Origin of the sequence: Duganella hordei (genome assembly GCF_040369125.1) — a bacterium.
Taxonomy (GTDB): domain Bacteria; phylum Pseudomonadota; class Gammaproteobacteria; order Burkholderiales; family Burkholderiaceae_D; genus Rugamonas; species Rugamonas hordei.
Genome location: NZ_BPWI01000003.1, coordinates 282,551 through 338,733 on the forward strand (window position 1 = coordinate 282,551; position 56,183 = coordinate 338,733).

A 56,183-nucleotide genomic window follows, 5' to 3' on the forward strand; every position below is an offset into this window, starting at 1 on the left:
GGGCCAGCGCCACCGCGTCGGCGGTCGAGATGTCCCACGGATAAAACAGCTTCAGGTCGCGCGGCGCCAGCTCCAGCTGGTCGGCGTCGGCCAGGCCGGCGCAGTCGTCGTCGGCGGTGAAGCGGGCGATGTTGTAGGCCGCCTCCACGGTCGCCTTCAGCGCCGCCTGTGAAAAGTCCGAGGTGCTGGCGTTGCCGCGGCGCTGGCCGATGAACACCGTCACCCCCATGCCCTTGTCCTTGTTCTGCTCGATGGTCTCGATCTTGCTCTTGCGCACAGACACCGACAGCCCGCTGCCCTCGCTGATTTCGACGGCGCAATCGGTGCCGCCTTGCTCCTTGGCAAACGCCAGCACATCGCGTGCGAGCTGCTTCAACTGGTCCTGAGTATGGGTAAAATGGGTATCGCTCATGGGCTGTAATCTTCGGGTGGCCGCTAAAACAGGTATCATAGCAGTCGTTTACAGTTTACAGGGGCGGCCACGCTCCTGACAGAGAGTTAATATTATGGTAAATCCCAATCGCGGCAGCGGCGGCGTGGGCTTCAGCTCCACCGAATTCGAGCAAGAGTACGAACGTCCTTCCAAATCCGAGCTCAAGCGCCAGTCCGACGCCCTGCAAAAAATGGGCGAAACGCTGGTCGAAGCGCCGCGCGACCGCGTCAAGCGCGTGCCGATGCCGGAGGATGTGCTCGAAGCCATCCTCGCCTGCCAGGTGATCACCAACCACGAGGGTCGGCGCCGCGCGCTGCAATTCGTCGGCAAGAAGATGCGTACCCTGGACGAAACCGAAGTGGCCGTGATCCAGCAAGCCATCGACAGCTGGAAGGGCGCGTCCAAGTCGGAGACGGCCGCGATGCACGCGCTGGAACGCCGCCGCGACAAGCTGCTGACCGACGACAAGGCGCTGACCACCTTGCTGGCCGAAAATCCGGAACTGGACGTGCAGCACCTGCGCACCCTGATCCGCAATGCCCGCAAGGAGCAGGCCGAGAACAAGCCGCCGAAGGCTTATCGCGAAATCTTCCAGCTGCTCAAGCAGATCGAGTCCAAGAAGGGCAAGCCGGCCGCCGACGAAGGCGACGACGACGCCGACAGCGAGTCCGATGACGACTAACTTGACCAGTAACGCCGCCGACACCCTGGTCATCGGCCTGGTGTCGATCTCCGACCGCGCCAGCGGCGGCGTCTACCAGGACCAGGGCATTCCCGCGCTGGAAGACTGGCTGGCGCGCGCGCTGACCACGCCCTACCGCCTGGAAACCCGGCTGATCGCCGACGAACGCCCGCAAATCGAAGCCACGCTGACCGAGCTGGTCGACGTCACCCGCTGCCACCTGGTGCTGACCACCGGCGGCACCGGCCCGTCGCGCCGCGACGTCACGCCGGAAGCCACGCGCGCCGTCGGCACCAAGGAGATGCCCGGCTTCGGCGAGCAGATGCGCCAGATCAGCCTGCATTTCGTGCCGACCGCCATCCTGTCGCGCCAGACCGCCGTGATCCGCGAAACGCCCGACCACGCCGCGCTGATCCTGAACCTGCCGGGCCAGCCGAAGGCCATCGCCGAGACGCTGGGCGGCCTGAAGGACGCCGCCGGCGCCACCTTGGGGGGCGGCATCTTCGCCGCCGTGCCTTATTGCGTCGACCTGATCGGCGGTCCGTACATGGAAACCGACGCCGCCGTGTGCAAGGCCTTCCGCCCCAAATCCGCGCTACGCCCCCAACCCTGAGGACGCCCATGAGCACCCTGCTGCAAACCATCGAAAAAGAAACCGGCGCCAACCCGACCGTGGCCATCATCTGGATGCACGGCCTGGGCGCCGACGCCAACGACTTCGTGCCCATGCTGCACGAGCTGGACCTGGCCGGCCTGCCGGCTATCCGCTTCATCTTCCCCAACGCCGACACGATGCCGGTGACGATCAACGGCGGCTACGTGATGCGCGCCTGGTACGACATCGTCGCCACCGACCTGGGCCGCCAGGAAGACGAAGCCGGCCTGCGCGCCTCGCAGGCCAAGGTTGAAGCCCTGATCGAACGCGAAAAAGCGCGCGGCATCCCGGCCGAACGCATCATCCTGGCCGGCTTCTCGCAAGGCTGCGCGATGACCCTGCAGACGGGCCTGCGCCAGAAGGAAAAGCTGGCCGGCCTGATGTGCTTGTCGGGCTACGTGCCGATCGCCGCCAAGGCCGCCGCCGAGCACACGCCGGAAAGCCTGGCCACGCCGGTCTTCATGGTGCACGGCCGCATGGACCCGGTGATCCCGGTGGCCCGCGCCGAACAGTCGCGCGACCTGCTGCAGCAATGGGGCTACCAAGTCGAATGGCACGACTACCCGATGCAGCACTCGCTGTGCCAGGAAGAAGTCGACCACATCAGCGCCTGGCTGAAAAAAGTGCTGGCCTAACCCCCGGTTGTTTTTACGGCAGCGGCGCGGCCGGGGAGGATGGTACTTCCGTCTGCGCCGCGTTCATCACCATCGCCAGGAAGGTGTAGTAGCCGTTGATGCCCATCAGGTCCACCACGCCATGCTCGCCGAAGGCGGCCAGCGCCGCCGCGTAGGTCGCGTCGTCCACCCGCTGCTTCTCGTGCAGCTGGATGCAGAACTCGTACACTAGCGCCTCGTCGTCCAGCATGCCCTGCGGCGGCCGCCGCGCCGCGATCGCCGCGATCACCCCGTCGGCGATACCGTGGTCGCGCGCGATCGGTTCGTGGATCGCCCATTCCACCTGCTGGCTCCACTGTCGCGCCGTCACTAAAATAGCCAGCTCCGTCAGCCGCGTGCCGATCGCGCTGCGGTAGCGCAGGTACTCGCCCATGCGTTGGGCCGCCGCCATCAGCTCCGGACTGCGGATCAACGGCACGAACGGCCCGTACAGCGCGCCGCGCGGCCCGTCGATGACGGCTTGCGCCGCCACCTGCTGGCTGGCGCTCATTTCTGCAAAGGGAATAGGCCCCAAACGATCGGTCATGGCAAGCATCCTCGAGATTATTCGCTCATGTTGCGGCATAGATCAATGGAACACAAGACGATCGCGGCTATTGTCTGCTCTTGGTCACCTCCAACCTTCGACAGAAAGGACGCCATGAGTCATCTCATCCATCGCAACCTGCGCCGCCCGCCGCCGGTCGCCGTCAGCGCCTCCGGCCTGACCGTGCGCGACAGCCGCGGCAACAGCTACCTCGACGCCAGCGGCGGGGCCGCCGTCTCCTCGCTTGGCCACGGCCACCCGGACGTGCTGGCGGCGATGCACGCGCAGATCGACCGCAATGCCTACGCCCACACCGCCTTCTTCAGCTCCGAGGCGGCCGAGGAACTGGCGGCGCGCCTGGCCAACGACGCTCCCGGCGACCTCGATCACGTCTACCTGGTATCCGGCGGCTCGGAAGCGATGGAGACCGCCCTCAAGCTGGCGCGCCAGTACCACGTCGAAGCCGGCCAGATGGAACGCAGCGTGTTCATCGCCCGCCGCCAGAGCTACCACGGCAACACGCTGGGCGCGCTGGCCATCGGCGGCAACGAGTGGCGCCGCCGCCCGTTCGAGCCGCTGCTGATCGACGTGCCGCACGTGTCGCCCTGCTACGAATACCGCGACCGCGCCGAAGGCCAGACCGTGGGTGACTACACCGCCGCCCTGCTGGCCGAACTGGAGGCGGCCATTCTCGACGCCGGGCCGGAACGGGTGATCGGCTTTGTCGCCGAGACGGTGGTCGGCGCCACCGCCGGCGCCGTGCCGCCGACGCCCGACTACTTCAAGGGCGTGCGCGCGCTGTGCGACCGGTACGGCATCCTGCTGATCGCCGATGAAGTCATGTGCGGCATGGGCCGCACCGGCACGCTGTACGCGTTCGAACAGGAGAACGTGGTGCCGGACCTGGCGGTGCTGGGCAAGGGACTGGGCGCCGGCTACCAGCCGATCGGCGCGGTGCTGGCGCGCGAGCACGTGGTGCGGCGGCTGCGCGACGGCAGCGGCGCCTTCCAGCACGGCCATACCTACATGGGCCACCCGGTGGCCGCCGCCGCCGCGCTGGCGGTGCAGAAGGTGATACAACGGGATTGCCTGCTGGGCGCCGTCACGGTGCGCGGCGCGTCGTTCAAGCGCATGCTGAAGGAAGCCTTCGGCGCCCATCCGCACGTCGGCGACATCCGCGGGCGCGGCATGCTGCTGGCGCTGGAGCTGGTGCGGGACCGCGCCAGCAAGGCACCGTTCGATCCGGCGCTGAAGCTGCACGCGGCGGTCAAGGACCAGGCCATTGCGCGCGGCTTGATGGTGTATCCGATGGGCGGCACCATCGACGGCCACCGGGGCGACCATATTTTGCTGGCGCCGCCGTTCATCGCCACCGAGGCCGAGCTGGCCGAAATCACCAGCCGGCTGGCCGACTCGCTGACCCGCGCGCTGGCCGCGGTGACGTGATTATTTCTTCGCCGTCCAGGCCACGACTTCCTGCTGCTGCTCGCCCAGGCCGGCGATGCCCAGCCGCAGGACGTCGCCTTTCTTGAGGAAGCGCTGCGGCTTGCGGCCCTGGCCCACGCCCGGCGGCGTGCCGGTGGCGATGACGTCGCCCGGCTCCAGCGTCATGAACTTCGACAGGTAGCTGACGATCTGCGCCACCGAAAAAATCATCGTGTCGGTGCAGCCGGTCTGCATGCGCTTGCCGTTCAGCTCCAGGTACAGGTCCAGCTTCTGCACGTCGTAGATGTCTTCCTGCGTCACCAGCCACGGGCCGACCGGGCCGAAGGTGTCGCAGCCCTTGCCCTTGTCCCACTGCGGGCCGCGCTCCAGCTGGAACGAGCGCTCCGACAGGTCGTTGACCACGCAATAGCCGGCCACGTGCTTCAGCGCGTCCGCCTCGCTGACGTACTGCGCGCGCGTGCCGATCACCACGCCCAGCTCCACTTCCCAGTCGGTCTTCTTCGAGCCTTGCGGCAGCATGACCGGGTCGTCCGGGCCGGACAGGCAGGAAATCGCCTTCATGAAGACGATCGGCTCCTTCGGTATCGGCATGCCCGTTTCGGCCGCGTGGTCCGAATAATTGAGGCCGATGCCGATGAATTTGCCGACCTTCGCCAGCGGCACGCCGTAGCGCGGATTGCCGCGCACCAGCGGCAGCGACGCATGGGCGATCTTCTCCAGCTTGCGCAGCGCCTTGGGCGCCAGCTGTTCGGCCTCGATGTCGGCGATCACGCCGGACAGGTCGCGCAGCTTGCCTTCATCGTCGATCAAGCCTGGTTTTTCTTTGCCGGGACGGCCGTAGCGCACGAGTCTCATGGGATTCCTAGGTTAAAAAGTCGTTGCTATTTTAACCGTAGCGTCCCTGCCTCAGCCATTTGTTGGCGATGATCTTGGTGCCGCTGACCACCGGCGCCCCGCCGTGCAGGGTTTGCTTGTCCGGCTGGTGGTTGGCGTCGGTGTTCAGGAACCACAGCGCGTTGCCCTTTTTCGGGAACACTTCGAGCCCGATGCCGGGGAACACCGTGCCGCCGCCCTGGTCCACGTCGCACAGGTACAGGATGAAGGTGGCCAGCCGCTGGCCGCCGCGCGCCAGGTGGCTGCGATGGCCGGCGCTGTCCGGATCGAGCCAGTCGTAGTGCGGCCGGTACTCCTGCGTCTTGCCGTATTTCTGCAGCTGGAACGGCTCGCTGCACTCGGGCGACCAGTGCGCCAGCGCCGCCAGCCGGCGGTCGATGCGCTCGGCCACCTCGGCCTCGCCGCGCTGGATGAAGGCCATCTCGCTGGTGCGGCCCTCGTGCACCACGCTGGCGCCATCCGCTTCGGCGGTCACCGTCGAGCGCGTGTAGCGCCCGCCGCAATGGGAGACGATGGCATCGCACTCCTCGTCGCTGAGCACATTCCCCAGCAGGATGACCTGCGGCTGCTTGAGCACGAACAGCACCTCGACCTCGCGGTCCGGCGCCGCCACCAGGTTGCGGCTGACGTCGATGTAGGGCATCTCCTGCGGCGCCTCGAAGGCGCTGGCCGGCGCCGGCGCTGGCGCATGGGCCGAACCTGCGCCGGCGCTGTCGATGCCGCGCGCCCGCAGCGCCAGCGCCTCGTCGATGGCCGCGCGGGCCACCGCCATGCTGTGCTGCCCCGAGCGCGCCATGCTGTTGGCCATATCGAGCGGGCTGCAGGCGCGCGCCAGGTTTTCCATGATCCAGTCCTGCCAGGTCTGCGGCAGGGTGCTAAAAACGTTTTGATAAGTAGTCATCGCGCATTCGAGGGCTGGTCGCCGGGCTGCCGGATTGGAGTTCCATTTTACCGGAATGTGCCGCCCGTCCCCAGCGCCGGAACAGGAAAAACAGCAGTCCCGGCATTTGCAACAACACCAGCACCGCGAACGCGACCCGGTAGGCCTGCGCCGGATACTGCTGCATGATGTTCGGCCGCCAGCAGCCGACCAGCGCGCCGAAGCCCGCCTGCACCGCGAACGCGCCGAGGAAGATCATCAGGTTCAGGCAGGTGGCGCCGCGTCCCGTCAGCGCGCCGGGCAGGCTTTGCGCGACGATCGCATATTCGATGCCGGTCACCGTGCCGACCAGCGTAAACAACACCGACAACAGCTGGTAGCTGGGCGCCCAGTTGCAGACGAAACCCAGCTGCACCACGATGAACAGCGCCACGCCGGCCGCCGCCACGCTGAGCGGCCGCACGCCGCGCCGGCCGGCCCACTCGGTGATCATGCCGACCGCGATGGCACCGAAAATGATCGCCGCCATGCTCAGGTACAGCAGGTAGGCCACCGCCTCCTCGGAAAAATGCGCGACGTCGACCAGCCAGCGGCTGATCCACAAGCCCTGCATGCCGAAGAACACCGTGTGCGGCACCAGCACCAGCTGCGCAGCCTCGCGAAAGGCCGGATGGCGGACCACCTCGCGCATCGCCGCCAGCGTTGCCGGCCGCAGCGTTCCGGTTTGGGGATGGGCCGGCGCCAGCAGCCGGATCAGCAGCCCGGTGCCTGCCGCCGCCGCGGCCAGCCAGACGAACAGCCCGCGCCAGTCGGTGTAGTGCAGCGCCAGCCGCACCGGCAGGGTGGCCGAGGCCGCGCCCAGGCCGCCCACCGCGATCAGGTAGCCCTGCACCGACGGCAGCCGCGCCGGCGCGATCCAGGTCGAGATCGCCTTCACCGCCGACATGAAGCAGCCGCCCAGTCCCAGCCCGATCAGCGCGCGCGCCAGCAGCAGCTGGGTGAAATCGTGGCCGCCCGAGAAGGCCAGCGCGCCGGCGGCGGCCAGCATCAGCATCGGCAGCTGCACCCTGGCCGGCCCCCAGCGGTCCAGCGCCATGCCCACCGGCAGCTGCACCAGCGCGAACGAAAAGAAGTAGGCGCTGGTCAGCAGGCCAAGCTGGCCGGGCGTCAGCGACAACGCCGCCACCAGTTGCGGCGCCAGCGTCGCGTTCACGGTGCGCATCAGGCTCGACAGATAGTGGCCCAGCGCGAACGGCAGAAACACCAGCACGAACACGGCGCGGCCGGACAGCCTGGGGAGCGGCGCCGTCATCGCGTTCCCCTAGGCGGCCGTGTGCGAACCGCATTCGGCGGCAGCGCGCATGGCCTCTTCCTGGCGCGCCGAGATCAGCGGGATCACCTTGCGCCGGCCCGGCGGCTCGGCGCCGAACTCGCTGCGGCTGCCGCCCTCCTCCTCGAAGAAGAACTTGTCCTTGCCGAAGGCCGGCTTCAGCTCGTCCATCCAGGTCGCCTGCGGATCGAATTTCGCGTAGAACGGCTTGCGCACCCAGTCCGGATTGCGCGCCTGCAGGAACTGCAGCGCGAACAGCTTCTCGCCGGCGATGGTGACGATGCCGTCGATCACCACCTTGCCGGGGAAGGCGCTCATCGACGGCCCGCGCACGGTGCGCGACAGGCCCGACACCATCTGGTACGCCTGCTGGAAGATCTCGTGCGCGCGCGCCAGCGGCAGTTGGAAATACTCGCGCGGCCCGGTGTCGCGCTCGACGAACATATAGTAGGGAATGGCGCCCAGCCGCACGCCGGTCTGCCACAATTCCGCCCAACTTTTCGGATCCTCGTTGATATGCCGTATCAGCGGCCCCTGCATGCGCAGGGTGGCGCCGGTGCCGACGATGCGCTTGACCGCCTGCTGCGCGATCTCCGGCCGCAGTTCGATCGCGTGGTTGTAATGGCCCATGATCGCCATGTTCTTGCCGCTGGCGACCACGCGCTCGAACAGCCGCAGCAAGTCGTCGGCGTCGCGGTCCGAGACGAAGCGCTGCGGCCAGTACGCCACCGACTTGGTGCCGATGCGGATGTTCTGGATATGCGCCAGCTCCGGGACCAGCAGCGGTTCGATGTAGGCCTCCAGCGAGCGCGTGTTCATGATCAGCGGATCGCCGCCGGTGATCAGCACGTCGGTCACCTCCGGGTGCGTCTTCAGGTAGGACGCCAGCTCGTGCGACTCCTTGGCGTCGAACTTCATGTCGTCCATGCCGACGAACTGCGGCCAGCGGAAGCAGAAGGTGCAGTAGGCGTGGCAGGTCTGCCCCGCGCTGGGGAAGAACAACACCGTCTCCTTGTACTTGTGCTGCAGGCCCTTGAGCGGCGCGTCGTTCACGCGCGGCACGTTGTGCGTCATCTGCCCGGCCGGATGGGGGTTCATGCGCATGCGGATCTTGCGCACCAGCTCCACCAGCGCGGCCTGGTTGGCGCGGCCCAGCACCAGCTCGCGCAGCTGCGCGTAGTCGTCCGGCGCCAGCATGTCGCGGTGGGGGAAGGTCAGGCGGTAGATCGGATCGTCGGGGATGTTGTTCCAGTCGATCAGGTGGTCGAGCACATATTCATTGGTGCGGAACGGCAGCACGTGCGACACCACCTGCACCGCCTCCTGCAGGTCGCGCGGGATCCACTCCCATTGGCGCGAGTTGGGGATGGTCTGGCGGATGAACGGCTTGAACTTGGGCGCCTGTGCGCCGGCGGCATTCCAGGACGAAATCGGAGTAGTGGTCATCGCGGGTTCCTATCGCAGTGAGGTGGCGGAAACTGCATGCTAGGCCCCGCGCCCCACCGTGCGATTGCCGCAAATCAACTGACGCATGGAAAGATATTTTGCATTGATGCAGACCGCATCCGACGTTGCCACACGGCCAGAACTTGCGACACCGCAATTCGCCGCGCCCCCGCCGGCGTACAGTTCATCGAAGCAATCCCGCCCGCCACCATCGAGGAAACGTCATGAGACTGACCGCCGCCACCCTGGCCGCCGCCGTGCTGTGCCTGCCCGCCCGCGCCGCCGAGCCGACCGAAAAAGACGCCATCGCCATGGCCGAGAAAGGCGCCGCCTTCATCAAGGCGCACGGCAAGGAAGAGATGATGAAGAAGATCAGCGCCAAGGACCCCGACTATGTCCAGGGCTCGCTGTATGTCGACCTGCGCGACATCAACACCGGCATCGTGCTGGCGCACCCGATCAATCCGTCCATCGTCGGCAAGGACCTGACCGACGTGCCCGACGCCAACGGCAAGAAATACCGCCGCGAGATCATCGAGCTGGCCGCCAGGAGGGGCCACGGCTGGGTCGACTACATGTACAAGAACCCCACCAGCGGCAAGCTCGAAGCCAAGACCACCTACATCCTGCGCGTCGGCGATGCGGTGCTGGAAGCGGGCATCTACAAAAAATAGCGGGAGCGCATCATGCTGAAGAAACTGCGTATCGGTCCCAAACTGCTGCTGGCGCCGTGCCTGGTGCTGCTGCTGCTGATCGTGACGGCCGCCGCCTCTTACTACGGCATGGTGCGACAAAACGCCTCGCTGGAAAACCTGGTGCAGGTGCGCGCCGCGCGCCTGAAGATCGCGGCCGACGTCTCCGGCGACGCCCGCTACGCCCACGCCCACATCTACCAGCTGCTGGCCTGGGTCAACGGCAGCTTCGCGCAGGCGCGGCTCGACGCGCTGAGCCGGCAGATCAAGACCGCCCACGCCGATATCGAGACCCAGCTGTGCCAGCTGGCCGATGCCGCGGCAGATCCTGCCGCCGATACCGACGACGAACGCAAGATCGTCGGGCAGTCGCTGCTGTCGCTGAACGCCTATCGCAAAGCCGTGCTGGAAACCATGGACATGGCGCAGATGGACCAGAGCATCGCCACCAACTCGATGGCGCGCGCGGAAAAACAATTCCTGCTGCTGAACGAACAGCTGGCGCAGTTGTCGGCGCTGGAAAAGCGCTACAGCGAACAGGCGCACGCGCGCGCCAAGGCCGAGTTCCACGCGCTGAGCACGACCATGGCGGTCATGGTGCTGCTGTCGATCGCGCTGTCGATCGGCGTGACGATGGCGGTGCGCGGCGCCATGCTGCGCGACATCCGCGCCATCGCCGACGTGGTGGTGGCGCTGGCCGCCGGCCGCCTCGGCACCGGCCGGCGCAACGACGGCCGCGACGAGATCGCCGACACCGCCCGCATGCTGGACCAGACCATGCACAACCTGACGCAGACGCTGACCGCCATCATGACTTCGGTGCGCTCGATCGACACCGCCGCCCACGAAATCGCCAGCGGCAACCTCGACCTGTCGACCCGCACCGAGATGCAGGCCAGCTCGCTGGAGCAGACCGCCAGCGCGATGGACAGCCTGACGCAGGCGGTGCAGCAGAACGCCGCCAACGCGCGCCAGGCCTGCACCCTGGCGGCCGGCGCCTCCGAGCTGGCGCAGCACGGCGGCACGGCGGTGCAGCAGGCGGTGCGGACGATGGCCTCGATCCGCGCCAGCTCGCGCCAGATCGTCGACATCATCGGCGTCATCGACGGCATCTCGTTCCAGACCAATATCCTGGCGCTGAACGCGGCGGTGGAGGCGGCGCGCGCCGGCGAGCAGGGACGCGGCTTCGCCGTGGTGGCCTCGGAAGTACGCACGCTGGCGCAACGCTCGGCCGCCGCGGCCAGGGAAATCAAGGCGCTGATCGCGGCCTCGGTCTCCACCATCGACAGCGGCAGCGCCTCGGTGCAGCAGGCCGGCGAACGCATGGACGACATCGTCGCCTCGGTGCGCCAGGTGAACGACATCATCGCCCGCATCAGCGAGGCCAGCGCCGAGCAGGCGCAGGGCATCGCCGAGGTCAACCAGGCGGTCGGGCAGATGGACGACATGACGCAGCAGAACGCCGCGCTGGTCGAGCAGGCCGCGGCGGCGGCGGCCAGCCTGCAGGATCAGGCCAGCCACCTGTCCGAGGCGGTGTCGGTGTTCAAGCTGGCGCCGGCCCCGACTTCAACGCATGGGCTTGCTCAAAAAGCGCGAGCCGGCCTGCACGAAGCGCCACGGCAGCTCCACGGCTTTGGAAATGCCGATGCGCGGGCCGGCTAGCACTTCCAACGCAATCTTCGGCGCATGGTCGCGCGGCAGCAGCTCGAACGGCGGCGCGTCCAGCGGCCAGTTGTTCAGGGCCCGCGTCACGCCCAGCGCCTGGCACAGCCGCCCCGGTCCCGAGCACAGCAGCCGCTCGTCTTCCAGGCCGCGCCGCTCGCGCATCAATTCCAGCCCCGCCACCGGCTCCAGCGCGCGGATCAGCACCCCGGCGCCGTGGCCCTCCTCGCGGCAGACAAAATTCAAACACCAGTGCAGGCCGTGCGAGCGGTACACATAGCTGCGCCCGGGCGGCCCGAACATCGAGAAATTGCGCGGGGTCGGCCCGTTGAAGGTGTGGGCGGCCGGCTCGGTGCCGTCGTAGGCCTCGGTCTCGACGATGCGCCCGCCGACGCCGTCGACCAGCAAGGTCACGCCGATCAGCCGGCGCGCCACCTCGTGCGAGGGCGCGCTGAAATCTATGCCTGCAAGTAGCGTATTCATCCATGTATTGTAAACGTCAACATGGCCTGGAGGCTCATGAAACACGTGACAAATGATTATCGAATCGCCGCGACCCGCGGTACAAAGCGACAAAATACGGCGGCGCGGCCAGAAAATCGGGAGAAATTCATGCCGCCGGCGCGCGCTTGCGGCGATAATCGGAGTAAGCATGCCCAGCATGAGTTGGCGCCCTGGTTTATAGTGATGAAATAACATCATGATGAAATAGCGTCGCGCGCCGCCCTTACCCCAAGATGAACACGATGACGACAGTTGCAGCCAAAGCCATGCCAGCAGAAAACGCGGTAGAAGACGCGCTGATGCGCTCGATCCGCATTCCGCCCCGGCCCAGCCTGCTTGTCGACCTGCAGCGCGAGCTGGCGCTGCCCGATCCGTCGCCGCGCAAGATCGCCCGCATCATCGGCAACGACGTCGGCATGTCCGGCGCGCTGCTCAAGCTGGCCAACTCGCCGTTCTTCGGCGCCGCGCGCAAGGCCAAGTCGGTCGAGCAGGGCATCAACTTCCTCGGCATCAACCAGTGCGCCGCGCTGCTGACCGGGCTGCTGGCGCGCCAGGCCATCGAAGGCAAGGAGGCCGACCTCAACGCGTTCTGGGAAATCTCCGCCCGGCGCGCCCAGGCCGTGGTGTTCTTCTCGCAAAAGCTGCGCATCGCGCCGCCCGACATCGCCCACACCTTCGGCCTGTTCTGCGACATCGGCGTGCCGCTGCTGATGAACCGCTTCACCGACTACGCCGGCACCTACGCCGACGCCTGCGAGGACGCCGAGACCCCGTTCACCGCCATCGAGGACAGCCGCTACAGCACCAACCACGCCGCCATCGGCTGCCTGCTGGCGCGCAACTGGGGGCTGTCGCCGGACGTCTCCTGGGCCATCCTGCTGCACCATGATTACCGCGTGCTGGACGACCCGGCCACCGACGACGCCGTGCGCTCGCTGGTGGCGCTGGCGCTGCTGGCGGAAAAAGGCATCGCGCGCTTCCATGGCCGCAGCCTGTCCTATGAATGGGAAAAAGGCGGCGATGGCGCCTGCCGCCACCTCGGCCTGTCCGAAGATGAAACCGCCGACCTGCTCGACGAACTGCACGAAGCCTTCCACACCGACCGATAAGAAAAAATGCCTAAAAATAAGCGCCCCGTACCGCGCAAATCCGCCAACTCCCCGGAACTGAAAGACGAGCAGCAAACCACCGAATTGTGCGCCCTGGCGCTGGACCTGGCGGACGGCGAATTCAACAACGACATCGTGGCCGACAGCACCCGCGCCGAACTGGCGCAAAAGGCGCTCGACTTCCAGCGCCTGCTGCGCAAGCTGCTCAACCAGGGCAAGGACGAAGTGCTGTACGGCGCCATCGAGCTGGCGCGCGACGAGGCCATCGACGGCTACCGCTACCTGCGCAACGCGGTCGAGGAAGGCGCCGCCAGCCTGCTGCTGCGCCGCGAGGGCGCGCCCGAGCTGGAGATCGACGCCTTCGCCATCCCGGTGTTCGTGCACAGCCAGGGCGGGCTCGACCCCGCCGCCGACTTCCAGGACAGCGATGCCTACGAGGCGCTGCTGGCCAGCTTCACCGACGCCGGCCTGGAAAGCCCGCAGGCCAAGGTGGTGCTGGTCAGCCACGCCTACGACCTCGACGAAATTGAACGCATCACCTACGGCCAGCTGCACGCCATGCTGCGCGAGGCGGCGCACTCGCTGACCGAGAAAAAAATCGCCGCCGCGCCGGCGCTGGAACGCAGCATGGCGACCGGCTGGTCGGCCACCAGCTTCGGCGCCGCCGACAGCGCCGTCGAGCTGCGCTTCCTGCTGGGCTTTGCGCTCAAGCGCGCCGACGACGCCTTCTACCAGGTGCCGAAAGCCGAAAAAGCCGCCGACGCCTACTTCGCCAGGCGCGCCGAACGCTATCAGCAGTGGACCGCGCAGCACGCGCCGCTGGTGGCGCGCTGCCTGGGCCGCGGCCGTGGCGCGACGCCGGAACTGACCCTGAACTTCCTGTACCAGGACCTGTTCTTCGGCGCCAGGGAACAGGCCCAGGCCGAATACGCGACGCTGCGCATGCTGTCCGAACTGAACCAGGCGCTGGACGGCCGCGCGCCGGAGCAGGCCAGCGCCATCATCGCCCCGGCCGACGTCGACGACGACATGGTACTGCGCGTGCAACTGTTCGACGGCGAGGTGGAGCTGGCGCTGTGCGAGCGCCCGCTGGACCTGGCCGCCGACCTCGAACTGGAGCTCGACGACCTGCGCGACGCGCTGGCCAGCATCGGCATCGTCAACGTCTCGGCGGCGCTCCGATTCGACGCCCAGGGACAGGCCGTGGACGTGCGGCCGCTGGCATAAATTCCTGTTTGACATAGTCCCGGGAGCCGAGGATACTTTCTTCAAGCGGAACACAGAATCCGCTGGGAGATCGTCATGAAAACCTGGGCCCTGACCTTATGCGCCGTGCTGTCGACCGCCCTGCTGGGCGGTTGCGCCGGTCCCGCGACCGTGGCGCGCGACGCCGCCCCGCCGGTATTCCACGACCAACTGTTCCAGCCGCCCGCCACCCCGGTCGACACCGACCATGTATTCGCCCTTAATGACGACATGCGGCTCTACCTGCAGCGCGAGATCGGCGGCAACGGCGGCAGCGGTCGCCTGCTCGGCGGCAAGGACGTGCGCCGCGTGCTGTTCGACGCGCTCTACCGCAAGGACAAGCTCAAGCTCGAATACGATTCGGCGATGACGCGCAACGCCGCCCAGACCTTCGCGGCGCGCGCCGGCAACTGCCTGTCGCTGGCCATCATGACAGCCGCGCTGGCACGCGAGCTCAACCTGCCCGTGCAGTTTCAGCAGGTCGAGGTCGACGAGAGCTGGAGCCGCTCCGGCGACCTGTACTTCGCCAGCAACCACGTCAACCTGGCGATAGGCAAGCAGCGCACCCGCTACGCCGACGGCATCAGCGTCGACATGTCGAACTCGCTGGTGGTGGACTTCATCCCCATCCCGCCCAAGGCGCGCGAAAACGCCAAGCCGCTGGAGGAGCAGACCATCATCGCCATGTACCTGAACAACCGCGCCGCCGAGCTGATGGCGCAAGGCAAGCTGGACGACGCCTATTGGTCGGTGCGCAAGGCGATCGAGCAGGATCCGCACTACCTCAACGTCTACAACACGCTGGGCGTGATCTACCAGCACCACGGCGACCGGCTCGACGCCGAGCAGACGCTGCGCTATGCGCTGTCGCAGGCGCCGGACAACACCATCTTCCTGGCCAACCTGGCGCAAACGCTGGAAAGCGAAGGCAAGATGGATGAAGCGGCGGTGCTGCGCGTGCGGCTGGCGCAGCTGGAGCCGTATCCGCCCTTCCATTTCTTCAACCTGGGCCAGGAAGCGATGGCGCGGGGCGACTACAAGCGCGCCCGCGACATGTTCGAACGCGAGCTGGAGCGGGTGCCGGACTACCACGAATTCCACTTCTGGCTGGCCATGGCCAATTACCAGCTGGGCAACCTGAAGGCGGCCGAGTCGCAATTGGCGCACGCGCTGGAAAACAGCACCACGCGCGGCGACCACGACCTGTATTCGGCCAAGCTGGACCGGCTGCGCGCGTATGAGGCGCGCCACTAGCAAACATCATGGCAGACTGGTGGGACAGGCTTGACTTCTAGTTGCAATTGCGCAACAATTGCAATAATTGTAAATCAAGCAGCGTTTACCACAAGGATTCCGCCATGCTCAGACCCAAGTCCGCCACAGTCATCGCCTCCCTGACGCTGGCCGCGCTGCTGGGCGCCGGCCTGACGGCCTGCGGTGGCGGCGGTGGTGGCGGCGGCGGAGGCGGCAACAACGGCGGCGGCACCGATACCCCGGCCGCCTCGCCCGCGCTGACCTTCAATCCCGCCACGGTACGCGCCACCATCAACGCCGGCACCTCGCTGACCTTGAACGTGCTCGCCACCGTCAACCGTCCGGCCGATTTCGCCAACGCCACCACGGTGGTTGCCAGCGTCACCGACAGCGCCGGCGTGATCCAGCCAAGCGCCCAGTTGATCCGCGACAGCGACACCCAATACCACGCCATCCTGCAATCGGCGCCGAGCCTGGCGGCCGGCACCTACACCGGCAACTTCAACGTGCGCCTGTGCCGTGACAGCGGCTGCGCCAGCCAGTTCCCCGGTTCGCCGATGCTGCTGCCCTACAGCTTCCAGGTGGTGCCGGCCGGCCAGGCCACCTTCACCGCCACGCCCACCGTGGCGCTGGCGGGCACCGCCCACCTCGGCGGCGCCGCGCCGGCGGCGATCGACGTCGCCATCGCCGGCGAAGGCCGCAGCTGGACCGTCGCCAGCGGCGCCGGCTGGCTCAAGCCGGCCCGCGCCAGCGGCACCGGCAGCGGCACGCTGAACGTAGTCTTCGACACCACCGGCCTGGCGCTGGGCAGCTACAACACCACGCTGACCATCACCGCCAGCGACGGCCAGGTCGCCAGCCTGCCGGCCTCGCTGACGGTGCTGCCGAGCGGCCTGACCACCGGCGCCAACGGCGTCACCTTCACCGCCGTCAACGGCGCGCCCATCCCGACCCAGGTGGTCAGCATCGGCACCGACGACAACAGCGCCGCCAGCTGGAGCGCCGTCAGCAATGCGCCGTGGCTGCGGCTGTCGCCGACCAGTGGCGGCACGCCCTCCACCACCGTGCTGACGGTCGATCCCACCGTCGGATCGCTGGCCAGCGCCAGCTACAACAGCAGCATCACGCTGAGCGCGCCGGGACTGTCGACGCGCGCGCTGCCGGTCGCGCTGAACCTGGTGCCGGCGACGCTGACCACATCGGCCAACAGCCTGACCCTGGGCGGCACCTACGGCCGCGATTTCAGCACCAGCCAGACGCTGACGCTGAGCCTGAACACGTCGACCAACTCCTGGCCGTGGAGCCTGGACGGCATGCCGTCCTGGGCCAGCGCCACCGTCGCCAGCGGCAGCATCAACCAGGGCGGCACCAGCACCGTCATCACCGCACGGCCGGCCAACGCCGCCGTCGGCACCACGTCGGTGCTGGTCAAGGCCGCGTCCCGCGTCAACGGCGACCTGGCGATCGCGCCGACGCTGCTGACCATCAACAAGGACCAGCACAAGCTGATCCCGTCGGAAACCGCCGTGGCCTTCAGCGCCTCGCCCAGCTGGACCCGGCTGACCCGCACACTGACCGTCACCGACAACTTCAACAACTTCACCGGCATGAGCGCCAGTTCCAGCGCGACCTGGCTGGTGGCCGGCGTCAACGGCAACAAGCTGGTGCTGACGGCCGACCCGACTCCGTTCGGTCCCGACACACTCAACATCGCGACCGTCACGCTGACGCCGAACGACGCGGACGCCAAGGCCCCGGAACCGATCCGCGTGGCGTTGTGGAAAGGCACGCTGACGCCGACCGCCAACGTCACCCTGCCGCTGCCCTACGCCACCGTGATTGCCGATCCGATCCGGCCGTATGCCTATGCCCACAACGGCGGCGCCTACATCGACGTCTACAACCTGTACAGCGGCCAGAAGGTCATCACCATCACCGGCCTGGCCGCTAGCCTGGGCGACATGGTCACCAGCGCCAACGGCGATGTGCTGCATGTGCTGAACCTGAGCAACCACGCGCTGACCAGCATCGACCTCAACACGTTCGCCGTCCTGAGCCAGCTGCCGCTGACAGGGGTAGACAAGACGACCCGCCTCAAGATCATCCGTCCGAACGGTGTCGAGGTGCTGGTGCTGGGCGATGGGAGGGCCTATCTGACCGCAGGCGGCGTGTATCAGAGTACGCTGCCGCTGACGGCCGGCGTGATCGCGGCCAGCGGCGACGGCAAGCTGGTGGTGCAGCAGCAGGAAAACACCAGCGCGGTGCAGGTGACCAGCGTCAGCGTCGACTATGCCAGCCTTGGCGGCGGCATGCTGTACCCGGCCAAGATCCCTGCCGCCAGCCACGCCGGCGGCGGCACGCTGGGGCAGGATATCGCCGTCAGCGCCGACGGCACGCGGATTTACAGCGCCAGCGCCACGCCCAAGCTGTGTGTAATCTCCAGTCCGGCCGACCTCGGCGTGCTGGGCTACCTGGCCGCCGGCGACGGCACACCGAACAACATCAAGCTGGGCAGCGACGGGCGCATCTACTGCGGCGCCGCCGCCCGCGCCACGGTCAGCGATGTGTGGGTCTACGACACCACGGGCAAGCTGCTCAACCAGTTCAAGCTGGCGGCCGGCGCCAAGCAGCTGCTGCCGCGCCAGATGGCGGTTTCCGGCGACGGCCTGCTGTTGATCGGCATCACCGACGACGGCGCGACCACCATCGTGCCGGTCGGCCCGTGAGCATCAATAGCCGGTGCTGCGGCCGGCAATGACGGGCAGGTCGTCGTCGGTGGTCATGGCCCAGATCAGGCGGGCGATGGTTTCCGACGCGATCACCGTGTGGTGGTTATTCCGGGCCATCAGTTTTTCGCGGATCTCGCGCCGCACCGCGGGAATGCCGGTCAGGTCGAACAGGATGTCGACGCCGTTGTCCAGGTCCACGATCTCATCGAGCGACACCACCTTCAACCCGGCGTCGAGCGCCATCTGGCGGCCCGGCGTGTTGCCGCTCTCGGCCACGGCCACCAGGTTGACGCCGCGCTCGCGGCGGCCCAGCATATTGCGCAAGAAAGCCGATCCAATCCGGCCCAGTCCGATGATGGCGATATTCTGATTGTCCACGTGTCCCCCGTTTTGGAATTACACTACGATCGATACCTTTTGAACAAGCATAACCATGACCCACGGACAAGGCAAGCTGCATGAAGCGCAATGAACTGCTGGACCACATTTTTTGGCACACCCTGACCGGCGCGCACACCCGCCACGCCAGCGGCAGCGGCGGCGCGCGCCGCTACACGTCCGGCTTTTCCCCCATCGTCGCCTTTGCCGATCCGGCCCGGCCGGACTTCGCCGCGCTGGAACCGCACTGCGCGCCGGGCGAGCAGTTCTATTGCGACAGCTGGAGCGGCGCCGCGCCGCCCGGCTGGCGCATAGTCGCCGAGAGCACCATGTTCCGCATGGTCTGGGCCGGCGCCATGCCGGCCGACGATCCGGCGGCCGACGCCATCGCGCTGCAGCCGCAGCACGCGGCGCAGGCGGCGGAGCTGGCCGCGCTGTGCAAGCCGGGCCCGTTCGGCATCCGCACCATCGAGCTGGGCGACTACTTCGGCTATTTCGACGGCGAGCGACTGATGGCGATGGCCGGCGAACGCCTGCGCGCGCCGGGCCTGTGCGAAATCAGCGGCGTCTGCACCCATCCGGATTACCAGGGCCGGGGCCTGGCCAAACGGCTGATCGTCAAGCTGATCCGCCGCCAGCTGCAGCGCGGCGACACGCCCTTCCTGCACGTCATGCGCAGCAACGAAGCCCACGCGCTGTACCTGCGCATGGGCTTTGCCGATTACCGGGAAACCGTGGTGCGCGTGGTCGCACGCGAGGAGACTTGAGATGCAGGCCCTGATCGTCATCGATATGCAAAAAGGCATGGCCCGCCCCGTGTGCACTGGATGGCGCTGTCGAATCTGGACGGCGAATACGCCGCCATCGTCGACACCGCCACGGTGCTGGCTGCCGTGCGCGCTTGAAGCGGCGGAAGAAACGGTGCCGCGCGCATCGTATCAGCCGGCCAGCAGGCGACGCCAGCTGGTGAGCTTCTGTTCAAACGACATCGCAGCGTGCGCGGGCGATGTGGATGGCAGTACCACAGTGCGATAGCCTGCGGCGTCGAACTGCGGTGCGAACTTGCCTGAGGTCTGGCCGTTGAAGCCGACCGTTTCCAGCAGCGGACACAACTCGCGCAAGCGCGCGAAATCGTTGGCGGCGGGCTGGCGGATGGCCGAGTCGAGACTGCCCTCGCGCTCGCAGGCACCCAGTACGTCCCACAGGCCAAAGCCGTGCGCCAGCAGGCGCGGCAGGCGTTCGTCATACGGCAGCTGCGCCAGCGGTTCGCCGGTCAACGCCGACAAGATCGGCCACAGCAGGTTGCGCGGATGCGCATAATATTGCTGCGCCGCCAGCGACGCCGCGCCGGGGAAGCTGCCCAGCACCAGGATGCGGGTGCCGGCGTCCACCACCGGCGCGAGGCCGGTCAACGGGGCGGAGGGAATTGCGGAAGCTGGTTTGGGCATGGCGGCATTCTACCGGAGCGCACCGACATCGCGCAGCCGCGTTTCGGGTGTAGAATTTGTCAACGGCACGACCGTACTAAAAAAACCGGAGACACCCATGTCGCAAACCCGCACCATCGACACGCTGCTGGCCCAGTACAGCGAAAGCCATCTGAACCCGACCAACGAGCTGATCCACTTCGTCTGCGTGCCCATCATCGTCTTCACGCTGCTGGGCCTGCTGTGGGCCATCCATCCGCTGGTGGCGGTGGCCGTCACCCTGGCATCGCTGGCGTATTATTTCAAGCTGTCGAAGCCGTTTGCGGTGGGGATGCTGCTGATGTCGGCGCTGTTCCTGGCCCTGCTGGCCGCGCTGCCGGACAGGGCGGTGCTGCCGCTGTCGGTGGCGATCTTCGTGCTGGCGTGGATAGGCCAGTTTATCGGCCACAAGATCGAAGGCAAGAAACCGTCCTTTTTCGACGACCTGCGCTTCCTGCTGATCGGCCCGCTGTTCGTGCTGGGTTTTTTGTACCGAAGGCTGAAACTGGCGTATTAATGGAAGCCGGTGAAGGCGAACAGGCCCTGCAGTTCATCGTCGGCAAGCAACAGCACCAGCGCGGTACTGACCGCGACATAGCCCAGCAGCGTGATGACCTTGATTTGCAGCGCGGTGCTCATTACCGCTCTCCCGTTGACGATTAGTGTTTCCATCATACTTGCATTTTCAACAAAAACCCCGATTCGTACAATTGGGAAACAATTTATTTGGGCACCTGTTGCGTCGCAACAAAACCGTAGACGCTAGGCAAGATGCGGCCCGGACAGCTATACTCGTTTGATGTCCTCTCCACTTCTATTCATCATCGCCTGTTTGATCTGGGGCTCCACTTTCTTCGCCATCACGCTGCAACTGGGCGAGATCGCGCCGGCCGTTTCCGTGGTCTACCGCTTCGCCCTGTCGGCGGCGGTGCTGTTCGCCTGGTGCCTGGCGCGCGGCGACAAGCTGCTGCTGCCATGGCGCACCCAGCGCTGGATGTTGCTGCAAGGTTGCGCCACCTTCGCCCTCAGCTACATCTGCACCTACACTTCCGAGCAATACCTGGTGTCCGGCCTGGTCGCCGTGCTGTTCGCGCTGATGGTGTTCTGGAACCCCATCCTCAACCATTTCGCCTTTGGCTCGCCGCTCGGCTGGCGCACCTGGAGCGCCGGCGCGGTCGCCATCTGCGGCGTCACGCTGCTGTTTTTCCAGTCGATCCGCGGCGCGTGGACTGAAATCATGTCCGGCGGCAACGGCCACTTTTTGCTCGGCCTGATGCTGGCGGTCACCGCCACCGTCGCCAGCTCGATCGGCAACGTGGTCGTGGTCAAGGTGCGCGAGCAATCGTCCAACGTGCCGCTGACGATGGCCTGGTCGATGATGTGGGGCAGCATGCTGGTGACGCTGTGGGTACTGCTCAGCGGTCAGTCGTTCACCATGCCCAGCGGAGCGAAATACTGGGGCGGCCTGCTGTATCTGGCGCTGTTCGGCTCGGTGATCGCCTTCGCCGCCTATTTCACGCTGATCCACCGCATCGGCTCGCACAAGGCGGTCTACATCGGCGTCGTCACGCCGGTCATTTCCGTGCTGCTGTCGATCCAGCTGGAACATTTCCGCCCTGGAGCCATGGAATGGGCCGGCATGGTATTGTGCCTGTCCAGCGTCGCCTGGGCGCTGCAATCCGATACACCTCTTCCCGCAGAAAGCATGGTAGAAGCCTGATGACACCTTCCGATTTGACCATACGCCCGGCCCGGCCGGCAGACGTCGCCGCTATCTTCGGCATGATTTATGAACTGGCCGTGTTTGAAAAACTCGAACACATGGTGGTCGCCAACGAGGCCATGCTGCACGACAGCCTGTTCTGCGCCAAGCCCGTGTGCGAGGCGCTGGTCGGCGAGGCCGGCGGCGAGGTCGTCACCTTCGCCTTGTTCTTCCACAACTTCTCCACCTTCCTGTGCAAGAAGGGCTTGTACCTGGAAGACCTGTACGTCAAGCAAAGCTGCCGCGGCAAGGGCTACGGCAAGCAGATGCTGGTGGCGCTGGCGCAACTGGCGGTGGAGCGCGATTGCGGCCGCTTCGAATGGTCGGTGCTGGACTGGAACGCCAACGCCATCAAGTTCTACGAAGGCATGGGCGCGTCGCTGTTGCCGGACTGGCGCATCTGTCGCGTCACCGGAGGCGCACTGACCCATATGGCCCAAGACTTGATCCAGAACAAGGCGTAAAGTTATCAACCTTACAAAATGACTGCTGATGCGAACCTGCAGGAGTCAGTCATGATCAAACTACCGCCCCTGGCCATCGTGGTCTACAAAGCTTATCTGCGCTCGCGGCTGGAGCGCTACACCCGCGCGCTGGAAGTCATCGCCGCCCAGCGCGAGAACGATTTCCACGCCGAGCGCGTGCTGCACAAGGAAGTCGTCGTCACTCGCTCGAAGCTACATTCCCTGTGACGGCGCGCGGCTGGCCAGCCGTTCCAGCAGCTCGAACGCGCCCTGGGTCAGCAGCGCCAGCACCGCCGCCGGAATCGCTCCGGCCAGCAGCATGTCGTTGTCGTTCAGCGCCAGGCCGATGGTGATGCGCTCGCCGTAGCCGCCGGCGCCGATGAAGGCGGCGATGGTGGCCGTTCCCACGCTCATCACCGCCGCCGTTTTCACGCCGGCCAATATCACCGGCAGCGCCAGCGGCAGCTCGATATGCACCAGCCGCTGGAACGGCCGCAATCCCAGCGCCAGCGCCGCCAGCCGCAGGCCGGACGGCACCTGCAGCAGCCCGGTGCAGGTGTTGCGCACGATGGGCAGCAGCGCATACACCAGCAGCGCCACCAGCGCCGGCACCGTGCCTATCATGCCGAGCAAGGGTATCAGCAGCGCCAGCAAGGCCAGCGAGGGCACCGTCTGCAGCACGCCCGTCGCCGCCAGCACCACCTGCCGCAGGCGCGGGAAGAACGCCGCCAGCACGCCCAGCGGAACGCCGATCAGGCACGCCATGACGACCGCGAACAGCACCAGCGTGACGTGCTGGCGCGTCAGTGTCCACAGGCTCTTGTCGAAGATCTTGGCCATCAGGCCATCCCTGACCTGGGCAGGAGCCGTTGCCTGCGCCGTCGTCGCGGAGGCAACGCCGGCAGCGGCCAGCGGCTTGTGCGCCGCCAGCCAGTCGCGCGCCACGTGGGCGAAATTCTGGCCGTCGATTTCGGCCGAGGCGTTCATCGCGATCATGTCGGCGGCGCTGATGCGTCCCTCCAGCTGTGTGATCGCCTTCCACGCGGCCGGAAAGCGCGCGGCCGCATCGAGCCGGTACAGCAGCACCGCATCGTAGCGGGGAAAGTAGGCGCGGTCGTCGTCCAGCACGCGCAGGCCGTACTGGCGGATCTTGGCGTCGGTGGAGTAGATGTCGATGACGTCGACCTGGCGCTGCATCAGCGCCTCGTAGGCGATGCCGTGGTCCAGTCCCTCGGGCCGCTGCGGCAGGCCGTAGAGTTTGGCCAGTCCCGGCCAGCCGTCGGCGCGGCCGATGAATTCATGCGACAGGCCCAGACGCAGCTTCGGCGCGGCCGCCAGTTCGCTCAGCTTGTGCAGGCCATCGGGGCCACCGCGCATCGCCAGCGCATAGGTATTGTTGAAGCCCAGCGGCACCGCCACGCCCAGCCCCATCGGCGCCAGTTCGCGGCGGATCTGCTCCAGCGGCGCGGCCTGCGCGTGCTTGAGGATTTCAAGGTCGATGGTGCCGAGATATTCGGGATAGACGTCGATGCGGCCGGCCTGCAGCGCCGCCAGCACGATGGCGGTATTGCCCAGTCCCTGCAGGTGCTCGGCCTTGGCGTACGGCGCGGCCGTCTGCGTCAGCACCTCGCCGAGGATGTACGACTCGGTGAAGCGCTTCGACCCCACATGCAGCGTATCGCCCGGCGCGGCCCACGCCGCACAAGCGAATATCAGCGACAGCAGCGACAGCAAAACTGGCAAACGTGCGCGCACAAGCACTCCGGATTGATGATCAATCCGGCAAGCTTACCATTGCTGGGCTAACCCGGCTGTATTGGGTCGCGCTGGCTATGTGCCCACGCGCAGCATCGGCGCCCTCAAGGCCTGGCTCAGCGTTTCGTACGACTCCGACAGATGCGCCTTGGCCTCGCGGCTCATCGGCTTGCCCATCGCGGCGCGGATCTCGCGCTGCAGCTTGAGCGCGTTCTCGCGCTGCAGGCTGCGCGCGTCGGCCGGCGTGGCGGGCGAGCCGCGCAACAGCGTCGCCGCCACGCGCTTGAGGTGCTCGCGCTGCAGGTTGCGCCGCATGCCGCTGATGTCCTTGCCGGTTTTCAGCTCGCTCCACACCGCGCCCTGCACCGTGGAGTACAGCTCTTCGAGGCCCAGCGCCTGTTTGCGGTCGTCCAGCTTTTCCTGGGAATCCAGCAGGCGCGCGGCCACGCCGTCGGACATCAGCTGATCGAGCGCGGCGGCCTGCAGGAACAGCACCCGCTGGCTGACCGACACGTCGGCCCTGCCGCGCGTTTCGAAATGATCCGGCGCCAGGCGGCTGATCATCGCCGGCGTGAACTTGAAGCTGTCCGACTTGAACAGGCTGTTGGTCAGCATGCGCAAGGCCTCGCGCTGGCGCGGCAGCGGCACCGGCGTGAAGGTCGCCCGCCCGGTGCCGGCGTGGTCGCGCAGATACGTCACCCCGCCCACATACTTGACCACCACCGGCATGGTGCGCGCAAACTGCTGGAAGCCGTAATCGAAGCCGCGGCGCAGCGTCTCATAGCTCTCGCCCGGCTTGAGCGTACGGGTCTCGATCCGGTCCCACAGCTCGCGCGACATCGTCAGGCGGCGCTGGAAGTAAGCCAGCGGATCGCTGCCCAGGTCGAACACGTTGACGTCCGGGTCGGAGTTGGCTCCGCCCGCGTCCTGGTCGGTGCCAAACGCCAGTTGCGGCTCGTTCGAGCGCGCGGCGATCTTCGCCAGCTCCGCCTTCTCCTGCGCGGCCTCCATCGGTTTATAGGCGTATTCAATCGCCCAGTAGTCGTAAGGTCCCAGCGTGGACGCCACATACTCGCCCTGCTTCTCGCCCTTCAGCGACAGATTGAACGGCGTGTAGTCCATCACCGAACCGGCCAGGCTGTTCTTCTTCGTGAATTCCGGATCCTGCAGTTCCTTCAGGCTGTAGATGGTGGACGAGCGGAAGTTGTGCCGCAAGCCCAGCGTATGTCCCACTTCATGCATGATCACGGAACGCACATAAGCCTGCGCCACGGCATCCGCCTCGGGGCTGCCCATTTCCAGTTCGCCGCGCGCCTCCAGCAGGCCCATGGCGAAGCCCATTTCCTGCGCCGACTCGTCCAGGTAGTCGCAGTGCGCCTCCGTTCCCACCACCGCAGGCGGCTGGAGCGACATGCCGTCCTCGCCGACCAGGCGCCGCGCGCCGCGCGCGAACACGTCGGACATGGCGATGTCAGCATCCAGTATTTCGCCGCTGCGCGGATCGACCTGGCGCGGACCGATGGCCAGGCCCGCATCGCTGCCGAAGTACCAGCGCACCGACGCGTGCCGCGCATCCATGGTATCGAAGCGGTCGGCCTCGGTCTGCTGCTTGACCACGATGGCGTTCTTGAAACCGATGCGCTCGAACGCGGCGTTCCATGCCAGCACGCCCTGCCGCACCGATTCGCGATACTTCTCGGGGATGTTCGCATCCAGCCAATAGACGATGGGCTGTTTGGGCTCCGACAGCTCCAGCGCCGGGTCCTGCTTTTCAAGCCGCCAGCGCTCCACCAGGTGCACCGCCGTGGTCGGCGTCACGTCGTCGGAAAAGTCCTGCGAGGTGCTGACGAAATGGCCGATGCGGTCGTCCGCCAGCCGGCCATGCATGGGCTGCGCCGGCAGCGGCATGAAGCTGTAATAGAAGCCGAGGAACATGCTGCGCGGGTCCGGCAGCGTGGTCGGCGGACTGGCGACGGCCAGCGGCACGGTCGGCATGACCACCGGCGGCGCCGGAATGCGCGGCACGTAATAGTGGGCATTGACTTGGAAGCCGGTCATGGCTTCGTCCGAACGCACCGTCAGGAAGCTGCTGTTACGCGGATCCATCACATACGCCAGGCGGAAGGCCGCTTCCAGCCGCGTGGTAAACCCGGGGATGTCGCCGAACAGCAGATTGTTCGCTTCGATCAGGATGCCGTGGTTTTGCGGATTCGGGCCGCTGGCCACCGGCGCGATCGCCAGCAGGCTGTCCGAGAACGCCTGCGACACCGCCAATGCCTGCGGCGTGCCGCCCTTGGCGCCGAACCCGGTGTTCTTGGCGATCATCTGCACCAGGCTGCCGACGCGATGGAACACCACCACCTGGCTGAAGCCCATCTGGCTGCCGTACACGCCACGCTCGCCGATCCCGTTCGGCATATTCACGGTCATGAAGATCGGCTTGTCGAACTGGTCCGGGCGCAGCTCGATCCAGACTTTTTCCTCTTTCTGATACAGGTTCAGGAATCCCAGCACGTGGACGGCGCCGCGCACCACGTCGACGAAGGGCCGCACCGCAGCGGCGGGCGCGATGGCCGGCACCGGCACGGCGGCCGGCTGCAAGGGCGCGGTGGCGACCACCGGCACTTCCGGCACATGCGGGGTTGGCGACGGCGGCACCGGCTCCTGGGCCAGCACCTGCGCGGCCAGGCCTGGGCCCAACATCATCAGGACCGCGACGCGGAGGGAATTCAAGGCAAACATGGTTATCCTGTTACGTGTAGAGGCATCCCGGATAATGTAACCGAAAGGCCAACGCACGAAACGGAATTTTGAGAGCGTTCCCTCTAAACTTGCGGCGAACGCAACACCCCGCCGTTAACCACGCCGCAGCAGGGATTGAGGCCGATGGCGTACGACAGGTCGGCCGGACGGGCGATGCGCCACAGCGCGAAATCGGCGCGCTTGCCCACTTCCAGGCTGCCGATCTGCCCATCGCGACCCAGCGCGCGGGCGGCATGCACGGTACAACCGGCCAGCGCCTCCAGCGGCGTCAGTCGCCACAGCGTGCAGACCATGTTCATCGCCAGCAGCAGGGACGTCATCGGCGAGGTGCCGGGATTGCAGTCGGTGGCGACCGCGATCGGCACGCCGGCGGCGCGCAGCGCGGCCACCGGCGGCGGCGTGGTGTCGCGCAGGAAGTAGTAGGCGCCGGGCAGCAGCACGGCCACGGTGCCGGCGGCGGCCATCGCGCTGATGCCCGCCGCGCCCAGATGTTCGAGATGGTCGGCCGACAGGCCCTGGTAGCGCGCCACCAGTTCCGCGCCGCGCTGGTCGGACAGCTGCTCCGCATGCAGCTTGACCGGCAGGCCGTGCTCGCGCGCGGCCTGGAACACGCGCTCCGTCTGTTCATGCGAAAAGCCGATGCGCTCGCAGAAGGCATCGACCGCGTCGGCCAATCCTTCTGCGGCCAGCGGCGCGATCATCGCGCATACTTCGGTGATGTAGTCGTCGGCGCGGCCGGCGAATTCCGGTGGCAACGCGTGCGCGCCGAGGAAGGTGGTCGCCACGCCGACCGGCAGTTCGCGGCCGATGCGGCGCGCGACGCGCAGCATGTTCGCTTCCGATTCCAGGGTCAGGCCGTAGCCGGATTTGATTTCCAGCGTGGTCACGCCCTCGGCCAGCAGGCTGCGCACGCGCGGCAGGCTTTGCCGCATCAACTCATCTTCCGACGCGGCGCGGGTGGCGCGCACGGTGGACATGATGCCGCCGCCGGCGCGGGCGATGTCCTCGTAGGTGGCGCCGTTGAGGCGCGCCTCGAATTCGTCGCTGCGGTTGCCGGCGTGGACGATGTGGGTGTGGCAGTCGATCAGGCCGGGCGTCAGCCAGCAGCCGCCGCCATCGTGCATGGTTTGCGCCGCCGCCCCCGCAGCCATGTCGGCCTGGCGCCCCAGCCATGCGATGCGGCCATCCTTGACGGCGATGGCGCCATCGCGGATCTCACCGTAGCCGCCGGCCATGGTGGCCAGGTGCACATTGGTAAACAACACATCCCACATACAGGCAGCTTTCTAGTTATAGACGATGTCGACGACAAAGACGGTCGCCAGCGACGCTTCCATGGTCCACGCCTCCTCGGCCTCCATCACCACCACGTCGTAGCGCACCATGGCGATGCGTTCGCGCGCGCTGCTCAGCGTCAGGCTTTCGCCGTCGGCCAGGAACAGCAAGGTGGTGCCGCCGCGGCGCTTGAGTTCCTCCGTGCCGCGCACCACGCACGGTTCGAGCCGGTGGCGGCAGCGGCCGCGCCGCGTCATCACGTTGAAGTCGGTGGTCAGGGCGCCGGTGACGGTGGCGTGCACCGCCGCCTCGCCGGGGAATTCGATCAGCGGTTCGCTGGGGCTGAGCACGAAGCGCTCGTCGCCGAAATCCAGCAGCACGCCGTCGCCGTCGACCAGCGCCAGCGAACGGTCGATGCCGGGAAAGGACGAGAACGGGCCGCTCTGCGAGATGGTCGCCAGGCTGATGCGCCAGTCGAATTCATCGAAGCCGGCGCCGGTCGGGAAGACGGCGATTTCCGTGGTGCTGCCGCCGCCATTTTTCCACGGCGCGGGCCGCAGGCTTGCATACTGGATTAGCTGGGTCATCGGAACTCCCTCAGTTCGGCCAAGGTCTGCTTGAAGCGCGCAGCGATCGCCTGCTGCGCAACGTGCTGCTGATTGCGTACCACCCACTGGCCGCCGACCATGACGTCCTTGACCAGATTGTCATTGCCGCAGAAGACGAAGCTGCCGAGTACCTCGTCCAGCGCCAATCCATAAAAATTCGGATGCTGCTCGTCGAGCACGATCAGGTCGGCGCGGCGGCCAACCGCCAGCGCGCCCACCTTGCGCCCGCTCGCCTGCGCGCCGCCGCGCAAGGCGCCCTGCCACAAAAAGTCGCCGACGTTGCGTTCTTCGGCGGACACCGCGATATTGCGGCGCTGATGCTGCAGCCGCTGGCCGTATTCCAGCCAGCGCAGTTCCTCGACCGCGCCTTGCGAAATATGGCTGTCGCTGCCGATGCCGAACCGTCCGCCCGCCGTCAGGAATTCCTCCAGCGGGAACAGGCCGTCGCCCAGGTTGGCCTCCGTCGTCGGGCACAGGCCCGCCACGGCGCCGCTCTGCGCCATCAGGTCCACCTCGTCGCGCATCAGGTGCGTGGCGTGGACCAGGCACCAGCGTTCGTTCACCTCTACCTGGTCCAGCAGCCATTGCACCGGGCGGCGTCCGCTCCAGTCCAGCGACTGCTGCACTTCCTGCTTCTGCTCCGCGATGTGGATATGCACCGGACGGTCGTCCGGCAGCGTCACCAGCACCTCGTTGATCTGCGCCACCGACGCCGCGCGCAACGAATGCGGCGCCACGCCGACCTCGGTCTGCCCATCGCGCAGCGGTTCCAGCGCCTCGATCACCCGCAACACGTCCTGCGGATCGGTCTTGAAGCGCCGCTGCTCCGGTTTCAGCGCGCTTTCGCCGAAGCCGGAATAACTATACAACACCGGCAGCATGGTGATGCCGATTCCCGCCAACCGTGCGGCGGCGATGACCCGCTCAGCCGTTTCCGCCGGTCGGGGGTACATGGCGCCGTCCGGCGCGCGCTGCACGTAATGGAACTCGCACATCGCCGTATAGCCGTGGCGCAGGCACTCGGAAAACAGCTGGGCCGCGATGGCTTCGATATGCTCGGGCGTGATGTTGCGCGCGAAGCGGTACATCAGGTCGCGCCAGGTCCAGAAGCTGTCCTTGGTTTCGCCGGCCCTCTCGGTGCGTCCGCCCAGCGCCCGCTGGAAGCTGTGCGAATGCAGGTTGATCATGCCCGGCAGCGCATATTCAGCCACCTCGGCGCCGGCCGGGGCTTCGGCACCGGCCGTCACGGCGGAGATGGCGCCGACCGCGTCCCACTCGATCAGCACATCCTTGCGCCATCCCTCCGGCAGCAAGGCATGGCGCGCAAACAGTCTGCTCATGCGCGCCCCCAGTCGGCGGCGGCCCGCGTCATTTCCTTCAGAACGCCCTGCACCCGCACCGCGAGGTCCGGGCGATAGCCGTAAGGCGCTTCCTCATCCATATAGGTCGACTGGCACATCTCCAGCTGGATCGCGTGCACGTTCGCCGCAGGCCGGCCGTAGTGGCGCGTGATGTGGCCGCCCTTGAAGCGGCCGTTGACGGCCACGCTGAACCGTTCCTGCGCCAGCGCGCGCGACACGATGGCGTCGCTCAGACCCTGCGCGCAGCTGGTGCCGTCGGCGGTGCCGAAGTTCAGGTCCGGCAGCTTGCCTTCAAAGAAACGCGGCACGATGGACGCGATCGAATGCGCATCCCACAGCACCACGCGGCCATGCAGCGCCAACAGCCGATCCAGCTCGGCACGCAGTTGATCGTGATAGGGTTTCCAGTAGGCGGCAAGGCGGCGGCGCACCTCCGCCTCGTCCGGTGTGCGGCCGTCCAGATACAGCGGCTCGCGATGGAAGGTATCGACCGGACACAGGCCGGTCGTGTCCTGGCCCGGATACAAATTGGTATTCTCCGGCGGACGGTTCAAATCGATCGCATAGCGCGACCAGCGCGCCGACAAGGTCGACGCTCCCATCTCGCCAAGGAATTCATACAGGCGCACCAGATGCCAGTCCGTATCCTGCTTGTCCGTGGCGGCCGGCGTCATGCAGGCCGCCACCTCGTCCGGAATATCGGTGCCCACGTGCGGCATGGACACCAGCAAGGGTATGCTGCCTGCTTTGAACTGATAGTCCATGACGCCTCCTCTTATGGATGCAACGGCGTGAACAAACTCTTGCACGACGCGCTCAACTCGCCGCGCATGACCATGCCCTTGGCGGCCTCGATATCCGGCGCGAAGAAGCGGTCGGCGTCGAAGAACGGCACCTTCTGGCGCAGTTGCGCATGCACGTGCTCCAGTTGCGGCGACGTCTTCAGCGGACGATGGAAATCAATGCCCTGGGCCGCGGCCAGCAGCTCGATGCCGATGATGACAGCCGTATTCTGCGCCATATCGTCCAGGCGGCGCGCCGCATAGGTCGCCATGCTGACATGGTCCTCCTGGTTGGCCGAGGTCGGAATCGAATCGACGCTGCCAGGATGGGCCAGCGATTTGTTCTCCGACGCCAGCGCGGCGGCCGTCACGTGGGCGATCATGAAGCCCGAGTTCACGCCCGGATCGCGCACCAGGAACGGCGGCAGGCCGGACAAGGTGGCGTCGATCAGCAGCGCGATGCGGCGCTCGGAAATGGCGCCGATTTCGGCGATCGCCAACGCCAGCGTATCGGCGGCGAAGGCCACCGGTTCGGCGTGGAAGTTACCGCCCGAGACCACCACCGACAGCTCGCCATCCTTGAACAGCAGCGGATTGTCGGTCACCGCGTTGGCTTCGATCAGCAGCGTGCGCGAGGCATTGCCGATGATGTCCCAGCACGCGCCCATCACTTGCGGCTGGCAGCGCAGGCAGTACGGGTCCTGCACGCGTTCGTCGCCGACCAGGTGCGAAGCGCGGATCGCGCTGTTGCTCACCAGCTGGCGGTAAATCGATGCGGCGGCGATCTGGCCCGGCTGGCCGCGTACCTCGTGCACGCGCGCGTCGAACGGCGAATCGGAGCCCTTGGCGGCGTCCAGCGACAGCGAGCCGGAGACCATGCCCGCTTCCAGCAGGCGCTCGGCCATGAACAAGCCGTGCAGCGCCAGCGCGGTCGACACCTGCGTGCCGTTGATCAGCGCCAGGCCCTCCTTCGCGGCCAGCACCACCGGCGCGATGCCGGCGGCCTTGAGCGCGTCGGCGGCCTGCATCAGCTCGCCGTTGACGCGCACTTCGCCCACGCCCAGCATGGCCAGCGTCATGTGCGACAGCGGCGCCAGATCGCCCGACGCGCCGACCGAACCCTTGGCCGGAATGGCCGGCATGATGCCGGCGTTGTACAGCGCGATCAGCGTGTTGATGATCAGCGGACGCACGCCGGAGTAGCCGCGCGCCAGGCTGCCGATCTTCATCAGCAGGATCAGGCGGCAGACCGCATCCGACACCAGCTCGCCGGTGCCGACCGAGTGCGACAGGATCAGGTTGCGCTGCAACTGTTCCAGCTTGTCGTCCGGGATGCGGGTCTTGGCCAGCAGGCCGAAACCGGTGTTGATGCCGTAGGCCGCGTCGCCCTTGGCCACGATGGCCTGCACGGCGGCGGCGGATGCCTCGATCACCGGATAGGCTTCGGCGGCCAGCGACAGCGGTCCGGCGGCGCTCCACACGGCGCGCAGTTCGGAAAGCGTCATCGCGCCCGGGTTCAGGGTCAGTGCATTGGGGTTCATAGGTGTTCTCGAATTATTTAATCATAGGCAGATTGAGGCCGTTGCGCTTGGCACAGGCGATCGCCGTCTCGTATCCCGCATCGGCGTGACGCATCACGCCCGAGCCGCAGTCGTTGACCAGCACGCGCGCCAGGCGCTTGGCTGCGGCATCGGTGCCGTCGGCCACGATCACCACGCCCGAGTGCTGCGAATAGCCCATGCCCACGCCGCCGCCGTGGTGCAGCGACACCCAGGTCGCGCCGCCGGCGGTATTCAGCAATGCATTCAGCAGCGGCCAGTCGGAGACGGCGTCGGTGCCGTCCTTCATGCTTTCGGTTTCGCGGTTAGGGCTGGCGACGGAGCCGGTGTCCAGGTGGTCGCGGCCGATGACGATCGGCGCCTTCAGCTCGCCGTTGCGCACCATCTCGTTGAAGGCCAGGCCGGCGATGTGACGCTCGCCCAGGCCCAGCCAGCAGATGCGCGCCGGCAGCCCCTGGAAGGCGATGCGCTCGCGCGCCATGTCCAGCCAGCGGTGCACATTGGCGTGGTGCGGGAACAGCTCCTTGATCTTGGCGTCGGTCTTGTAGATATCCTCCGGATCACCGGACAACGCCACCCAGCGGAACGGGCCGCGGCCTTCGCAGAATTGCGGACGGATATAGGCCGGCACGAAGCCGGGGAAATCGAAGGCGTTCTTCACGCCGTGGTCGAACGCCACCTGGCGGATGTTGTTGCCGTAGTCGACCACCTTGGCGCCCAGCGCCTGGAAGTCCAGCATCGCCTGCACGTGCACGGCGCACGAGGCGGTGGCCGCCGCTTTCAGTTCTTCATGGCGCGCGGCGTCGTGCTGCGCAGCCTTCCACTGGTCCACCGACCAGCCTTGCGGCAGGTAGCCGTTGATCAGGTCATGCGCCGAGGTCTGGTCGGTCACCACGTCAGGCAGAATGCCGCCGGCCTTGGCGCGGCGCACCAGCTCCGGCAGCACGTCGGCCGCGTTGCCCAGCAGGCCGATGGAGATGGCGTCGCCGTTGGCCTTGTGCAGCTTGATCATCTCCAGCGCCTCGTCGATGCTGGCGGCCTGCTTGTCCAGATAGCGGGTACGCAGGCGGAAATCGATGCTGCTCTGCTGGCACTCGATGTTCAGCGACACGGCGCCGGCCATGGTCGCGGCCAGCGGCTGCGCGCCGCCCATGCCGCCCAGGCCCGCGGTCAGCACCCAGCGGCCTTTGAGGTCGCCGCCGAAATGCTGGCGGCCAGCCTCGGCGAAGGTCTCGAAGGTGCCCTGCACGATGCCCTGGGTGCCGATGTAGATCCACGAGCCGGCCGTCATCTGGCCGTACATGAACAGGCCCTTGCGGTCCAGTTCATTGAAGTGTTCCCAGTTGGCCCACTTCGGCACCAGGTTCGAATTGGCGATCAGCACGCGCGGCGCGTCCTCGTGGGTCTGGAACACGCCGACCGGCTTGCCGGACTGGATCAGCAGGGTTTGATTGTCTTCCAGCTCGCGCAGCGACGCCAGGATCTGGTCGTAACATTCCCAGTTGCGGGCGGCGCGGCCGATGCCGCCGTAGACCACCAGGTGCTTGGGATTTTCCGCCACTTCCTTGTCCAGGTTGTTCTGGATCATGCGGTAGGCCGCCTCGGCGCCCCAGTTCTTGCAGGTACGTTCCGGTCCGCGCGGGGCGCGGATTTCACGGCTGGCGTCAAAACGTGGATCGCTGTCTAAATGGGTCGTCATGGTGGCTCCTGCTCCTGAGTGGGTGGGACCGGCTGTTGGCACAAGGCCCGCGCACAGCCGGCGCATCCTCAAAGCATAAGTTGTCTATACAACTAAGTCAATCAGTTTTTTTAAGCGGACTCAGTGAACGAATAATTCTCGAGCTTGTCAAAAACATCATAAGCCCTTGCTATCTTGCCAGCATTCGCCGGCACACGCTCACCGGGAGCCTGAATATGGCGGCCTTGCCGATCAACATACAAAATCTGTTGCGCCACCGCACAGTCGAGAGTGAGCGCATTGAATACAAGTCCGGGTGGAATCCGGATGCTATCGTCCGCACCCTGTGTGCGTTCGCCAACGACTTTGAAAATCTCGGAGGCGGCTACATTGTCATCGGACAGGACTGCGATGCCGAGGGTCGGCCGGCGACTCCGCCTATTGGGGTGGCGGAAAATCAGATCGATAAGATTCAGCGGGAATTGTTGGCCGCCTGCCAGCAGATACATCCGCCCTACTTCCCTATTCTGAGCATCTGCGAGGTGGATAGCCGCAAGCTGATCGTGCTGCATGCCCCCGGTGGCATGAACCGTCCATACAAGGCGCCGTCGTCGGTCTCTTCCAGGCACAAAAGCTGGCACTACTACATCCGCCGCTACAGCAGCACAGTGGAGGCAAAAGGCGATGCCGAGCAGGAGCTACTAACCCTGACCGCCAACGTGCCATTCGATGACAGGGCGGCGCAGCAGGCACGGATAAGCGACTTGTCCAGGCCGTTAATGCTCGACTACCTTCGCGAAGTAGGCAGCGCGCTCGCAGACTACGCGGACAAGCTGTCAACGGAAGAACTGGCCCGCCAGATGAATATCCTTGATGGCTCGCCGGAGTGTCTTTGGCCGAAAAATGTAGGCCTCATGTTCTTTAGCGAAGCACCCGACAGGTTCTTTCCCTACAGCCAGATCGACGTGGTCTGGTTCCATGATGGCGTAGACGGCGATCATTGCCGGACCGGTCGATACGGCTTGAGGATTGGAGTGCCGGCCGCGCGGTCAGCCGGCGCTACCGGAATCGCCGGATCGGCGAATTCTTGAAGGAACTGGAGCTAACCGAAGGACGTTCGACAGGCGTTCCCAAGATACTGAAGGCGATGCGCGCCAACGGCTCGCCGCCGCCAGTGTTTGAAACCGACGATGAGCGCAGTTCCTGCCTGGTCCGCCTGCCGGTCCACGCGCTGGCAAAAGGCCCCGCCCCGGAAGTGACCCCGGAAGTCACCCCTGAAGTCACCCCTGAAGTTCGTCGTATGCTCAAGCTGCTCGTTGGCGAATGGCAACGCCAGCAACTCCAGCAAGCGCTTGGACTGAAGGATGATGAACATTTTCGCAAAACGTACCTACTGCCAGCGATCGAAGCCGGCCTCGTGCAGATGACTCTTCCCGATAAGCCTCGCAGCAGCAAACAGCGCTATCGCCTGACCTCGGACGGCCAGCAATGGCTGAAAATGAACGCGGGCAATTAATCCGGCCGCTTATCCCTCTTGTACACCCGCTTGCCGCCCATCCACGTCTGCAACACCTGCGTCTTGCCGATCTGCTCGGCCGGCACTTTGAACAGATCGCGGTCGATCAGAATGAAATCGGCCCATTTGCCCGGCTCCAGCGAGCCGATGACGTTTTCCTGGTGCGCCGCGTAGGCCGCGTCCAGGGTGAAGCAGCGGAACGCTTCGATCAGCGTCATCGCCTGGTTCTTGTACCAGCCGCCCACCGGCACGCCGGCATTGTTCTGGCGCGTGACGGCCGCATGCAGGCCCTCGAACGGATTCGGCGACTCCACCGGGAAGTCCGAACCGCAGGCGATGCGCGAACCCTGGTCGAGGAAGGTGCGCCATGCATAGGCGCCCTTGATGCGGTCGTGGCCCACGCGCTGCTCGGCCATGTTCTGGTCCGACGTGGCGTGCGTCGGCTGCATCGACGGGATGATGCCCAGCGCCCTGAAGCGGGGGATATCGTCCAGCGCCACCACCTGCGCATGCTCGATGCGGTGGCGCAGCTCGACGTTGTTATATTTCGGGATCAGCTGCGCGTAGGCGTCGAGGATCTGACGGTTGCCGGCGTCGCCGATGGCGTGCACGTTGACCTGGTAGCCGGCCTTCATGGCCTTGTTCATCTTGGCCAGCATCTCGGCGTTCGGATAGAACAGCAGGCCCCTGGTCGACGGCATGTCGGAGTACGGCGCCAGCAGCGCCGCGCCGCGGCTGCCCAGCGCGCCGTCCGAATACAGCTTGACCGCCGCCAGCGCGTAGACGTCGTTGGCGTAGGATTTCAGCGGTCCCTCCTTCGACAGCTCGTCGAAATCGGCCGTGGTGTCGCCGATCATCGCGTAGACGCGGGTGGTCAGCTTGCCGTGGTCGGCGTAGTCGCGGTACAGGTCGTCCTGCACCACCTTGATGCCGGCATCGTGCACGCTGGTCAGGCCGACCTTGGACAAGGCCGCCAGCGCGTTGTCCAGCATGCCCCGCGCGTCGGACGGCGTCGGCAGCGGCACCACTTTGTGCACCAGGTCCATCGCGGCGTCGACCAGCACCCCGGTCGGCTTGCCGGAGGCATCGCGTTCGATCTTGCCGCCTTTTGGATCCGGCGTGTCGCGCGAGACGCCGGCCATTTCCAGTGCCTTGGTGTTGACCCAGATCGCGTGGCCGTCCACCCGGTGCAGCAACACCGGACGGTCCGCCACCACCGTATCCAGCTCGGCGGCGGTCGGGAAGCGGCCCAGCTTCCAGATCTCCTGGTTCCAGCCGAAGCCGATCACCCAGGCGTTCTTCGGATGCGACTTGCTGAAGTCGGCCACCGCCTTGAGCGCGCCGTTCAGCGTCGAAGGGCTGAACAGCTCCACGCTGGAAGCGATCTCGCCCAGCTCGAACACATGGCCGTGGGCGTCGATCAACCCTGGCAGCAGGGTTTTGCCTTGCACGTCGATATGCTGCGCCTTCGGCAGACGGGCCGCCGTTTCCGCTTCGCTGCCGACGGCGACGATGCGCCCCAGGTCGTCGAACGCCAGCGACGTAAAGCGCTGCAGCGCGCCGCCCGCGTTCAGCGTGTAGCCGTTGGCGTGGTCGATGATGGTGTCGGCTTGCGCCGGCAGGGCAGCGGATAACGCCAGGCTGACAGCCGCGGCCAGCGGGGACAGGGAAATAAAGGGGGCGCGCATCAATTCTCTCCATTCGAAAGCAAGAACAGAGTGTAGCGCACAACCCGCCAAACACAGCGTCTAGAAAATGCCCTGCAACGATATTGACAACAATCGCGAGTCGCCGAAGAACGGGTAGGCGTAATGCGACTTGTCCTTGCTCACGTCGTACTGCAGCTTGAGCGCCGTGTTCTTGCGGAAATCCCAGCGCAGCGACAGGTACTGCGTGTTGCGCGCCTCGATCGGCTCGTTGATGGTGGTGTAGCGCGAGAAGGTGTACATCGGCGTCCACGCGTCGTACTGGTAGCCGACGCCGACCAGCGCGTATTTGTAGACGTTGTTGAGGCCCTTGCCGGCATCGACCTGCTCGTAGCGGTCCACCTCCGACTTCACCAGCCAGTTCTTGTAGTCCATATTGAGCGAGAGGCCGCCGATACGCGTGCTTTGACCATCGACGAAATACACCCGCCCCGCCGGGCCGTCCTGCCAGGTCGTGTCCTTGTAGTGCATCAGCATGGCCCGCACGTCGAACACGCCGTTGTTGGCCGACACGTAGCCGCCCACCATGCTCTTCCACGATTCATGGGTCGGCGTGGCGTAGTAGATCTGCGTGTCGTAAGTGTCGTTGTGCTGGGTATAGCCGCCGCCCCACATGTGGAAGGTGGCCGCCCAGTCGGACTGCCCCAGCTGGGTGCGGTAGCTGACATTGGCTCCCTGATAGGCGTAGATCGGCCAACCATAGACGTCCGGTGCCGGACGCACCCAGGGGTAGGCGTAGCCGATGTACAGGTAATCGCTGTAGTAGTAGAGCGGGATGCGGAACTGGCCGGCCTGCAGCGTCCAGGCCGAGTCGGCCGACGGCTGCCAGGTGAGGTAGGCCCAGTCCAGCGTCGGCCGCAGGCCGCGATTGGGGTTGTGCGAGCGCACCAGCACCTGCGCCGTGGCCGACAGCGTGGGCGAGAATTCCTTTTTCAGCTGGAAGCCGACCAGCGACTCCTGGTTGAGCTGCCATCCTTCGCTGCGCTCGTAGACGGCCGCGTATTCCCAGTTCTGTACCGTGCAGGGACATTTCCACTGCATGTAGTCCCAAGGCACATCGCTGCCTTGCGTCTTGCCGCTCAGCACGCGCGCAGCGGTCAGGTTATAGAAGCCGGTCAGCTTGAACGTGCCGTCATCGCCCAGATCGGTGGCGCCGGCCGCGCCGGCCAACATCGCCACTGCCATCGGTATCAGTATTTTTTTCATCGAGCAGACTCCAGTAAAGAGCAGAACGAGCAGGTTCACGGAACGATCGCAACGACCTTGACCGTGTCGTCAACCGCCGATTTTTCGATGTAGCCGATGGCGTTGACGTTATCGGCCACCGCCTTCTTCACTTCGGCGCTGCTCTTGTATTCCTTGGGAGGCTTGCCCTTGGCGGCAAACACGATCTTGGACCAGATAGCCTCCACCTGGGCCGGCGACTTCTCCAGCACTTTCTTGCAGAATTCGGCGCGCAGCGGAGAATTTTCAGCCTGCTCAACCGGCGTAAACAACACCGAGCCGCCGAGGAAAAACTGCGCCGCCTGGGAGGGGAATATACGAGTGGCCGGGTTTTGCTGGTTGACGATAATGACCAGTTCGGCTCGCGCCGGCAAGGCCCCGGCCACCAGCAAGCCGACGCCCGCCAGCAGCAACGCCATGCGCCGCTGGATGAGTTGCGCGTGCATTTCCATTATTACTCCTGTCGCCAGAACCGAAGGAAACTGCTTCAATGCAATTTAATTCTAGTCCCGACAGGCCGCCCGTCGAAGTGTTTTTTCGGAAGAAATGGCTTTCCCGCCCCGCTATGTTTCTAATGCACAACGCCGTGATCTTGCATTCCCTGCGCGGCATCACGGTTACAATGCAGGCTTCGCAGCTTTTTAACCACACTCGTGTCCAGCCGCCTACTCTATTTCCGCCTGCTGATGCAGTTCCGCCCCTACGCGTGGATCGCGGTTGTCACCCTGTTCGCGGTCGGCCTGGCCGCCGCCACGGACGTGCTGCTGATACGCCAGCTGCAAAACGTGGTCGACGCGCTGGCCCCCTCGCACAGCCTGGGCGCCGTGCGCCCCGCCGGCGGCCTGCTGGCCGAGGTGCAGGAATGGCTGGGCCACCTGCTGCCGCGCGATCCGGCCAACGCGGCGCTGTGGTCGATCCCGGCGGTGATCTTCGGCCTGGCCGTGATGCGCATGTTTTCCAGCTTCGCCGGCGAATACGGCGCGGCGTGGCTGAGCAGCCGGGTGCAGGCCAATCTGCGCGAGCTGATGTTCGCCCGCATCATGCGCCTGCCGAACGGCTTTTTCGACCAGTCGTCGACCGGCACCACGCTGTCGCGCGTGGCGTTCGACGCGGCCCAGGTGGCGCAGGCCGGCCTGACGGTGGTCAACGTGGCGGTGCGCGATTCGGTCGCCACCGTCGGCTACCTGATCACGCTGTTCACCGTGGACTGGCAACTGGCGGTGTTCTGCCTCGGCCTGCTGCCGCTGGTGGCGGCCATCGTCACCTTCGCCGGCCGCCGCATGCGGCACCTGAGCAAGAGCGCGCAAGCGGCCATGGGCGACCTGACCAATGTACTGGACGAGAGCATCAGCGGCCAGCGCGTGGTGAAGATTTTCGGCGGCCAGAAATATGAACAGAACCGCTTCGACCAGGTGGTCAAGCTCAATCGCCAACTGGCGGTCAAGCACGCGGCGACGTCGGCGCTGAACTCCGGCATCATCATGCTGCTGATCGGGATCACGCTGTCGTCGGTGATTTACTTTGCGCTGCTGCGGGCGCAGGCCGGCGCGCTGTCGCCCGGCGCCTTCGTTGCCTTCATGTCGTCGCTGATGGCGATGCAGTCGCCGATCAAGAACTTGACCAAGATTAACGAGCCTATGCAAAAGGGCCTGGCCGCCGCCGAATCGGTGTTCGGCCTGATCGACACCGAGGCCGAAGCCGATACCGGCACCCGGACGGTGGAACGCGCCGAGGGCCACCTGGCGCTGGAACACGTCAGCTTCCACTACAAGGCCGATCCGGACGCCCGTCCCGCGCTTGACGACGTGTCGCTCGACATCGCCGCCGGCGAGACGGTGGCACTGGTCGGCAGCTCGGGCAGCGGCAAGACCACGCTGGCCGGCCTGCTGCCGCGCTTCTACGACGTCAGCGCCGGCAGCATCAAGCTCGATGGTGTCGACCTGCGCGAGTACGCCATGACGTCGCTGCGCCAGCAGATCGCGCTGGTGAGCCAGGACGTGGTGCTGTTCAACGATACGCTGGCGGCCAATATCGCCTACGGCGATCCGGACCCATCGCCGCAACGCATCGAGGCGGCGGCACGCGCCGCGCACGCGCACGAATTCATCGAACGCCAGTCCGAAGGCTACAACACGCCGGTGGGAGAAAACGGTTTGCGGTTGTCAGGCGGCCAGCGCCAGCGGCTGGCGATCGCCCGCGCGCTGTACAAGAACGCGCCTATCCTGATACTGGACGAGGCCACCAGCGCGCTGGACACGGAGTCCGAGCGGCTGGTGCAGGCGGCATTGGAAGTGCTGATGCAGGGCCGCACCACGGTGGTCATCGCCCATCGCCTGTCGACCATCGAGAACGCCGACCGCATCGTGGTGCTCGACGGCGGCCGCATCGCCGAAGTGGGCAGCCACGATGCGCTGCTGGCGCGCAACGGCATCTACGCCCGCCTGTATCAAACGCAGAAGAGCGTTCAGGCGGTATAACCGCCGTCGACGGTGAAGCTGGCGCCGGTGACGAAACCGGCTTCATCGCCGACCAGCCAGGACACCATGCCCGCCACGTCGTCCGGCTGGCCGACGCGCCCCTGGGGAATCATCGCGAGTATGCGGTCCTTGTAGGGCGAGTCGGCCGGATTCATGTTCGTCTCTATCGGTCCAGGCTGGACGTTGTTGACGGCGATGCCGCGCGGCGCCAGGTCTATCGCCATGCCGCGCACCAGCGTCGCCACGGCCGCCTTGGTCATCGAATACACCCCGGAGCCCGGAAAACCGACCCGCATGCCGGCCACGCTGCCTATCGTGACGATGCGCCCGCCCTTCTTCATGTGCGCGGCGGCCGCCTGCACGGCGACGAACACGGCGCGCACATTCACGTTCACCATGCGGTCGAACGCTTCCAGCGCGTAGGTCTCCACCGATTCCAGATGCAGGATGCCGGCGCTGTTGACCAGGATATCCAGCGCGCCGAAGTGGGCGACGGTCTGCTCGACCGCGGCTTGCAGCTCGGCGGCATCGGCGCTGTCGGCCTTGATGGCGAGCGCCCTGCCGCCGGCGGCGTTGACGGTGTCGGCCAGGTCGCTGGCCTGCGCCGCCGATGAGACGTAGGTGAAAGCGACGGCCGCGCCGTCCCGCGCCAGGCGTTTGACGGTGGCCGCGCCGATGCCGCGCGCGCCGCCGGTGATCAGTGCGACCTTGTTGTTCAGTGAGGTAGTCATAAAAGTCCGTTCGATGTAGGTTAATGGATCGATCAGTCAAGATCAAGCCTCATCGTAGATTTTCTGGACAGCTCAGTCAAGTAAACGTTTCGTGAGAAATTCAGGCGGCCCGCAGGGCCTGGATGGCAAAATTGGCAATGGCGCGCAGCGTGGCCGTGTCGCAGCCGGCCTTGGCGCTGACCTTCATTCCGGCCAGGGTGGCGGCGATGAAGGAAACGGCATGGCCGATGTCCGTGCCGCCGGCCATTTCGCCGGCGGCGACGGCGTCGCGCAGCACTTTCTCGACCGCGCCGTTGATGCGCGCGCTGCTCGCGCCACGCAGCGCATTGATCTTGTCGTCGCCGGTGCCGAATTCGCAGATGGCGTTGATGCCCATGCAGCCCTTGGCGTTATCGCGCTCGGGGCGCGAGGCGAAGGCCAGCAGCATGTTGGCGATGGAGTCCAGCGCGGTATCGCCCTGCAGGGCGCGCAGCAGTTCGGTGGTGCTGGCGTCGTTGTACTGGCGCAGCGCTTCCAGGTAGAGCGCGTGCTTGTCGCCGAAGGTGTCGTACATGCTCTGGCGGCCGATCTGCATCGCTACGAGCAGGTCGGCGGTGGACGCGGCGGCGTAGCCTTTTTGCCAAAACACTTCCAGCGCCTGCTTCAGGGCGGTGTCGCGGTCGAATTCTCTTTGCCTGGCCATGCGGTCCTCTTGCGGTATGAATATCCGCACATTATGGACCAATTGGTCTGGAAATGCATTCAGGTGGCGTCGTGGAAGATCAGACCCAGCGTGTGACGCGCGCCGGCGCGCAGCCGGCTCACGCCGTGCCGCATCGCCACCCGGTAGACGCCGCGCGCGCCCTGCGCCGGACGATGGTTGACCGGGAAGATCACCATGTCGCCGCGCTTCAGCGGCACCACCTCCACCCGCGACTGCATGCGCGGCCGCTGTTCGGTCAGCACGAACTCGCCGCCTTCGAAGTCCTTTCCCGGTTCGCTCAGCAGCACCGCCGCCTGCAGCGGGAACACGTGTTCGCCGTACAAATCCTGGTGCAGGCAGTTGTAGTCGCCGGGGCCGTATTGCAGCATCAGCGGCGTCGGGCGCTGCTGGCCGGCGGCGTGGCAGCGGGCCAGGAAGTCGGCGTGGTCCGGCGGGAAGCGCGCCTCCATGCCCATCACCTCATGCCAGTGATTGGCGATGGCGGCCAGCGGCCCATACAGGGACTGGCGCAGCGCCGAGATCATCGCCGGCAGCGGGTAGCGGAAGTACTGGTACTCGCCGCTGCCGAAACCGTGCTGCGCCATCACCACCCGGCTGCGGTACAGCTGCGGCTGGGCGTATTGCGCGGCCATGGCGACGCATTCCTCGCCGGTCAGCATGCCGGGGACGATGGCGTAGCCGTGCGCATTCAGTTCGTCGGCGATGGCTTGCCAGTCCAGCCCCGCCACGTGCACGCCGATGCCCGCCGCCGCGGCCACCAGCTTGCGCGCGTTGGCCTGCGCCAGCGCGGCGGCGGCCGGATCCGAGGCAACGTCGGCGGCCGGATCGGCGGCGGGCGCAAGCTGCGCGGCGGGCGCCACGCTCACCGGCGGCGTCTTGCGCGGCTTGCGCTCCGGCGCGCCGCCGCTGAAATCGAACTCGCCGTTTTTCACTTGCCCGCCTCCCGGTCCAGCAGCGCGGCCTTGCGGTCCACGCCCCAGCGGTAGCCGGAGATCGATCCATCGTTGCGCACCACGCGGTGGCAGGGTATCGCCACCGCCAGCGCGTTGGCCGCGCACGCCCCCGCCACCGCCCGCGCCCCCTTCGGCGAGCCGACCAGTTGCGCCAGCTCGGCATAGCTCACCGTGCGGCCGGCCGGGATCCCGCGCAGCACCTGCCACACGCGCTGCTGGAACGCCGTGCCGCGCACATCGAGCGGCAGGTCCAGCCCGATCTCCGGCCGCTCGACCATGCCGACCACGCGCGACACCACCTGTTCATATTCCGGTTCCGCGCCGATCAGCTCCGCCTTGGGGAAACGGTCCTGCAGGTCGCGCACCAGCACATCCGGATCGTCGTCGATCAGGATCGCGCAGATGCCCTGTTCCGTGCTGGCCACCAGGATCGCGCCCAGCGAACAGGCGCCGATGGCGAAGCGGATCTGCGCGCCGCGTCCGCCGGAGCGGAAGGCGGTCGGCGTCATGCCCAGCACCGCCGGCGACTGCGCATAAAACCGTCCGCTCGAGTTGAAGCCGGCCGCGTAGATCGCATCCGTCACCGAGGCTTCCTGCGCCAGGCCTGCCTGCATGCGCCGCGCGCGCTGGGCGTTGGCATAGGCCTTCGGCGTAATCCCCGTCACCGCCTTGAACATCCGATGGAAGTGGAAGCGGCTGACGCCCACCGCCGCCGCCAGCGCGTCCAGGTCCGGCGCCTGCTCGGCTTCGTCGATCAGGCGGCAGGCCTGCGCCACGATGGCGGCCTGGCGCTCGGCCAGCGGCGGCTGGTCCGGCTTGCAGCGCAGGCACGGACGGAAGCCCGCCTGCTCGGCCGCCTCGCGGCTGTCGTGGAAGTCCACGTTCTTGCGCAGGGCCGGCCGCGCCCCGCACGACGGCCGGCAGTACACGCCGGTGCTGCGCACCGAATACCAGAACACCTCGTCGGCGCCGCCGTCGCGTTGCCGCACGGCGGCCCAGCGCTGTTCGTCGCCTTGGTAGGCGGCTTGCGGAATGACTTTATTTGCTGTCTTGCCCATCTCAGACTCCATGATTGGATAAGGAATGCATCCATCTTATCCAGCGGCCGGCGGCGACACACTCCGGCTCTTGCTTTCGAATTGTACGTCGCGCCGGAAAAATTGACGCAAAGATGTTCAACGAGCAACCATGCGATGCTAGAATAGCCCTCTGCCGCCAGTGGAGGCGTGCCTCGGAGAAGCCGGTTGAACGACGATCAGACCCTGCAAGACAGCACCCCAATTTTCCAGCGCATCAAGGACTATCTGGTTGCCCAGATCGCCGCCGGTACCTGGAAGGAAGGCGACGTGATCCCGTCCGAGCAGGCGCTGGTCAAGCAATTCGGCGTTTCCCGCATGACGGTCAACCGCGCCGTGCGCGAACTGACCGCCGACCAGATCCTCACCCGCCGCCAGGGTTCCGGCACCTACGTCGCCCAGCAAAAATACCAAGCCACGCTGCTGGAGATCAAATCCATCGCCGACGAGATCCGCGCGCGCGGCCACGCCCACCGCAGCAGCCTGCAGCAGCTGGAGCGGGTCAAGGCCAGCGACCTGCTGGCCAAGCAGTTCGACCTGCCGGCCGGCCACCCCCTGTTCCACTCGGTGATCGTCCACTTTGAAAACGGCGTGCCGATCCAGGTCGAGGACCGCTGGGCCAATCCGCTGTGCGCGCCCGACTACATGGAGCAGGACTTCGCCACCATCACGCCCAACGAATACCTGATGAAGGCGGCGCCGCTGCAGGGCGCCACCTACAGCATCGAGGCGCTGGCGGCCCCGCGCGACATCGCCGAGATGCTGGCCATCGATACCAAACAAGCCTGCCTGGTGCTGAAGCGCCAGACCCGCTCCGGCGGCCAGGTCGCCTCGATCGCCACCATGTGGCATCCGGGCCACCGCTACCAGTTCGCCGGCAGCTTCGCCCAGTAGCAGCCGTGGCTACCAGTCCGCAAGCCGCACCTCGTGTGGCGGCGTCCGCGCAGTGCAATTCGTTTCTTGCAACTTTCTCGACTAAAGCCAAAATTTCGATGCTATAGTTGCCCGGATACAGTACAGAAAGGGATGCTCTTGTTGCACTGCCGCCCCAGGTTGAGCCGTGCCGGTAGCTGGCGTCGCCTGCAGCGCAGGTTGCTGGCGTGCGCGCTCGTTCTGGCCGGCGCCGCCCACGGCGCGCTGGCGGCGGAAAAAGTCAGCATCCAGCTCAAGTGGCTGCACCAGTTCCAGTTCGCCGGCTACTACGCCGCGCAGGACCAGGGCTATTACCGCGATGCCGGCCTCGACGTCACCTTGCTGGAAGCGCGCCCCGGCGCCGATCCGCTGCAGACGGTGCTGGATGGCCGCGCCCAATACGGCGTCGGCAACACCTCACTGCTGATGGCGCGCGCGCAGGGACTGCCGGTGGTGGCGCTGGCCTCGATTTTCCAGCATTCGGCCTCCGCGCTGCTGGTGCGCCACGGAGCGGACGGCAAGCCGCGGCCGTGGGCCGGCAGCCGCATCATGCTGGCGCCGAACAACGAAGAACTGACCGTCTTCCTGAAAAAGCAGGGCGTGCGGCTCGACAGCATGGTGCAGCTGGCGCACAGCTTCAACGTCGACGACCTGCTCGAAGGCCGGGTCGACGCCATGTCGATCTACATCAGCGAGGCGCCGTACGTGCTCAATCGCAGCAGCGTCCAGTACGAGATCGCGTCGCCGCGCTCGAAAGGCGACGACTTCTACGGCGACACGCTGTACACCACCGAGAGCGAGCTGCGCGAACATCCGCTGCGGGCCCAGGCGCTGCGCGACGCCACGCTGCGCGGCTGGAACTACGCGATGGCGCACCAGGGCGAAATCGCCGACCTGATACGCGCCCGCTATCCCGAACGCCACAGCCGCGAACACCTGATGTTCGAAGCACAGCACATCGCCCCCCTGCTGGAGCAGGGCTTGATCGAGCTGGGCTACAGCAACCCCGAGCGCTGGCGCGCCATCGCCCGCGCCTACACCGAGCAGGGCATGCTGCCGGCCGATTTCAAACTGGACGGCTTCCTGTACCAGCCGCCGGCCGGCAATCCGCTGCTGCGCTACAGCGGCGCGCTGCTGGGCGCCCTGCTGCTGCTGGTCACGCTGGGCGGCTTCTGGCGGCTGCGCCTCCAGGCCGGCGCGCTGCGCGGCGCGCGGGCAGAACTGGGCAGCGCCGAGCGGCTGGCCAGCTTCGCGCTGGAAGGCTCCGGCGAAGGCCTGTGGGAATGGCAGCTCGATACCGGCACGCTGAAACTGTCGCGCCGCTATTGCGAACTGCTGGGCTACACGCCCGGCGAATTCGCGCCGACGCTGGCCGAATGGATGGCCTACGTGCACCCGGACGACCAGGCGCAGGTCGAGCGCGGCATCCAGTTCCAGCTGTCCGGCGGCGCCGAAGCGGGCACCCCGATCCGCAGCGAGCACCGCATGCGCACCGGCGACGGCGGCTGGAAATGGGTGCTGGCGCGCGGCATGGTGATGGAGCGCGACGCCGCCGGCAAGCCGTTGCGCGCGATCGGCACGCTGGCCGACATCAGCGAGCGCGCCGCCGACGAGGAGGCGCGCATGTGCGCCATCGTCGACGCCACGCCGGGCGCGATGCTGATCGCCGAAAAGAACGGCCGCGTGCGCCACGCCAACCCGGCCTGCGCGCGCAGCTTCGGCTATCACGGCAGCATGACCGGCCGCTCGATCGAGCAGCTGGCGCCGGAGGCCATGCGCAGCAACGGCCGCACGCGCGAGCTGTTCTCGCGCCCCAACCTGCCGGGCCGCGTGCTGAGCGCGATGCGCGCCGACGGCAGCAGCTTCCCGGCCATGGTCCACATCTCGCCGGTGCTGCTGGCCGGGCAGGAGCTGGTGCTGCTGTCGCTGCGCGACATGACCCAGCGCCAGCGCGCCGAGGAGGCGCTGCACGCCAGCTCGGAACGCTACCGCCTGATCGTGCAGACCGCCGCCGAGGGCATCTGGATGACCGGCGCCGACGACCGCACCAGCTTCGTCAACCCGACCATGGCGCGCATGCTCGACTACGACGTCGAGCAGATGATGGGCCGCGCCATGACCGACTTCATGGACGACGACGGCCGCGCGCTGCTCAAGCAGCACCTGCAGCGCCGGCTGGCCGGCGAAGCCTGCCAGGGCGACGTCTGCTTCCTGCGGCGCGACGGCAGCAGCGTCTGGTGCCTGCTGTCGACCACCGTCATCAACTCCGACGCCGGCCACTACTCCGGCACGCTGGCCATGCTGACCGACATCACGGCGCGGCGCCGGGCCGACAGCGCGCTGCGCAGCTCCAGCCAGCGCCTGGCCTCGATCTTCAACGCCGTCACCAACGGCCTGGTGATGGTCGACGGCGACGGCGCCATCCTCGAAAGCAATGCCGCCGCCGCCGGCATGCTGGCGCATTCGCTGCCGATCGCCGGCGACCGCCTGTGGCTCGGCATGCGCGAGGACGGCAGCCAGTTCGACGCCGCCAGCCATCCGGTGCGGCTGGCCATCGTCACCGGCGTGTCGGTGCGCGACGTGGTCATGGGACTGGCGCGGCCGGACGGCGGCGTGTGCTGGATGTCGGTCAACGCCGAGCCCATCCTCGACGAGGGCGGCAGCGTGCACCTGGTGGTGGCCAGCCTGACCGACATCACCGACCGCAAGCGCGGCGAGGACCAGCTGCGCGAGCTGAACGAGCACCTGGAGGAGCGCGTGGCGATGCGCACCGAGGAGCTGAACCAGGCGCGCATGCTGGCCGAGGAAGCCAGCCAGACCAAGGGCCAGTTCCTGGCCAACATGAGCCACGAGATCCGCACGCCGATGAACGGCGTGATCGGCATGGCCTATCTGGCGCTGAAGACCGACCTCGATGCGCGCCAGCGCGACTACCTGGAAAAGATACGCTTCGCCGGCGAGCACCTGCTGGGCATCATCGACGACATCCTCGACATCTCCAAGATCGAGGCGGGCAAGCTGGAGATCGAGCAGGTCGACTTCGCGCTCGACCACGTGATCCAGACGCTGACCACGGTGGTCGCGCCCAAGGCCGCCAGCCGCGAGCTGGAACTGGTGTTCGACCTCGACCCCACGCTGCCGCGCGTGCTGCGCGGCGACCCGCTGCGGCTGGGCCAGGTGCTGATCAACTACGCCAACAACGCCATCAAGTTCAGCGAGAAGGGCCGCATCGAGGTGCGCGTGCGCCAGGTGGTCGGCGACGCCAACGGCTGCCTGCTGCGCTTCGAGGTCAGCGACTGCGGCATCGGCCTGTCCGAGACCGAGATCGAGAAGCTGTTCCAGTCGTTCCAGCAGGCCGACACCTCGACCACCCGCGAATACGGCGGCACCGGCCTGGGCCTGGCCATCTGCAAGCAGCTGGCGCAGCTGATGGGCGGCGACGTCGGCGTGCGCAGCCGGCCGGGCCACGGCAGCACCTTCTGGTTCACCGCCCGCCTGGGCATTTCCAGCGCGACGGTGCCGGCACTGATCGACCGCGTCAAGGACGCCGCCGCCGAGCTGCTGGCCACCTCGCGCAGCGCCGCCGTCATGTCGGCGCTGAAGGACGCGCGCATCCTGCTGGTCGAGGACAACACCTTCAACCAGCAGATCGCGCTGGAGATGCTGGAGGAGGTCGGCTCGTCGGTGTGCCTGGCCAACAACGGCATGGAGGCGCTGGAGCTGCTGCGCCAGACCGCCTTCGACTGCGTGCTGATGGACGTGCAGATGCCGCTGATGGACGGGCTGGAGGCGACCCGCCGCATCCGCGCCGACCCCAGCCTGGCCGACATGCGGGTGCTGGCGATGACCGCCACCGCCACCAACGAAGACCGGGTGCGCTGCATCGAGGCCGGCATGGACGACTTCATCTCCAAGCCTATCCAGCCCGCGCTGATGTACCAGACCATCGCCAACTGGCTGCCGGAACGCCGCGCCGGCGCGCTCGAAGCGGCGCCGCCGGCGTCGCGCACGGCGTTCAAGACCACCATGGGCGGCGACCCGGCGGTGATCGATTTATCGATACTGGCCAAGCTGCTGGGCTATCATCCGCACAAGGTGCGCAAGTTCGCGTTCAAATTCCTGCACAATACCCAGGACGGGCTGACCCAGATCGAACGCGCGCTGGCGCGCGGCGACCTGGCGGTGGCGCGCGAAGTGGGCCACCGGCTCAAGTCGCCGGCGCGCACGGTCGGCGCGCTGGGGCTGGGCGACCTGCTGCTGGAGCTGGAGCAGCTGCCCGCCGACGGCGGCCAGGAGGAGTTGCTGCGGCGCGCGCGGGCCTTGCTGGCGCAGCTGTGGCCGCTGCTGGACAGGATCACCGAACAAATCATGACCAACACCACTTTTGCCGACGACAATTAACCAGAGAGGATGCATGCGGGTACTGCTGCTGGATGACGACGCGTTCATGCTCGAACTGCTGGCCGACATGATCGCCGGCCTCGGGCCGCACGAGGTGCTGTGCGAAACCGATGGCCGCCGCGCGCTGCTCGAGCTGCGCCTGCGTCCGCCCGACCTGCTGATCTGCGACCTGAGCATGCCGGTGATGGACGGCATCGACTTTCTGCGCCTTGCGGCGGCGCAGCAATATCGCGGCTGCGTGGTGCTGTTGTCGGGCGTGGACGGCGCCGTGCTGAAGACCGCCGCCCGGCTGGCCGAGGTGCAGGGACTGGCGATACTCGACGCCTGCGCCAAGCCGCTGAGCCTCGACGCGCTGGGCGCGCTGATGGACCGCGCCGCAACACGCTGCGCCCCGCCGCAGGCCGGTCCGGGTAAATAGTTTAGAGGGTTTGTACAATCTGCCGCACATTTTTTAAAAATGGGTTATTATTTCAGCCATCCCCGCCTGCCGACCTTGTTGCCATCCCTTCCAAGACATTGAATTCGTGCAATTGGCCACCATCTGCTGCCTGTAACCCGGCAACGTTGAAGGCGATTGCAGGCAAAATGGCATAATCCCCAGGCGTTATTATCTAACTGAGATTCAACTGACCTCGATAGAGGAAACTATGAGCGAAAATATCAAACACATCACCGATACTTCCTTTGACGCAGACGTGCTGAAGTCCGACCGCCCGGTGTTGGTCGACTTCTGGGCCGAATGGTGCGGTCCTTGCAAGAGCATCGCCCCGATCCTGGAAGAAGTGGCCAAGGAATACGACGGCAAGATCCTGATCGCCAAGATGGACGTCGATTCGAACCAAGCGGTACCTGCCAAGTTCGGCATCCGCGGCATCCCGACCCTGATCCTGTTCAAGAACGGTGTCGCCGCCGCTCAAAAGGTTGGCGCAATGGCAAAAGGCCAGCTGACCTCTTTCATCGACAGCAATATCTAAGTAAGATAGCGTGATGCAGTAAGATCATGCTGTACCCAAACGGTGCCGCGCCCGCGGCACCGTTTAAATATAATTAAACAGACAACACCACGCAGTTCCCTCCCCTACCTTTACTTTCCCGTCACGGGACACTCAATACATATGCATCTATCTGAATTAAAGGCCTTACACGTCTCGGCATTGCTGGAGATGGCCATCGGTCTTGATATCGACAACGCGGCCCGCCTGCGCAAGCAGGAACTGATGTTCGCGATCCTGAAAAAGCGCGCCAAATCGGGCGAGCAGATCTTCGGCGACGGCGCCCTCGAAGTGCTGCCGGACGGCTTCGGCTTCCTGCGCTCGCCGGACGCCAGCTACATGGCCTCCACCGACGATATCTACATTTCCCCTTCGCAGATCCGCCGCTTCAACCTGCACACCGGCGACTCGATCGAGGGCGAAGTGCGTACCCCCAAAGATGGCGAGCGCTACTTCGCGCTGGTCAAGGTCGACAAGGTCAACGGCGAATCGCCGGAAGCCTCGAAGCACCGCATATTGTTTGAGAACCTGACGCCGCTGCACCCGAACGAGCCGCTGCGCCTGGAACGTGACATCAACGGCACCGAGAACATCACCGGCCGCATCATCGACCTGATCGCGCCGATCGGCAAGGGCCAGCGCGGCCTGCTGGTGGCGTCGCCCAAGTCGGGCAAGTCGGTGATCCTGCAGCACATCGCGCATGCGATCACCGCCAACCATCCGGACTGCACGCTGATCGTGCTGCTGATCGACGAACGCCCTGAGGAAGTGACCGAGATGCAACGCTCGGTGCGCGGCGAAGTGGTCGCCTCAACCTTCGACGAACCGGCCACCCGCCACGTTCAGGTCGCCGAGATGGTGCTGGAAAAAGCCAAGCGCCTGGTCGAGATGAAGAAAGACGTGATCATCCTGCTGGACTCGATCACCCGCCTGGCACGCGCCTACAACACCGTGATCCCTGCCTCCGGCAAGGTGCTGACCGGCGGTGTCGACGCCAACGCGCTGCAGCGTCCGAAGCGTTTCTTCGGCGCCGCCCGCAACATCGAAGAAGGCGGTTCGCTGACCATCATCGCCACCGCGCTGATCGAAACCGGCTCGCGCATGGACGACGTGATCTACGAAGAATTCAAGGGTACCGGCAACATGGAGGTGCACCTGGAGCGCCGCCTGGCCGAGAAGCGCGTCTACCCGGCGATCAACCTGAACAAATCGGGCACCCGCCGCGAGGAACTGCTGATCAAGCCGGACCAGCTGCAGAAGATCTGGATCCTGCGCAAGCTGCTGTACTCGATGGACGAGATCGAGGCGATGGAGTTCATCCTCGACAAGATGAAGGCCACCAAGAATAACGGTGAGTTCTTCGACATGATGCGCCGCGGCGGTTAAAAACTGACCGCAGCTTCGTTGCAGCTTCTCGCCGTGCTATTCGCACTGTCTTCGTCGCTGCGTCCCGCTGCACTCAGTTTTTAACACTTCGGCAATCATGATGAACAGGCAACCTCGGTTGCCTGTTTCCGTTTACAGCTGTATAATCGCCGATCGCATCAACTTTAACTCTGGCAAGTGAGCGGCAATCGGGTCACGAAGCAACATCGACCGACGAAGTGCTGTTTGGCTACCAAACTAACCGAGGCTTCAAATGAAACCAGAAATCCATCCAGACTACCGCGAAGTGGTGTTCCACGACCTGTCGTGCGACTTCAAATTCGTCACCCGTTCGACCATCCAGACCCGCGAAAAAATCGAGCACAACGGTAAAGAATACCCGTTGGTCAAGATCGAGGTGTCGGCTGAATCGCACCCGTTCTACACCGGTAAGCACAAAATCGTCGATACCGCTGGCCGCGTTGAGAAATTCCGCCAGAAGTTCGGTACCGTCGGTTCGAAAACCGCCGTCGCAGCCGGCTAATTTCAGCCGCTTCGATGAAAAAAGCAGCCTCTGGCTGCTTTTTTTGTTTGTTATCCCGTTTTCCTTCATACTCCCGTTCTACTCTCACTTGCACACCGATCGATGAAGCCAGTCCGTCTTCCCGCCGCCGCTACATTGGCATTGCCGCGCTGGGCCCTGTTTGCCCTCGGCCTGCTGTACATCCTGCCTGGCCTGCTTGGCCGCGATCCGTGGAAGAACGACGATGCCGCCAGCTTCGGCATCATGTGGACGATGGCCCACGGCACCTGGCAGGACTGGCTGTGGCCCAACATCGCCGGCTATTCGTGGCCGGAGGAAGGCCCGCTGGCGTTCTGGCTGGGCGCCATCGGCATCAAGCTGTTCGGCTGGCTGCTGGGCGACGTGCTGGCCGCGCGCGTGGGCACCGTCGGCATCTTCCTGCTGGGCGTGCTGTCGCTGTGGTACGCCACCTTTAATCTGGGCCGGCGCCAGGACGCGCAACCGCTGCGCCTGGCCTTCGGCGGCCAACCGGAGCCGGACGACTTCGGCCGCACGCTGGCCGACGCCGCCGTACTGATCTACCTCGGCTGCCTGGGCCTGCTGCTGCACAGCCACGAGACCACGTCCGAGGCGCTGCAGGTGTCGCTGGTGGCGCTGCTGCTGTACCGCACCGTGCGCTATGTCGAAGGCCCGTCGCTGCGCAACGCCGCGCTGAGCGGCCTGGCGGTCGGCCTGCTGACCTTGACGCGGGGCTGGGTCACGCCGGTGATGCTGATGCTGTCCCTGTTCGCCTGCACCCGTTTGCTCAACCAGCCCGCCATCCGCGCCGTGCGCGACCTGGGCGCCACCATCGCCGTGGGCGGCGCCGTGGCCGCGCTGTGGCTGCTGCCGGCGCAGCTGCTGCAGCCCTACCACCACCTGCCGCTGAACGCCTGGCTGGCCTGGAACCTGGACCTGTTCGGCCTGCCGAGCCGGCTGTCGCTCAAATTCTTCTTCCGCGTCGGCGTCTGGTTCTTCTGGCCGGCCTGGCCGTTCGCCGGCTGGGCCGTATGGGCCTGGCGCCGCCAGCGCCTGGCGCTGCACATCGTCGTGCCGCTGGCCTTCGTCACCATGGGTGCGCTGCTGACCTTGTTCAACGACGCGCCCGAGCAGGGCCAGCTGCTGGTGCTGCTGCCGCCGCTGGCGATCATGGCCGCCTTCGGCCTGCTGACGATGAAGCGCGGCGCCATCAACGCCATCGACTGGTTCTCGGTGATGGCGCTGACCTTGTGCGCGGCCGTGATCTGGGTGTTCTGGATCGCCAAGCTGACCGGCTGGCCGGCGCAGGCCGCCAAGAACGCGCTCAAGCTGGTGCCGGGCTTCCACCCGGAACTGGGCTGGATCGCGCTGCTGGTGGCGCTGGCGGCCACCGCCGGCTGGTTCGCGCTGGTGCACTGGCGCATCTCGCGCCAGCCGGCCGTGCTGTGGCGCGCCGTGGTGCTGTCGTCCGGCGGCCTGATCCTGATCTGGATCCTGCTGATGACCTTGTTCCTGCCGGACGTCAACTATTCGAAGAGCTATGCCAGTGTGGCGCGCCAGATCGCCGAGAAGCTGCCGCCGGACGCCGGCTGCATCTCGACCAACGTCGGCCCGGCCCAGCGCGCCTCGTTCGCCTATTACGCGCACCTGCCGTTCGAAGGTGTCGAAGGCGGCCGCTGCAACCTGTTGCTGCTACAAGACAGCATCAAGCTGCGCGACGACCGCGAGATCCTGCCCGAGCATCGCGGCAAGCAGTGGGTGCTGCTGTGGGAAGGCCGCCGTCCGGCCGACCGCGAGGAACGCTTCCGCCTGTACCGCCGCGCTGATTAATCGTCCGCAGGCACGGCTGGGCGGCGGTGTTGCCGCTCAATTAGCATTGCTGCTATGCTTTTATTCAGAAAGCGGCCAGCCCATGCGTGTTACCACCCTGTCATTCGTCCTGTCATTCATCCTGTCGGCTGCCGGCCTCGGCGCCGCGCAGGCCGCGCCGCTGACCATCACCACCGAACACTCGCCGCCGGCCAGCATGCAGGGCCAGGGCGGCGTGACCGGCCGCGAGACCGACAAGATCCGCGAGATGATGGCGCGCACCCGCACCGACTACAAGATCGACCTGCTGCCGTGGAAGCGCGCCTACATGATGGCGCTGAACCAGCCGCAGACGTGCGTGTACTCGACCTCGCGCACGCCGGAGCGCGAGCGCCTGTTCAAATGGGTGGGTCCGACCGACGAGGCCGAATGGCAGTTCTGGGGCCGCATCGACCACGAGTTCCCGCTCAAGACGATGGAAGACGCGCGCAAGCTGCGCATCGGCACCTACAACGGCGACGCGCTGGGCGACTATCTGCGCGACCAGGGTTACACCGTCGACCCGGTCAGCAACAATATGGTCAATCCGGAAAAGCTGCTGCTCAACCGTATCGACCTGTGGGCCGTCGCCATGCGCACCGGCGTGGTGGGAAGCAATCAGTTCCTATGGTCGGACAAGCTGGCGCCGCTGCTGGTGTTCAACCGCGTCAAGGTCTACCTTGCCTGCAACCAGTCGGTGCCCGACGAACTGGTCGCCCGGCTCAACGCGGCGCTGGCCGACATGCGCCGCGACGGCACCTTCGCCCGGCTGGAACACAAATACGAACACTGGCCCCAGCAGTCCAAGCCGTAACGGCCATCAACGCTTGGCCATGACCATGGTGTTGGCCGGCAGATGGGCGGCCATCGGCAGGCGCTCGTAGTTGTTGATGGTCAGCGTGTCGCCGGCTTCGGTGAACTTCATGCGGGTGCCGGTGTCGGTCACGAACTCGGCGGGACCGGTGGCGAAGATCTCCACTTTGGGCTGGCCCTTGACCTGCGCGTAGTAGTGGCCTACGCGGTTGCTGAAACGCAGCATGTCGCCATTGCTCAGCTTGTATGCGTACAGGTATTCGCTGAACTCGCTCGGCTCGATGTGGTAACGCGGTGCGCTGATTTTCACGCTCTCGCTGGCGGCTTCCTGGGCGGCCGAGGCCGGTGCGGCGGAAGCGATGGAGGCGATGGACAAAGCAGCGGCTACAGCCAGACTCAACAGAGTGGTTTTCATGGTGGTGCTCCAATAAGTTTTAAGTTACGTAGTTCAAAGGAGCCGCCGCTGCATAAGGGGTTCAGCGGTAGGGCAGGTTCAGAATAGCACCGGCTCCGGGCGACTACAGGGCAATGCGACGAACTGGCATTTCGCGGGAATAAATCGCGTTACAGCGCGACGAAATGCATACGGCTGAGTGATCAGCGGCGTGCCAGCATCATGGTGTTGGCAGGCAGGTTGCCGGCCAGCGGCAGCTTCTCGAAATTCGAGATGCCGATGGTCTCCGCCTCGTCGCGGAATTCGAAGCGCGTGCCGGCGTCGGTGACGAATACGCCCTTGGCCACCGGGAAGATCTCGACGCGGTCGCCGTGATTCAGCTGGGTGTAATAGTGGGCCATGCGCTGGCTGAATTCGACCACCTGTCCGTTCGTCAATTGATACGATTTTTTGTAGTCATGGAAGTCTTCCTGCATCATGTGATAGCTGCCTGGCGTGGCCTTGATGTGGACGCTGGTA

At 66.0% G+C, this 56,183-nt stretch carries 53 protein-coding genes (2 of these 53 running past the window's edge); 26 read left to right on the forward strand and 27 right to left on the reverse strand.

Annotation, left to right across the window (positions count from 1 at the left end; translation table 11 throughout):
- Positions 1-412 carry the start of a metalloprotease PmbA gene (pmbA, locus tag ABWW33_RS09385; protein ID WP_176652384.1) on the reverse strand. It extends 941 nt beyond the left edge of the window, so only the first 412 of its 1,353 coding nucleotides appear in the window; it begins with the start codon at positions 410-412; the stop codon falls past the left edge of the window.
- A gap of 94 nt (positions 413-506) precedes the next feature.
- Between pmbA and yjgA the strand changes: the two genes are divergently transcribed.
- Genes yjgA through ABWW33_RS09400 form a run of 3 tightly spaced genes read left to right on the forward strand, consistent with a single transcriptional unit; the run spans position 507 to position 2,405 of the window.
- Entirely contained in the window at positions 507-1,115 is a 609-nt protein-coding gene (gene yjgA, locus ABWW33_RS09390; protein WP_353401043.1) for a ribosome biogenesis factor YjgA, read from the forward strand.
- The gene (gene mog, locus ABWW33_RS09395; RefSeq protein WP_353401045.1) at positions 1,105-1,728 is read left to right on the forward strand and encodes a molybdopterin adenylyltransferase; all 624 of its coding nucleotides are present in this window, start codon (positions 1,105-1,107) and stop codon (positions 1,726-1,728) included. Before yjgA ends, mog begins: the two co-directional genes overlap by 11 nt.
- A gap of 8 nt (positions 1,729-1,736) precedes the next feature.
- Positions 1,737-2,405 (forward strand): alpha/beta hydrolase, encoded by a 669-nt coding sequence (locus tag ABWW33_RS09400; RefSeq protein WP_176652381.1) that lies wholly within the window; start codon positions 1,737-1,739, stop codon positions 2,403-2,405.
- Positions 2,406-2,418: 13 nt separating this feature from the next.
- Here ABWW33_RS09400 and ABWW33_RS09405 read toward each other — a convergent pair whose 3' ends face one another.
- Positions 2,419-2,970, reverse strand: a complete 552-nt coding sequence (locus ABWW33_RS09405; protein ID WP_353401047.1) for a carboxymuconolactone decarboxylase family protein — start codon at positions 2,968-2,970, stop codon at positions 2,419-2,421.
- A 114-nt stretch (positions 2,971-3,084) separates the two neighbouring features.
- On the opposite strand from ABWW33_RS09405, the gene ABWW33_RS09410 reads away from it, so the two are divergent.
- Positions 3,085-4,416, forward strand: a complete 1,332-nt coding sequence (locus tag ABWW33_RS09410; RefSeq protein WP_353401049.1) for an aspartate aminotransferase family protein — start codon at positions 3,085-3,087, stop codon at positions 4,414-4,416.
- On the opposite strand, the gene ABWW33_RS09415 is transcribed toward ABWW33_RS09410, so the two are convergent.
- The 4 genes from ABWW33_RS09415 to ABWW33_RS09430 are packed head-to-tail and all read right to left on the reverse strand — an operon-like array spanning position 4,417 to position 8,966.
- Positions 4,417-5,271, reverse strand: coding sequence for a fumarylacetoacetate hydrolase family protein (locus tag ABWW33_RS09415; RefSeq protein WP_353401051.1), 855 nt, complete (start codon positions 5,269-5,271; stop codon positions 4,417-4,419). It lies immediately after the preceding gene.
- Between the two features lie 31 nt (positions 5,272-5,302).
- Positions 5,303-6,211, reverse strand: coding sequence for a 2OG-Fe(II) oxygenase (locus tag ABWW33_RS09420; RefSeq protein WP_353401053.1), 909 nt, complete (start codon positions 6,209-6,211; stop codon positions 5,303-5,305).
- The gene (locus tag ABWW33_RS09425) at positions 6,186-7,502 is read right to left on the reverse strand and encodes an MFS transporter (protein WP_353401054.1); all 1,317 of its coding nucleotides are present in this window, start codon (positions 7,500-7,502) and stop codon (positions 6,186-6,188) included. The genes ABWW33_RS09420 and ABWW33_RS09425 overlap by 26 nt, the downstream gene beginning before the upstream one ends.
- Positions 7,503-7,511: 9 nt before the next feature.
- Positions 7,512-8,966, reverse strand: a complete 1,455-nt coding sequence (locus ABWW33_RS09430) for a KamA family radical SAM protein (RefSeq protein ID WP_353401056.1) — start codon at positions 8,964-8,966, stop codon at positions 7,512-7,514.
- Positions 8,967-9,190: 224 nt separating this feature from the next.
- Between ABWW33_RS09430 and ABWW33_RS09435 the strand changes: the two genes are divergently transcribed.
- A complete protein-coding gene (locus ABWW33_RS09435; protein ID WP_353401058.1) occupies positions 9,191-9,640 on the forward strand; it encodes a cache domain-containing protein in 450 nt (149 codons plus the stop codon).
- 12 nt (positions 9,641-9,652) lie between these two features.
- The gene (locus ABWW33_RS09440) at positions 9,653-11,320 is read left to right on the forward strand and encodes a methyl-accepting chemotaxis protein (RefSeq protein WP_353401060.1); all 1,668 of its coding nucleotides are present in this window, start codon (positions 9,653-9,655) and stop codon (positions 11,318-11,320) included.
- On the opposite strand, the gene ABWW33_RS09445 is transcribed toward ABWW33_RS09440, so the two are convergent.
- Positions 11,225-11,803 carry a DNA-3-methyladenine glycosylase gene (locus tag ABWW33_RS09445; protein WP_353401062.1) on the reverse strand — a complete coding sequence of 193 codons (579 nt, stop codon included), beginning with the start codon at positions 11,801-11,803 and terminating at the stop codon, positions 11,225-11,227. The two genes, ABWW33_RS09440 and ABWW33_RS09445, sit on opposite strands and share 96 nt — an antisense overlap.
- Before the next feature lie 263 nt (positions 11,804-12,066).
- Here ABWW33_RS09445 and ABWW33_RS09450 point away from each other — a divergent pair, with 263 nt between their 5' ends.
- The 4 genes from ABWW33_RS09450 to ABWW33_RS09465 all read left to right on the forward strand — a co-directional run bounded on the left by ABWW33_RS09450 (position 12,067) and on the right by ABWW33_RS09465 (position 18,158).
- Positions 12,067-12,933: an HDOD domain-containing protein gene (locus ABWW33_RS09450; RefSeq protein WP_176652373.1), complete on the forward strand. Its 867-nt coding sequence runs from the start codon at positions 12,067-12,069 to the stop codon at positions 12,931-12,933.
- 6 nt (positions 12,934-12,939) lie between these two features.
- Positions 12,940-14,160, forward strand: coding sequence for a DUF2863 family protein (locus tag ABWW33_RS09455; RefSeq protein WP_353401064.1), 1,221 nt, complete (start codon positions 12,940-12,942; stop codon positions 14,158-14,160).
- A gap of 75 nt (positions 14,161-14,235) precedes the next feature.
- Positions 14,236-15,432: a tetratricopeptide repeat protein gene (locus tag ABWW33_RS09460; protein ID WP_353401066.1), complete on the forward strand. Its 1,197-nt coding sequence runs from the start codon at positions 14,236-14,238 to the stop codon at positions 15,430-15,432.
- A gap of 104 nt (positions 15,433-15,536) precedes the next feature.
- A complete protein-coding gene (locus ABWW33_RS09465; protein ID WP_353401068.1) occupies positions 15,537-18,158 on the forward strand; it encodes a quinoprotein amine dehydrogenase in 2,622 nt (873 codons plus the stop codon).
- Between the two features lie 3 nt (positions 18,159-18,161).
- On the opposite strand, the gene ABWW33_RS09470 is transcribed toward ABWW33_RS09465, so the two are convergent.
- The gene (locus ABWW33_RS09470; protein ID WP_176652370.1) at positions 18,162-18,539 is read right to left on the reverse strand and encodes a Rossmann-fold NAD(P)-binding domain-containing protein; all 378 of its coding nucleotides are present in this window, start codon (positions 18,537-18,539) and stop codon (positions 18,162-18,164) included.
- Between the two features lie 80 nt (positions 18,540-18,619).
- Between ABWW33_RS09470 and ABWW33_RS09475 the strand changes: the two genes are divergently transcribed.
- Complete coding sequence (locus tag ABWW33_RS09475) at positions 18,620-19,306, forward strand: GNAT family N-acetyltransferase (protein ID WP_353401070.1); 687 nt, start codon at positions 18,620-18,622, stop codon at positions 19,304-19,306.
- A gap of 171 nt (positions 19,307-19,477) precedes the next feature.
- Here ABWW33_RS09475 and ABWW33_RS09480 read toward each other — a convergent pair whose 3' ends face one another.
- Positions 19,478-19,987, reverse strand: a complete 510-nt coding sequence (locus ABWW33_RS09480; protein WP_176652368.1) for a DNA-deoxyinosine glycosylase — start codon at positions 19,985-19,987, stop codon at positions 19,478-19,480.
- A 97-nt stretch (positions 19,988-20,084) separates the two neighbouring features.
- Here ABWW33_RS09480 and ABWW33_RS09485 point away from each other — a divergent pair, with 97 nt between their 5' ends.
- Positions 20,085-20,522 (forward strand): Mpo1 family 2-hydroxy fatty acid dioxygenase, encoded by a 438-nt coding sequence (locus tag ABWW33_RS09485; RefSeq protein ID WP_176652367.1) that lies wholly within the window; start codon positions 20,085-20,087, stop codon positions 20,520-20,522.
- Here the strand turns inward: ABWW33_RS09485 and ABWW33_RS09490 are convergent.
- Positions 20,519-20,644, reverse strand: coding sequence for a hypothetical protein (locus ABWW33_RS09490; RefSeq protein WP_353401072.1), 126 nt, complete (start codon positions 20,642-20,644; stop codon positions 20,519-20,521). The two genes, ABWW33_RS09485 and ABWW33_RS09490, sit on opposite strands and share 4 nt — an antisense overlap.
- Before the next feature lie 160 nt (positions 20,645-20,804).
- Here ABWW33_RS09490 and ABWW33_RS09495 point away from each other — a divergent pair, with 160 nt between their 5' ends.
- The 3 genes from ABWW33_RS09495 to ABWW33_RS09505 are packed head-to-tail and all read left to right on the forward strand — an operon-like array spanning position 20,805 to position 22,459.
- Complete coding sequence (locus ABWW33_RS09495; protein WP_353401074.1) at positions 20,805-21,725, forward strand: DMT family transporter; 921 nt, start codon at positions 20,805-20,807, stop codon at positions 21,723-21,725.
- Positions 21,725-22,231, forward strand: coding sequence for a GNAT family N-acetyltransferase (locus ABWW33_RS09500; RefSeq protein WP_176652365.1), 507 nt, complete (start codon positions 21,725-21,727; stop codon positions 22,229-22,231). The genes ABWW33_RS09495 and ABWW33_RS09500 overlap by 1 nt, the downstream gene beginning before the upstream one ends.
- A 51-nt stretch (positions 22,232-22,282) precedes the next feature.
- Positions 22,283-22,459, forward strand: coding sequence for a hypothetical protein (locus tag ABWW33_RS09505; RefSeq protein ID WP_176652364.1), 177 nt, complete (start codon positions 22,283-22,285; stop codon positions 22,457-22,459).
- On the opposite strand, the gene ABWW33_RS09510 is transcribed toward ABWW33_RS09505, so the two are convergent.
- The 8 genes from ABWW33_RS09510 to hutU form a co-directional block, all read right to left on the reverse strand.
- On the reverse strand, positions 22,445-23,986 hold the full coding sequence (locus tag ABWW33_RS09510; protein WP_353401076.1) for a glycine betaine ABC transporter substrate-binding protein: 1,542 nt from the start codon (positions 23,984-23,986) through the stop codon (positions 22,445-22,447). The genes ABWW33_RS09505 and ABWW33_RS09510 overlap by 15 nt on opposite strands.
- Before the next feature lie 75 nt (positions 23,987-24,061).
- Complete coding sequence (locus ABWW33_RS09515) at positions 24,062-26,692, reverse strand: zinc-dependent metalloprotease (RefSeq protein ID WP_353401077.1); 2,631 nt, start codon at positions 26,690-26,692, stop codon at positions 24,062-24,064.
- A gap of 119 nt (positions 26,693-26,811) precedes the next feature.
- Positions 26,812-28,023, reverse strand: coding sequence for an imidazolonepropionase (gene hutI / locus ABWW33_RS09520; RefSeq protein WP_353401079.1), 1,212 nt, complete (start codon positions 28,021-28,023; stop codon positions 26,812-26,814).
- A gap of 12 nt (positions 28,024-28,035) precedes the next feature.
- The gene (locus ABWW33_RS09525) at positions 28,036-28,611 is read right to left on the reverse strand and encodes a HutD/Ves family protein (RefSeq protein WP_353401081.1); all 576 of its coding nucleotides are present in this window, start codon (positions 28,609-28,611) and stop codon (positions 28,036-28,038) included.
- Positions 28,608-29,972, reverse strand: coding sequence for a formimidoylglutamate deiminase (locus ABWW33_RS09530; protein ID WP_353401082.1), 1,365 nt, complete (start codon positions 29,970-29,972; stop codon positions 28,608-28,610). The genes ABWW33_RS09525 and ABWW33_RS09530 overlap by 4 nt, the downstream gene beginning before the upstream one ends.
- Positions 29,969-30,757 (reverse strand): N-formylglutamate deformylase, encoded by a 789-nt coding sequence (hutG, locus tag ABWW33_RS09535; protein ID WP_353401084.1) that lies wholly within the window; start codon positions 30,755-30,757, stop codon positions 29,969-29,971. The genes ABWW33_RS09530 and hutG overlap by 4 nt, the downstream gene beginning before the upstream one ends.
- A gap of 11 nt (positions 30,758-30,768) precedes the next feature.
- The gene (hutH, locus tag ABWW33_RS09540) at positions 30,769-32,316 is read right to left on the reverse strand and encodes a histidine ammonia-lyase (protein WP_353401086.1); all 1,548 of its coding nucleotides are present in this window, start codon (positions 32,314-32,316) and stop codon (positions 30,769-30,771) included.
- A 13-nt stretch (positions 32,317-32,329) separates the two neighbouring features.
- Positions 32,330-34,033 (reverse strand): urocanate hydratase, encoded by a 1,704-nt coding sequence (gene hutU / locus ABWW33_RS09545; protein ID WP_176652357.1) that lies wholly within the window; start codon positions 34,031-34,033, stop codon positions 32,330-32,332.
- 215 nt (positions 34,034-34,248) lie between these two features.
- On the opposite strand from hutU, the gene ABWW33_RS09550 reads away from it, so the two are divergent.
- Together ABWW33_RS09550 and ABWW33_RS09555 are read left to right on the forward strand one after the other, a co-directional pair.
- On the forward strand, positions 34,249-35,103 hold the full coding sequence (locus tag ABWW33_RS09550; RefSeq protein ID WP_353401087.1) for an AlbA family DNA-binding domain-containing protein: 855 nt from the start codon (positions 34,249-34,251) through the stop codon (positions 35,101-35,103).
- Positions 35,100-35,528 carry a Fic family protein gene (locus tag ABWW33_RS09555; protein WP_353401089.1) on the forward strand — a complete coding sequence of 143 codons (429 nt, stop codon included), beginning with the start codon at positions 35,100-35,102 and terminating at the stop codon, positions 35,526-35,528. The genes ABWW33_RS09550 and ABWW33_RS09555 overlap by 4 nt, the downstream gene beginning before the upstream one ends.
- Here the strand turns inward: ABWW33_RS09555 and ABWW33_RS09560 are convergent.
- From ABWW33_RS09560 to ABWW33_RS09570, 3 genes are read right to left on the reverse strand one after another with little or no spacing between them, the layout of a single operon-like run.
- Positions 35,525-37,216, reverse strand: coding sequence for an amidohydrolase (locus ABWW33_RS09560; RefSeq protein WP_353401091.1), 1,692 nt, complete (start codon positions 37,214-37,216; stop codon positions 35,525-35,527). The genes ABWW33_RS09555 and ABWW33_RS09560 overlap by 4 nt on opposite strands.
- 60 nt (positions 37,217-37,276) lie before the next feature.
- Complete coding sequence (locus ABWW33_RS09565; protein ID WP_353401093.1) at positions 37,277-38,440, reverse strand: hypothetical protein; 1,164 nt, start codon at positions 38,438-38,440, stop codon at positions 37,277-37,279.
- 35 nt (positions 38,441-38,475) lie between these two features.
- On the reverse strand, positions 38,476-38,904 hold the full coding sequence (locus tag ABWW33_RS09570; RefSeq protein WP_444550987.1) for a type 2 periplasmic-binding domain-containing protein: 429 nt from the start codon (positions 38,902-38,904) through the stop codon (positions 38,476-38,478).
- 207 nt (positions 38,905-39,111) lie between these two features.
- On the opposite strand from ABWW33_RS09570, the gene msbA reads away from it, so the two are divergent.
- Positions 39,112-40,935 (forward strand): lipid A export permease/ATP-binding protein MsbA, encoded by a 1,824-nt coding sequence (msbA, locus tag ABWW33_RS09575; protein WP_353401097.1) that lies wholly within the window; start codon positions 39,112-39,114, stop codon positions 40,933-40,935.
- Here the strand turns inward: msbA and ABWW33_RS09580 are convergent.
- The 4 genes from ABWW33_RS09580 to ada form a co-directional block, all read right to left on the reverse strand.
- A complete protein-coding gene (locus ABWW33_RS09580; protein WP_353401098.1) occupies positions 40,923-41,666 on the reverse strand; it encodes a 3-oxoacyl-ACP reductase family protein in 744 nt (247 codons plus the stop codon). The two genes, msbA and ABWW33_RS09580, sit on opposite strands and share 13 nt — an antisense overlap.
- Before the next feature lie 100 nt (positions 41,667-41,766).
- Positions 41,767-42,348, reverse strand: a complete 582-nt coding sequence (locus ABWW33_RS09585) for a TetR/AcrR family transcriptional regulator (RefSeq protein WP_353401100.1) — start codon at positions 42,346-42,348, stop codon at positions 41,767-41,769.
- Positions 42,349-42,407: 59 nt separating this feature from the next.
- On the reverse strand, positions 42,408-43,109 hold the full coding sequence (locus ABWW33_RS09590) for a 2OG-Fe(II) oxygenase (RefSeq protein ID WP_444550990.1): 702 nt from the start codon (positions 43,107-43,109) through the stop codon (positions 42,408-42,410).
- A gap of 188 nt (positions 43,110-43,297) precedes the next feature.
- Positions 43,298-44,392 (reverse strand): bifunctional DNA-binding transcriptional regulator/O6-methylguanine-DNA methyltransferase Ada, encoded by a 1,095-nt coding sequence (gene ada / locus ABWW33_RS09595; RefSeq protein ID WP_353401102.1) that lies wholly within the window; start codon positions 44,390-44,392, stop codon positions 43,298-43,300.
- A gap of 174 nt (positions 44,393-44,566) precedes the next feature.
- On the opposite strand from ada, the gene hutC reads away from it, so the two are divergent.
- The 8 genes from hutC to ABWW33_RS09635 all read left to right on the forward strand — a co-directional run bounded on the left by hutC (position 44,567) and on the right by ABWW33_RS09635 (position 55,271).
- Positions 44,567-45,292, forward strand: a complete 726-nt coding sequence (hutC, locus tag ABWW33_RS09600) for a histidine utilization transcriptional repressor HutC (protein WP_353401104.1) — start codon at positions 44,567-44,569, stop codon at positions 45,290-45,292.
- 132 nt (positions 45,293-45,424) lie between these two features.
- The gene (locus tag ABWW33_RS09605) at positions 45,425-49,711 is read left to right on the forward strand and encodes a PAS domain S-box protein (RefSeq protein ID WP_353401106.1); all 4,287 of its coding nucleotides are present in this window, start codon (positions 45,425-45,427) and stop codon (positions 49,709-49,711) included.
- A 13-nt stretch (positions 49,712-49,724) separates the two neighbouring features.
- Positions 49,725-50,129, forward strand: coding sequence for a response regulator (locus ABWW33_RS09610; protein WP_176652349.1), 405 nt, complete (start codon positions 49,725-49,727; stop codon positions 50,127-50,129).
- Between the two features lie 229 nt (positions 50,130-50,358).
- Positions 50,359-50,685, forward strand: a complete 327-nt coding sequence (gene trxA / locus ABWW33_RS09615) for a thioredoxin TrxA (protein WP_176652348.1) — start codon at positions 50,359-50,361, stop codon at positions 50,683-50,685.
- Between the two features lie 141 nt (positions 50,686-50,826).
- The gene (rho, locus tag ABWW33_RS09620) at positions 50,827-52,089 is read left to right on the forward strand and encodes a transcription termination factor Rho (RefSeq protein ID WP_116991848.1); all 1,263 of its coding nucleotides are present in this window, start codon (positions 50,827-50,829) and stop codon (positions 52,087-52,089) included.
- A 253-nt stretch (positions 52,090-52,342) separates the two neighbouring features.
- The gene (locus ABWW33_RS09625) at positions 52,343-52,612 is read left to right on the forward strand and encodes a type B 50S ribosomal protein L31 (protein WP_176652347.1); all 270 of its coding nucleotides are present in this window, start codon (positions 52,343-52,345) and stop codon (positions 52,610-52,612) included.
- 102 nt (positions 52,613-52,714) lie between these two features.
- Positions 52,715-54,439, forward strand: coding sequence for an ArnT family glycosyltransferase (locus ABWW33_RS09630; RefSeq protein ID WP_176652346.1), 1,725 nt, complete (start codon positions 52,715-52,717; stop codon positions 54,437-54,439).
- Positions 54,440-54,521: 82 nt separating this feature from the next.
- Positions 54,522-55,271 (forward strand): substrate-binding periplasmic protein, encoded by a 750-nt coding sequence (locus ABWW33_RS09635; protein WP_353401110.1) that lies wholly within the window; start codon positions 54,522-54,524, stop codon positions 55,269-55,271.
- Positions 55,272-55,277: 6 nt separating this feature from the next.
- Here the strand turns inward: ABWW33_RS09635 and ABWW33_RS09640 are convergent, their stop codons facing one another.
- Both ABWW33_RS09640 and ABWW33_RS09645 read right to left on the reverse strand, forming a co-directional pair.
- Complete coding sequence (locus tag ABWW33_RS09640) at positions 55,278-55,685, reverse strand: gel scht (protein WP_353401112.1); 408 nt, start codon at positions 55,683-55,685, stop codon at positions 55,278-55,280.
- A 182-nt stretch (positions 55,686-55,867) separates the two neighbouring features.
- Positions 55,868-56,183: the 3' portion of a MoaD/ThiS family protein gene (locus ABWW33_RS09645; protein ID WP_176652343.1), read on the reverse strand. 71 nt of this gene lie beyond the right edge of the window; 316 of the gene's 387 nt are visible here — the last part of the coding sequence; its start codon lies off the right edge, out of view — the gene reads right to left on this strand; it ends in the stop codon at positions 55,868-55,870.

Bases quoted from the DNA above. Each gene is read 5' to 3' on its own strand.
- ABWW33_RS09530 (WP_353401082.1), bottom strand. From the start codon at position 29,972: ATGAGCAGACTGTTTGCGCGCCATGCCTTGCTGCCGGAGGGATGGCGC.
- ABWW33_RS09515 (WP_353401077.1), bottom strand. From the start codon at position 26,692: ATGATGTTGGGCCCAGGCCTGGCCGCGCAGGTGCTGGCCCAGGAGCCG.
- ABWW33_RS09625 (WP_176652347.1), top strand. From the start codon at position 52,343: ATGAAACCAGAAATCCATCCAGACTACCGCGAAGTGGTGTTCCACGAC.
- ABWW33_RS09450 (WP_176652373.1), top strand. From the start codon at position 12,067: ATGACGACAGTTGCAGCCAAAGCCATGCCAGCAGAAAACGCGGTAGAA.
- ABWW33_RS09405 (WP_353401047.1), bottom strand. From the start codon at position 2,970: ATGACCGATCGTTTGGGGCCTATTCCCTTTGCAGAAATGAGCGCCAGC.
- ABWW33_RS09440 (WP_353401060.1), top strand. From the start codon at position 9,653: ATGCTGAAGAAACTGCGTATCGGTCCCAAACTGCTGCTGGCGCCGTGC.
- ABWW33_RS09640 (WP_353401112.1), bottom strand. From the start codon at position 55,685: ATGAAAACCACTCTGTTGAGTCTGGCTGTAGCCGCTGCTTTGTCCATC.
- ABWW33_RS09505 (WP_176652364.1), top strand. From the start codon at position 22,283: ATGATCAAACTACCGCCCCTGGCCATCGTGGTCTACAAAGCTTATCTG.
- yjgA (WP_353401043.1), top strand. From the start codon at position 507: ATGGTAAATCCCAATCGCGGCAGCGGCGGCGTGGGCTTCAGCTCCACC.
- ABWW33_RS09420 (WP_353401053.1), bottom strand. From the start codon at position 6,211: ATGACTACTTATCAAAACGTTTTTAGCACCCTGCCGCAGACCTGGCAG.
- ABWW33_RS09560 (WP_353401091.1), bottom strand. From the start codon at position 37,216: ATGCGCGCCCCCTTTATTTCCCTGTCCCCGCTGGCCGCGGCTGTCAGC.
- mog (WP_353401045.1), top strand. From the start codon at position 1,105: ATGACGACTAACTTGACCAGTAACGCCGCCGACACCCTGGTCATCGGC.
- ABWW33_RS09580 (WP_353401098.1), bottom strand. From the start codon at position 41,666: ATGACTACCTCACTGAACAACAAGGTCGCACTGATCACCGGCGGCGCG.
- ABWW33_RS09605 (WP_353401106.1), top strand. From the start codon at position 45,425: ATGCTCTTGTTGCACTGCCGCCCCAGGTTGAGCCGTGCCGGTAGCTGG.
- ABWW33_RS09435 (WP_353401058.1), top strand. From the start codon at position 9,191: ATGAGACTGACCGCCGCCACCCTGGCCGCCGCCGTGCTGTGCCTGCCC.
- ABWW33_RS09525 (WP_353401081.1), bottom strand. From the start codon at position 28,611: ATGACCCAGCTAATCCAGTATGCAAGCCTGCGGCCCGCGCCGTGGAAA.
- ABWW33_RS09570 (WP_444550987.1), bottom strand. From the start codon at position 38,904: ATGCACGCGCAACTCATCCAGCGGCGCATGGCGTTGCTGCTGGCGGGC.
- hutI (WP_353401079.1), bottom strand. From the start codon at position 28,023: ATGTGGGATGTGTTGTTTACCAATGTGCACCTGGCCACCATGGCCGGC.
- ABWW33_RS09565 (WP_353401093.1), bottom strand. From the start codon at position 38,440: ATGAAAAAAATACTGATACCGATGGCAGTGGCGATGTTGGCCGGCGCG.
- ABWW33_RS09630 (WP_176652346.1), top strand. From the start codon at position 52,715: ATGAAGCCAGTCCGTCTTCCCGCCGCCGCTACATTGGCATTGCCGCGC.
- ABWW33_RS09425 (WP_353401054.1), bottom strand. From the start codon at position 7,502: ATGACGGCGCCGCTCCCCAGGCTGTCCGGCCGCGCCGTGTTCGTGCTG.
- ABWW33_RS09445 (WP_353401062.1), bottom strand. From the start codon at position 11,803: ATGAATACGCTACTTGCAGGCATAGATTTCAGCGCGCCCTCGCACGAG.
- ABWW33_RS09410 (WP_353401049.1), top strand. From the start codon at position 3,085: ATGAGTCATCTCATCCATCGCAACCTGCGCCGCCCGCCGCCGGTCGCC.
- trxA (WP_176652348.1), top strand. From the start codon at position 50,359: ATGAGCGAAAATATCAAACACATCACCGATACTTCCTTTGACGCAGAC.
- hutH (WP_353401086.1), bottom strand. From the start codon at position 32,316: ATGAACCCCAATGCACTGACCCTGAACCCGGGCGCGATGACGCTTTCC.
- hutG (WP_353401084.1), bottom strand. From the start codon at position 30,757: ATGGACTATCAGTTCAAAGCAGGCAGCATACCCTTGCTGGTGTCCATG.
- ABWW33_RS09585 (WP_353401100.1), bottom strand. From the start codon at position 42,348: ATGGCCAGGCAAAGAGAATTCGACCGCGACACCGCCCTGAAGCAGGCG.
- hutU (WP_176652357.1), bottom strand. From the start codon at position 34,033: ATGACGACCCATTTAGACAGCGATCCACGTTTTGACGCCAGCCGTGAA.
- ABWW33_RS09610 (WP_176652349.1), top strand. From the start codon at position 49,725: ATGCGGGTACTGCTGCTGGATGACGACGCGTTCATGCTCGAACTGCTG.
- ABWW33_RS09485 (WP_176652367.1), top strand. From the start codon at position 20,085: ATGTCGCAAACCCGCACCATCGACACGCTGCTGGCCCAGTACAGCGAA.
- ABWW33_RS09400 (WP_176652381.1), top strand. From the start codon at position 1,737: ATGAGCACCCTGCTGCAAACCATCGAAAAAGAAACCGGCGCCAACCCG.
- ABWW33_RS09475 (WP_353401070.1), top strand. From the start codon at position 18,620: ATGAAGCGCAATGAACTGCTGGACCACATTTTTTGGCACACCCTGACC.
- ada (WP_353401102.1), bottom strand. From the start codon at position 44,392: ATGGAGTCTGAGATGGGCAAGACAGCAAATAAAGTCATTCCGCAAGCC.
- ABWW33_RS09635 (WP_353401110.1), top strand. From the start codon at position 54,522: ATGCGTGTTACCACCCTGTCATTCGTCCTGTCATTCATCCTGTCGGCT.
- ABWW33_RS09415 (WP_353401051.1), bottom strand. From the start codon at position 5,271: ATGAGACTCGTGCGCTACGGCCGTCCCGGCAAAGAAAAACCAGGCTTG.
- ABWW33_RS09460 (WP_353401066.1), top strand. From the start codon at position 14,236: ATGAAAACCTGGGCCCTGACCTTATGCGCCGTGCTGTCGACCGCCCTG.
- ABWW33_RS09490 (WP_353401072.1), bottom strand. From the start codon at position 20,644: ATGAGCACCGCGCTGCAAATCAAGGTCATCACGCTGCTGGGCTATGTC.
- ABWW33_RS09495 (WP_353401074.1), top strand. From the start codon at position 20,805: ATGTCCTCTCCACTTCTATTCATCATCGCCTGTTTGATCTGGGGCTCC.
- ABWW33_RS09455 (WP_353401064.1), top strand. From the start codon at position 12,940: ATGCCTAAAAATAAGCGCCCCGTACCGCGCAAATCCGCCAACTCCCCG.
- ABWW33_RS09465 (WP_353401068.1), top strand. From the start codon at position 15,537: ATGCTCAGACCCAAGTCCGCCACAGTCATCGCCTCCCTGACGCTGGCC.
- ABWW33_RS09480 (WP_176652368.1), bottom strand. From the start codon at position 19,987: ATGCCCAAACCAGCTTCCGCAATTCCCTCCGCCCCGTTGACCGGCCTC.
- ABWW33_RS09430 (WP_353401056.1), bottom strand. From the start codon at position 8,966: ATGACCACTACTCCGATTTCGTCCTGGAATGCCGCCGGCGCACAGGCG.
- ABWW33_RS09500 (WP_176652365.1), top strand. From the start codon at position 21,725: ATGACACCTTCCGATTTGACCATACGCCCGGCCCGGCCGGCAGACGTC.
- ABWW33_RS09550 (WP_353401087.1), top strand. From the start codon at position 34,249: ATGGCGGCCTTGCCGATCAACATACAAAATCTGTTGCGCCACCGCACA.
- rho (WP_116991848.1), top strand. From the start codon at position 50,827: ATGCATCTATCTGAATTAAAGGCCTTACACGTCTCGGCATTGCTGGAG.